Genomic DNA, 55,268 nt, shown 5'->3' with positions numbered 1-55,268 from the left:
ATTTTCTCCACTCTAAAAATAAGAAAAATGATTATAGACGACGAGCTTGATATCGGTATGTTGATAATGCCTATCGACGCTAACGGCCTAAAATGCGAGGTTATTAAGACGCAGGATATGTTTGTAGCGCTACCTGCGCTGCATCCTCTCTCACTCAAATATAAAAATCAGGATACTAAAATCTCGCTAAAAGAGCTAAAAGACGAAAAATTTATCTTGCCTAAAGAGAGTCAAAGAAGCCGCGCGGAGATCGATTTAGCGTTTAAAAAGGCGGGCTTTGCGCCTAAAATTTTCTGCGAAACGGAGACCTTTGACATCGCAAACTCCATCGTGGCGTCCGGATACGGCGCGTGCTTTACGATACCGCAGTTTATCAAAGAGGATAAGGCCGATAAGGTGCGGCTTTTTGACATCGGCGAGCCGACGCTAGCCAAGACGCTGATTTTGGCCTATAAAGAGGATAAAAAGCTGTCAAAACTAGCGCAGGAATTTATCAAAATCGCAAAGGAAAGCTAAGTAAGATTTGCGCGTTTTTGATTTTTAGCTTTCAATTTAATGCGTAAAGCAAGAAATTTGGAAACAACGTGAGAGAGGAAGATGTTGCGTTAAATTCGGTATTTACCAACAGGAGTCGCTGTGATCTATTTTGATAGACGGGTTAAATTCGAGCTAAAGCCGGCGTCAAATTTATTTAGGCGGCGGTAAAATGAATTTGATAAAATTTGATCGTAAAGAACCTGGTTTTTACGGCTAGCGCTAAAAATGGTAGGGTTTTGCAAAATAAACTTAGCGTTCTAAATTTGGCAATAAAAACAGGATAAAAGCGCAGTAGATCAAAATAAATTTAACGGTTCGGCAAATTTGCAAAAAAGGCGGCAAATTTTATCTTGGTTGCCGCCTGAAAGCTAAATTTAGCCTAGTCTTTTATGTAAAATTTGAGAAAATCCCCATAGGTGTCTAGCTTGCGCGAGTTCTGTTTTTTCGAGTTTTGCTACCATCATCTCTTCGTTTTTACCTAGGCGCGAAACCACCTCGCCAAATGGGCTAATCAGCATCGAATCGCCGTAAAAGCTCCACTGCTCGCCGCTAGCGGCCTTGTGATTGCCGACGCGGTTTACGCGCAGGACGTAGACGTTGTTCGTAAAGGCGCGGGTCTTTAGCAACTCCTCCCAGCGCGACTCGCTAAAAAACGTGCACGCAGTGGGAACTACGACTGCATCGACTTTCTTGCGCGCCATATACGCCCATGCCGCGTCAAAATGCGCCTCAAAGCCAAACATCACGCCGATTTTAAATTTTTCGTAGCTAAAGACGGGTAAATTTAGCTCGCCATCCTCTTTGTTGGCAAAAAATTTCGCCTCGTTCCAGTGCGGGTAAGGCATCAAGATCTGCTGCTCGTAAAAGCGCGACGACGCGGGACTAAATCTCGCCGCGACCTTGATGAAACCTTTGCCTTTGGGTAGTACGAGCGGAGCTAGGATTTCTAGATTGTATTTTTGCGCCATCGCGGCAAGCGCGTGTTTTTTACGCTCGCTTTGTTCCTTGATGAGGCTTTTTGGCATGAGCTCGAGCTCTTTAAAAAAGCTGTTTAGCACGTACTCTCCGAGCACCACGAGTCTAGCGCCTTCGCCCGCGCAAATCCTAAAATAATAATCCAGCCGCGACTCGCTCATGGGCTGGGTCGGCAGCTGCAGGGCGCAAACGGCCGCGGTAGCGTTATTCATCGTCTGCATCCTTTACCACTAGCTTTGCGTTTTGCAGGATCTTGTCTGCTTCCTCGAGTAGCTTTTTGCCCTCTTTGTGCAGCTTAACGCTTTGCTCTAGGCTTAAATTTTCATCGCCGAGCTGTTTTAAAATTTCATTTGCTTTGGCGAGTTTGCTCTCAAAATCCTCGCTTAAATTTTCACTCATCTAAAACCTTTTTTATGATTTTTTCAAATTTATCTACTTCGACCAAAAACGCGTCGTGACCGTAGTCGCTGTCTATCTCGTGATAATCGCACGCCTTGCCGATACCCTGCAGCGTCTCGTGCATCTCGCGCATACAGCTTGGCGGAAATAGCATATCGCCGTTAAATGCGACCAGCGTAACCTTGGCGCAAATAGGCAAAAGAGCGTGCGCCAGGTCGTCGTAGTGGCGCGTGCAGTCAAAGATATTCATCATCTTTACGATGTAAAGGTAGCTCAGCGGGTCAAAGCGCTTAGGAAAGCCGTGGCCGTTGTACTCCATATAGCGATCGACCTGAAACCGGCCCGTAAGCTCGTAAAGGCCGTCCGTTTCGACGTAGTTGCGGCCAAATTTTGAGTCCATGGAGCTAGGCGAGAGAAAGCTGATGTGCCCAGCCATGCGTCCTAGCGCCATGCCTGTTAGCCCCTGTGCGGCGATGTCGTTTTCGTCGTATTGGCCGTCTTTGAAGCCCGGATCGCGCAGGATGCCCTCGATCGCGATTTTGTTAAACGCGATCGCCCAAGCCTTGCTCTGATAAGTGCTGGCTAGGATGATGACGTTTTTGGCGAAATTTGGAAACTCGATCGCAAAGCAAAGTGCTTGCATACCGCCTAGGCTGCCGCCCACGACCGCATGCGCTCGCTCGATGCCCAGGTGCTCAAAAAGCCTCATCTGCGCCTTTACGACGTCGCTGATGGTTAGCACCGGAAAGCGCAAACGATACTGCTTGCCCGTGCTTTTTTCGATACTGAGCGGATTTGTCGAGCCGAAATTTGAGCCGAGGATATTTACGCAGATGACGAAAAATTTGCTCGTATCTATGCCCTTGCCATCGCCCACTAGTGCGTCCCACCAGCCGAATTTTTGCTCGTTTTCGTATCTGCCTGCGGCGTGGTGGCTACCGGTTAGCGCGTGGCAGACGACTATGACGTTGCTTTTATCTTTGTTTAGCTCGCCGTAAGTTTCGTAAGCGAGCTCAAATTCGGGTAAAATTCGGCCGCTCTCCAGATAGAGCGGCTCATTAAATTTTACTTTGCCGGTTTTTAAATTTAGCACTAATTGACTTTGTAGTTAGGGGCTTCTTGCGTTATGACGACGTCGTGGACGTGGCTCTCTTTTAGGCCTGCGCTCGTGATCTCGACGAACTGGGCTTTTTCCTGAAGCGTTTTGATATCTTTTGAACCCATGTAGCCCATCGCGCTTCGTAGGCCGCCAACTAGCTGATGCACGACCTCTTTTATGCTACCCGCAAACGGTACGCGGCCCTCGATACCCTCAGGCACGAGTTTATCTTGAGCGGTGCCTTCTTGGAAATATCTATCGCTGCTGCCTTTCGTCATCGCGCCGATACTTCCCATGCCGCGGTAGACTTTGTACTGGCGTCCCTGGAATGTTATCACCTCGCCCGGAGTCTCCTCGCAGCCTGCTAGCAAGCTACCAGCCATCACGCAGCTAGCGCCTGCGGCTAGGGCTTTGGCTACGTCGCCCGAGTACTTTAGTCCGCCGTCTGCGATGACGGGGATGCCGTATTTCGCAGCTTCGGCTGAGCAGCTATCGACGGCGAAAATTTGAGGTACGCCAATGCCCGCTACTACGCGAGTGGTGCAGATGGAGCCCGGTCCTATGCCTACTTTGATACCGTCGGCGCCTGCTTCCGCTAGGTCTTTGACGGCGGCCGGGTTTGCGATATTTCCAGCGACGACGTCTACTTTTAGCTCGGCTTTGACTTGTCTTAGCGTGTCTAGTACGCCTTTTGAGTGGCCGTGAGCGGAGTCGATGACGATGACGTCTACGCCGGCTTCCGCTAGGGCTTTTGCTCTATCCATTTGCCCGACGCCGATAGCTGCTGCCACGCGGAGCCTGCCGTATGCGTCTTTGTTTGCGTTTGGATACTCTTTGCGTTTTTTTAGATCTTTTATGGTTATGAGGCCTTCTAGGTGGCCGTCTTTATCGACGATAGGTAGTTTTTCTACGCGGTTTTGAGAGAAAATTTTCTCCGCATCGTCTAGCGTGCAGCCCTTTGGAGCGGTGATTAGCGGGGCTTTGGTCATCCTGTCTTTTACGAGGACGCTTCTATCGTTCTCAAATCTCAAATCGCGGTTGGTTAGGATTCCTATCAGTTTATTTTCCTCGTCTACGACGGGAACGCCCGAGATATGTAGATCCGCCATCATATCAAGCGCGGAGCCTACGCTGGCATTTGGCGAGATGGAGATAGGATCGATGATTACGCCGCTTTCGCTTTTTTTCACGCGGCGGACTTCTTTGACCTGGCTTTGTATGTCCATATTTTTATGTATGACGCCGATACCGCCCAGGCGCGCCATCATGATCGCCGCGCGGTGCTCGGTGACGGTGTCCATCGCAGCCGATACGATCGGGATGTTTAGCTCCACGTTTCTGCTAAAGCGCGTTTTTATGTCTACTTGTTTAGGCAAAATTTCGGAGTACTGCGGGACGAGCAAAACGTCGTCAAAGGTGAGAGCCTTCGTAACTATCTTCATGCGTTTATCCTTTTATAGAGTTTTCTAAACTAAGCGCGCCTTCTAGCAGCGTTTTTTCGTCCCACGCCTTTGCGATGAGCTGAGCCGAGACGTTTAGGCCGTCAGCGTCCTTGGCTACCGGAACCGAGATGGCGGGTAGGCCGGCTAAATTTACGCTGATCGTATAGATGTCTGATAGATAGGAGTCTAGCGGGTTTTTTAGTTCGCCGAATTTATACGCCGTGCTAGGGGCGACCGGCATCAAAATGAGGTCGCATTCGCTCAAAATTCGCTCGTACTTAGCCTTAGTGTGGGCGCGAGCTTTTTGCGCTTTGATGTAGTATGCGTCGTAGTATCCGCTACTAAGTACGAAAGTACCGAGCAAAATTCGCTTTTTTACCTCTTCGCCAAATCCCTCCGAGCGGGAGTTGATGTAGAGCTCTTTTAAGTTTTTAGCTTCGGCTCTGCGTCCGTATCTTATGCCGTCAAAGCGGCTAAGATTTGCGCTAGCTTCGGCTGTGGCGATGATGTAGTAGGTTGCGATGTCGCATTTTGAGTTTTCTAAATTTTTATAGATTATTTTGTGGCCTGCGGCTTTTAAAATTTCTACCGCTTTTAAAAGCGCCTTTTTGGTCTCTTCCGAGGCTTCGTTTATGTAGTTTTCGATGACGCAGATCGTGAGTTTTTTATCCGCGTTTAGCTTGTCCGCGACGCTCTCAAATTTGATATCCGCGCTCGTACTATCCTTGTCGTCGTGTCCCGCGATGATATCGTATAGGATCGCGGCGTCCTCGACGTTTTGCGTTATCGGGCCGATCTGATCTAGCGAGCTAGAGTATGAGCCCAGACCGTAGCGGCTCACGCGTCCGTAGGTCGGCTTTAGTCCCACGCAACCGCAAAATGCCGCAGGCTGGCGTATCGAGCCGCCTGTATCGCTTCCTAGAGCAGCCACCGCTAGCCCTGCGCCGACCGCGGCAGCCGAGCCGCCCGAGCTACCGCCCGCCACTCTTTCGCGGTTTAGCGGATTTAGTGTTTTACCGTAGTAGCTGTTTTCGGTCGTGTTTCCCATGGCGAATTCGTCCATATTCGTACGGCCAAAAGGCGCCAAGCCCGCTGCTAGCAGCTTTTCTATAACCGTCGCGTTATAAGGCGCGATGTAGCCTTGTAAAATTTTAGACGCGCTCGTTACGCTCCAGCCTTTTACCTGGATGTTGTCTTTTATGGCGATCGGCACGCCCGCGCCCAGTTTATCAAGTGGCAAATTTGCCAACTGCTCGACGTAAGCGCCAAGCTCTCTATCTGCGAAAATTTTCTTTTCCAGCTCATTTCTAAGCTCGGCTACTTCGCCGGCGCTTAGCTTTAGAGCCTCTTTTAAAGTTATCATTTTTTATCCTTAAATTTATTTACCGCTACGATACCTGCGGCTGTGACCGCGAGGATGGCCGCGATGGTTGCCGCGACGAACCAAGCGGAGATAGGCTCAGACATTTTTTAATACCTTTTCGCATCTCGGGCAGGTTTCTCCGTCGTGCTTAGCGGTAAATTTCCAACATCTCGGGCACTTGTGGCGCGTCGATAAAACGAGTTTAAATTTATCGTTTCCGACGTCAAATTCAGCTAGACTGTCGCTGCCGTCTAGGCTCTGGACGTCGCTAACCATATACCAGTCGCTGATCTCGTTTATATCCTCGCTCAGGATCAAATTTGAGCTGGTTTGCAGCACTAGCTCGAGGGTTGATTTTATCTTTTTGTCTTTTTTGAGTACGTCGATTAGCTCGAAAAACTTCTCGCGGCTAGCGACTAGCAGCTCGTCGTCTACGTTAAACTCAAAATCTAGCGGCGCGTACTCTAGATCAAATGCATCCGCCGCGCCGTTTTTTATGATCTTAGGCGCATAGTCCATCGCCTCATCCACGGTGTACGTTAGCGTCGGAGCGATGAGCGGTAGGAGCGCTCTTGTGATTAGCGCCATGGCGCTTTGAGCCGAGCGGCGCGTATCGCTGTCTTTGGCGTCGCAGTATAGGCGGTCTTTGCAGATATCAAGGTATATGCCGCTTAAATCAGCGCTTAAGAAATTCATCAGCAGGCTAAAGCCCTTTGAAAAATCGTAGTTTCTAAACGCAGCTTCGGTCTCGTCGAATGTTTTTTTCGCGCGGCTTAGTATCCAGCGGTCTAGGATGTTGAAATTTGAGGTTTCGATATCCTCTAGATCGTTTACGTTGGCTAGTAGAAATCTTATCGTATTGCGTATTTTTCGGTACTGCTCGCTTACTTGTTTTAGGATGTTTTCGCTGATTTTTAGGTCGCTGGAGTAGTCGCTAAGCGCAACCCAAAGGCGCAAAATTTCCACGCCGTAGGTTTTAGCGACGTCTGCGGGAGCTACGACGTTGCCCTTGCTTTTACTCATCTTTTGACCGTTTTCATCGACGGTAAAGCCGTGCGTGAGCACGCTTCTATACGGCGCTCGTCCTTGCGCAGCGCAGCTTAGTAGTAGCGAGCTTTGGAACCAGCCTCTGTGCTGATCGCTGCCCTCTAGATACATATCGGACGGATAGCTACCCGCATCGTAGTCGCCGCTTTTTAGCACAGCAGCCCACGTCGAGCCGCTGTCAAACCAGACGTCTAGGATGTCCATCACTTTTTCTAAATTTTGCGGCTCAAATTTGCAGTTTGCGGGCAAGAGATCTTTTATCTCGCTGTCCCACCACGCGTCAGCGCCTTTTTGCTCAAATATCGCCGCGACGTTATCTAAAATTTCATCGTCAAATATCGGCTCTTTGGTATCCTTATGCCTAAAAAACGCTATCGGCACGCCCCAGTCTCTTTGGCGTGAGATGCACCAGTCGGGACGATTTTCTATCATCGAGCCTATCCTTTTTACACCGCTTGCCGGATAAAATTTGACGTTTTCAAGCTCTTTTAGCGCGACTTCTCGTAGTGTTTTGCCCTCGATTTTCGGCTCGTCCATAGCGATAAACCACTGCTTTGTAGCGCGGTAGATAACGGGCTTATGCGTCCTCCAGCAAAACGGATACGAGTGGACGAATTTGCTAACTTTTAGCAAATTTGAGCCTAGAAGCTCTAAAATTTTCTCGTTTGCTTTAAAGATATGCATGCCGATTAGTTCGTCTGCTACGCCGTCTGGAAATAACTTTTTGGCCTTTAGCGTCTCGTCGTACAGACCGCCTTCATCGACGGGCATGATGACTTCGATGCCGTATTTTAGGCTCACGTGGTAGTCGTCCTCGCCGTGACCGGGAGCGGTGTGTACCAGACCCGTACCGCCGTCCATCGTGACGTGATCGCCTAGTATAAATAGCGATTTTCTGCCGTTTAGCGGATTTACCGCGTGCAGGTTTTCAAGCTCGGCGGCGGCGAATTCTTTTAAAATTTCGCCCTTAGTTAGCCCTTCTTTTTCTAGTTCGCCAAGCATCTCTTTGGCAAATATCAAATTTTCAGCCGTTAAAACGTAAATTTCGCTCGGGTTTAGCGAGATGGCTTGGTTTGCCGGCAGCGTCCAAGGCGTGGTCGTCCAAATGACTGCTCGAGCGTCTTTTGCGCCGATTTTTGCGGCGGCTTCCTCGCCTAGCTTAAAGGCTACGTAGATGCTGTAGTCTTCTTTGTCTTCGTACTCGACCTCGGCTTCGGCTAGAGCGCTTCTAGCCGCCCAGCTCCAGTACACCGGCTTGCTTCGTTCGATCAAAAGTCCGCGTTTGGCGACTTTGCAAAGCGTTTTGTAAATTTCGGCTTCAAATTTAAATTTCATCGTCAGATACGGGTCGTCCCAGTCGCTAGCGACACCTAGCTGTTTAAAGCTCTCCTTTTGCACCTCGATAAACTCTCTGGCGTGCTCGCGGCAAAGCTCGCGGATTTGCGTTTTGCTAAGGCTTTTTTTCTTATCGCCCAGTTTTACCTCGACTTGCTGCTCGATCGGTAGTCCGTGGCAGTCCCAGCCAGGCGTAAACCTCACGTTTTCGCCGAAGAAATAGTGCGTTTTTAAGATGATGTCTTTTAGGGTTTTGTTTAGCGCGTGTCCGATGTGGATGTTGCCGTTGGCGTAGGGAGGGCCGTCGTGCAGAGTGAAGCTTTTAGCGGCTTTTTGCCTTTTGGCTTTCATTTTTTCGTAGATTTTTCTATCGTCAAACCACGATTTTAAGCGTTTGGGTTCGTTTTCCGGCAGGTTGCCGCGCATGGGAAATTCGGTGTTTGGAAGCAATAATGTATCTTTGTAATCCATAGGTTCGCCTTGAAGTAAAAAATTGGTAGATTTTATCCAAACGGCGATTAAACGCTACTGAAAAAACGCTATTTTAAGCTAAATTTATGTAAGATGTTTTCGGCTTTTAAAGGAGAAAACAGTGAAAAACGCACTACTGATCATCGGCGAAGATATCGGCGTAAACGCGCCTTTTTTGGATTATATTTTTTGCGCTTACAAGCGGCATTTCGGCGAGCTGGGCGAGTTTAGGTTCGTTAGCAAAAGCGACAAGGAGTTGCCGTTTATCATCGAGCATCTTTGCGCGCGTTCGGACAGCCTTTGTATCTACGCGTCGAGTCAAAACTGCTCCGTCGCGGCTAAAATTTTAGCTACGTTAAGCGGCGATATTTTGGAGCTAAAATCCCCGCAAATGCTAGCTCCGAGTAGGGCTGAAAAATTTAGCGACGAGGGCTTTTTAATCAAACTAAATCAAACTTACGTAAATTTACTAAAGGCCGACGCGAACCAAAAACTGCCTGCCATAGATATCAAAACGCAGCGAGATTTCGGCTACTTTCATCTGGTCGATATCGACGAGGAGAGCGCGAAAATCCTGCTCGAACCGCTGGCAAAAACGTATGAAGTGCAGATTTATTCGTCTCAAATTTTATCAAATTTGGCTCTAATCAGAGTAGAGGCGAACAAATTTGGCCAAACCGGCGGCTTTATAAACGGTGCGAAAAATCTATTTTCGGGCAAATTTTTTGAAGGCGAGGATGTTTTCCGTCACGTTGCGAGCACGCTTATAGCAAGCGGGCTAAAGCTTACATTTGCCGAGTCTTGCACGGCCGGGCTTGCCGCGGCTAAATTTGGCGCTTTTGCGGGGGTTTCGGCGGCGTTTAACGGCTCGCTAGTGACCTACGCAAACGAGATGAAACGCGACTGGCTGGGCGTTAGCGATGAAATTTTACAAACCTACGGCGCAGTGAGCGAGCAGTGCGTGATGGCGATGCTAAAAGGCGCGCTAAAGGCGAGCGAATCGGACTTTTCGCTAGCTATCAGCGGGATCGCGGGACCTGACGGCGGTAGCGAGGCAAAGCCCGTGGGGACGGTATTTGTAGGAGCTTATGCAAAAGACGGCGAGTGCATCATCGAGAGGCTAAATTTAAACGGAGATCGCAACTACATAAGAGAGCAAAGCGCGCTGGCGGCGTATGTTTGCTTGCTAAAGCTAAAGCCGAGACTATTTTTGTCGTAAATTTTGGTCAAATTCGGTGAAATTTACGCTCGCTAAAATTTAAAGCGGTACGCTTTTGTTGTATTAAATTTTATAAGAAACGGTGACGATTTTTGCGTTAAGCATGGCGGCGAGTTTAAATTTACCGCCGTCTTACGCGCGAGTGGAGCACAGATCGGCTCCGCCAAACTTAAAATTTAGCGCAAATTTAAGCCTGACGGATGAAATTTGTAAAGTAAAACCGCGGATTATTTTTGATACGGTACGGTTTCGTAGCCTTGATTTATGAGGCTACCCATGCCGCCGTCAAGATTTATTATATTTAGCTCCGGCGAGTCTATCATCATCGCCGCCGCAGCGCTTCTGCGTCCGCTTCTGCATATGAGCGCGACCGGTTTTTTTAGATCGACATTGGCTTTAAGCTCGTTCAAAAATCCCTCTTTATCGGTTGCGTTAAAAGTGATAGTCTTTGCGCCCTTTATCACGCCCGTTTCCATCCATTCAGCAGGCGTCCTGATATCTACGATCTGCTCGTAGTTTTTGATCGCCTCGGGACTAACTTGAACCGTAGAAATTTCCGCAAAAGCCATCGCCGCAGCCGCTCCTAAAAGTAAAATTTTTCTCATTTTATCTCCTTAAATTTGACGGCGTGAATATTAGCACTCATTTTTAAATATTTTGTCATTCTAAAATCACTCCGGCATAAATTTTTCTTTTTTAATAATTAATATTACTTTCATCGGTCAGACGCTATAATCGCAAAATCACATCAATACAAAGGACAAAAATGAAAAAAAGTTTTTTCGCGCTTAGCTTGTTTTCAAGCTTTTTGTTTGCCGCGGAGGTAAATATCTACTCTGCGCGCCACTACGACGCCGACAGCGAGCTTTATAAGCTTTTTGAGCAAAAGACGGGCATTAAGGTAAACGCCACTCAGGCAAAAGCCGGCGAGCTAATCAAAAAGCTCGAAGTCGAAGGGGGTAGCTCTGCGGCGGATATTTTCATCACCGCAGACGCGGGAAATTTCTACACCGCAAAGACTAAAGGCGTGCTGCAACCGGTCAAATCTGAAACTCTGGAAAAAATAGTCCCGGAGCAGTATAGAGACAACGACGGCCAGTGGTTTGCTATCTCAAAACGCGCTAGAGTCATCGTTTATGATAAAAGGGACTTCGATCCTAAAGGCATCAAAGACTACGAGGATTTGACAAAACCGGAGCTAAAAGGCAAACTGCTAATCAGAAGCGCGACGGCTCCATATAGCAAATCTCTGCTGGCTGCTATCATCGAAGCCGACGGTAAAGACGCGGCTGCTAAATGGGCGGAAGGCGCACTAAAAAATCTAGCCCGCGATCCAAAAGGCGGCGATAGGGATCAGGCTAAGGCTATTTACGCAGGCGAGGGCGACGTAGCGGTGATGAATACCTACTACATAGGCCTCATGCTAACATCTCCGAAAGCCGAAGACGTGGAGGCTGCTAAGAATCTGGGCATAATTTTCCCAAATCAGGACAACCGCGGTACGCACGTAAATATCAGCGGCATCGCGCTAACCAAAGCTGCTAAAAATAAAGAAAATGCAGTTAAATTTATGGAGTTTATGGTGAGCCCTGAGGCGCAAAAGATACTCGCTGGTATAAATTTCGAGTATCCGATCAACGCAGAGGTCGAACCTAGCGACATTGTAAAGGGCTTTGGTAAATTTAAAGAAGACTCCACTCCACTTTATAAAAGCGTGCAAAACACGAACGAGGCTATTAAAATTTACGACGTAGCCGGCTGGAAATAATGAAAGTAAAATTCGGGGCGATCTTTATCGCCCTTATCGTTTTAATCCCTATTTTTAGCATATTTTTCGAGATCGCTTTGGGCGACTACTCCTTGCTCGAGCACTTTTTTAAGTATCTTTTTATGAGGTATATCCAAGGTACTTTTGCGGTTGCGGCAGGCGTTTTGGCGCTTAGTCTCGTTATCGCCGTGGTTTCTGCGTGGCTGGTGGCGAACTACCGCTTCGCACTCTCAAATTTTTTTGAATATGCCCTCATCCTTCCGTTTGCGATTCCTGCTTATATATTTAGCTTTTGCTACGTCGGGATTATGGATTACGGCGGATATTTTCATCAAATTTTCGGCTTTAGGCTAGAGTTTATGAATATCTACGGAGCGATTTTCGTGCTGTCGTTGTCGCTTTATCCATATATCTATATGTTTGCCAAAACCTCGTTTAAAACGCAGTCCGCAGCGATTTACGACGTTTGTAAAATTTACAAGCTCTCAGGCACGGCCGTGTTTTTTAGGGTTGCGATATTTTTGTCACGCCCGGCGATCGTGGGCGGAGCGATGCTCGTGCTCATGGAGACGCTTAGCGACTACGGCACGGCTGCGTATTACGGCGTAGAGACTTTTAGCGCGGGCATTTTTAAGCTATGGTTTGATATGGGCGACTCGTACTCCGCGTCCGTGCTAGCGGGACTTTTGATGATGTTTGTGTTTGTTTTGATGATATTTGAGCACGTTAATAAAAACTCTAAAAAATATAGCTTCTCCACGCACGACACCTCCAAATTTACGCAAAAGCGCGAGCTTGGTAAATTCGGCTCGGCGGCTGCGTTTTTATGGTGCGCGAGCGTGTTTTGCCTGGCGTTTGCGTTTCCTTTTACCTGGCTTTTGTATTGGAGTATTCACGAGCTAGATAGTTTTAAATTTGAGTTCGTGCAGATGGCGGCAAATTCGCTACTGATGGCTGCAGGCGCGGCGATACTCATCACGGCGGTGAGTTTTTTCCTCGTTTTTGCTACGAGACTCATAAAAAATAAAGCGCTAAACGCCTTTTTGCTAAAATCAGTCTCGCTAGGATACGCGCTACCGGGCGCTAGTATTGGGCTTTGCGTGATGATAGTTTTTGGTTACGTTGACCGAAATTTCGGCACGCATCTGCTCTCGTCCAGCTTTGTGGTGCTGATTTTTGGCTACGTCGTGCGGTTTTTGGCGACCTCGATATATGCTGTTGAGAGCGGATACGCCAAGATCCCGGCAAACATCGACGACGCCGCGCTTTTGCTAAACGGCTCGCGGTTAAATTTGTTTTTCAAAGTGCATTTTCCGCTACTTCGCCACTTTTTCTTTCTCTCGCTCATCGTCGTTTTTATCGACATCATCAAGGAGCTGCCGCTTAGCCTCATTTTGCGGCCTTTGGGCTTTGAGACGCTTAGTATTAGGGCGTTTTTCTATGCCGCCGACGAGAGGCTTTATGCTGCGGCTCTGCCGTCGTTTCTCATCGTTTCGATGTCGCTAGTAGCTGTTCTTTGGCTCGAGATAATCTCCAGAAAAAAACAAGAAAGATAAAAACATGGCTGAAATTTTAAAAATCGTAAATTTAAACAAGAAGTTCGGAAATTTAGAGGTCTTAAAAGACGTAAATTTAAGCCTTAACGAGGGCGAAATTTTAAGCATTTTAGGCGATAGCGGTTGCGGCAAAAGCACGCTTTTGCGTATAATCGCGGGGCTTGAGACGCCAAGCGGCGGGCAAATCACCGTCAAAGAGGGCTGCGGCACCGCGATGATGTTTCAGAGCTACGCGCTTTTTCCGCATTTAAGCGTTTGCAAAAACGTGGAATTTGCGCTGTGGCGGCTGCCTAGCACCGAGCGAACCGCAAGGAGCGCGCAACTGCTGGAGAAATTTAAAATCGCCGAACTAAAAGACAAAACCCCAGATCAAATTTCGGGCGGTCAGGCGCAGAGGACTGCATTTGCCAGAGCCGTAGCAAACCGCGAAAAGCTACTTTTGCTCGACGAGCCATTCGCAAACCTCGACCGCAGCCTAAAAAGCGCGCTAAGAGGCGAGCTAAAACAGATGATAAAGGCAAACGGCATCAGCGCGGTCATGGTAACGCACGACAAGGAGGACGCCTTTTTGCTAAGCGATAAAATCGCGCTGATAAAAGGCGGCAAGGTTTTGGCCTTCGGCGCGCCTAGGGAGCTGTATTTTAGCCCCGCATCTTACGAAATCGCCTGCTTTTTGGGCGATATGAATTTGATCGATGAGCGGGATGCGCAAAGCTTGCCGGCCGAATTTAGAACGTGGCTGGAGGAGAGAAAATTTATGTTTCGCCCGGAGCTAATAATAAGCGGCGAAACATACGAAGCAGACGTGGTAGAAGCAAAATTTTTAGGCGCATTTTACGAACTAAATTTGGAGTTTTGCGGGGTCAAATTTAAAGCCGTAGTTAGCTCAAATTTGCAGATTTGCGATAAATTTAAATTTGACCTAGCTTAAATTTGGACGGGCTTAGTATAGCCGCGCGATTTTTTATCGTCAAATTTGCCTAAAATGCAAATTTGACGAATTTGGCTTAGTCTTGATTGCGGTTTTCGACGTAATCCACTCTCGACCAGGCAAGCACGTAGATAAATCCTAGCGCCAGGTAGATGCCAAGCACCGCAAGCTCGATAGGATAGGGATCGCGCAGGGCTTTGGTGAGTAAAAGCTTTAGCGCCGCAGCGATTAGCGTGCCGACTACGCAAAGCACCGCGTAGCCTGAAAACAGGGCGTTTTGCGTGACGGCGCCGAGTTTTAAATTTATCTTTATCCAAAGCAAAAACGCAAGTACCGCCACGGCGCAAATGACGAAAAATAGGACCTTGTGCGTGCTAGCGGGAGCGTAGTTTGTGCTAAAACTTAGCAAAATCATCGCGCTGCTAATAGCGATAAAAATGCGGTAAAGCTTAAACACTCCTCCGCCTGCGAGTTTGTTTATCTTCGATATCGCGCCGTAAAGGCAGATAACGGAGACGAACAACATCGCTACGCGCGCGCTCGTTGCGATATCAAAGAGGCTTTTAGGTAAAACCATCTCTTGCGAGAGTAAATTTAAAATAACCAAAATTCCGGACGTCATACCTAGCGCTCTTGCCGTACTTATGCGCTTTATGAAGTTTTCTTGCACGTTTTGCCTTTTGTTAATTTAATAAAAATTTTACACAAACAAGCTTAAAATTTTTATTAAATTTGGCTCAAGCAAACTGGTAAAAATCGCGGCGTAAAAATATAAAAAAGCGAAGTCGCGAGCAGGAAAATGTATCGTTTGCGTAAAATTTGAGTGCATGAAACGAAAAATGATTTTGACATCGCGAGCGTAAAAATAGAATGTGTGCTAGGTAAATTTAGGCGGCTTATGCAGAGTTTATTAAGTATCGCAAACCTCGCAAACCGCGTAAACAGTGATATAAATTTAAAATCGGCAAATTTTACTCCATGTAAATTTCAAAAATACATAAAATTTTACACACAGTTCAAATTTTTGCCGATTAAAATAAAAGCTACCTCACTTGCGCGCTGAAAATTTGCGTGATGCTGGGGATTTGTTTGCCCGCAACGTCAAATTCCGCCGTTTTCATCCGCACGCGGTAGAGCGCATTTAAATTTTCCTCATTTAAAACCTCGGCGCTAAGCCCGTAAACGTAGCTAAGATCGTCTTTTAAAATGAGCGTGCGATCGGCGACCGCAAGGGCGTGGTTAGGCTGATGGGTGGTAAAAACTATGCTCGCATCGCTATTTGAGCGTAGATTTGCGATGAGGCTTAGCACGCGGTCTTGGTTTTTGATATCAAGCGCGCTGGCAGGCTCGTCCAAAAACAGAATTTCGCTTTTGCTCGCGATCGCCCTGGCAAAGAGCACGAGCTGCTTCTGACCGCCCGAGAGCGAGTTGAAGCGCTTGTTTTTCAGATGCGAAATTTCAAGGCTCTCAAGCGCGTCCAGGCAGATCTGCACGTCGCGTTTGCTCGGCTTTGAAAACAGCGAAATATCGCGCACGCGCCCCATCGCCACGATGTCTTGCACGCTGTAATCAAACGCCACGCTAAAGCTTTGCGGCAGAAAGCCAAATTTTGCCTGCGTGCTAAGCTGTCCCTCTTTGAGATCCAAAATGCCCATCATGCACGACATCAGCGTGCTTTTGCCTTGACCGTTTAGCCCCAAGATCGCTAAAATTTGACCGCGCTCAATCTCAAAGCTCAAATTTCTAAAAAGAAATTTGCCCTCTTCGTAGAAAAATCCCGCGTCTTTGATCGCGAGCAAACTACCTTCTGTTAGCATCGGCGCTCCTTTTTAAGAGGATGGCGAATATCGGGCTGCCGATGAGCGCGGAGATGATACTAAGCGGCACTTCGCTGGAGCTTATCGAGCGCGATACGTCGTCGATGGCGAGCATAAAAACGGCTCCTGCGACGAAGCAAGCGGGCATGGAGCGCAAGTGGTCGCTGCCAAATATCATCCTGGCTACGTGCGGCACCACGAGGCCGATCCAGCCGATGTTTCCGCTGACGCTGACCTGCGCGGCGACTAGCAGCGTGCAGACGATGAGGATGACCGAGCGCAGCCGTACGATGTTTACGCCGAGCACCTTTAGATCGCCGTCTTCGAGGCTGAGTAGATTAAATCTCCACCGCATCGCGATTAGCGCCGCGACGCAGGGCGCCGAAACGGCGGCGAGCATGACGAGCTTGTCGTAGTCTGCCCGCACGAAGCTACCCAGCAGCCAGTAGATGATGTTCGGTAGCACGTCTTCGTTGTTGGCTAGATACTGCACGAGGCTTGTTAGCGCAGCAAATACGCCGTTGATGACGATACCTGCTAAAATGAGCGAAAAGACGTCGCTGCGCGAGACGAATTTGGCGATAAAATAGAGCATAAAAAGCGCGGCGAGCCCGAAAAAGAAGGCAAAGCCCACGATAAAATAGGAGCCAAAGCCAAGCATGATGCAAAGCGCGCCGCCAAATGCCGCCGCGGTGCTAACGCCCACGATGTGCGGGCCTACGAGCGGGTTTTTAAACACCGCCTGAAGCGCGAGGCCGCTAAGCGCCAGTATCCCGCCGCAAAGGCTCGAAAGTAGAGCGCGCGGGATGCGGATATCAAGCACGACGCTCTTTGCCGTCTCGTCTGCGGAGGAGCCGAGTAAAATTTTACCCGTCTCCTCTAGGCTAACCGGATACTGCCCGATGCCAAGCGAAACCGCAAACAGCAGGATCCAGAGCAGCAGTAGGGCGGAAAATTTCATTTATAGCTCGTGCGGTAGAATTTTTGATAAAATTCCTCTACTTTTTTGTCAAATTCCGCCTCGTCAAAATACTTCGGATAGAGCTTCATCGCTAGCCACCACTCGCCAAGCGCCATGGCCTCGGCAGTCGGATAGCCCCACGCTTTGGCGTATTCGGGCATCATGTAAATTTTATCCTCTTTGACCGCGCTTAAATTTGCAAGCTGAGGGTTGGATTTAAGCTCGGCAGGCACCTGCGGGTAGCGATCCTGCACGAAGATCATCTGCGGCGCCCACGCTAGAACTTGCTCTGCAGATACCTGCTTGTAGCCTTTGATACTATCCGCCGCGACGTTTTGCGCGCCTGCACGCATAAACATTATGCCCGTGTATTTGCCGCTGCCGTAGGTCGTGAGATCGGGATTTGCCATGTAAATTTTAGGTCTTTTATCCACGATGAAGTCGCTAAATTTAGCCTTTAGCTGCTCTTGCGAGGTTTTGACGAAGTTTATTAGCTCGGCGGCCTCTTTCTCGCGGTTTGCGACCTTGCCAAGAAGCTCTATGCCGTCGTAAAAGCCCTCGGTGTAGGCCGCCTCGTCGTCTTTGAAGGTCGGATTTAACTTGCCCTTATCGGCGGCGTCGCTGCGCTGAAAGCTAACGGCGATGACGGGGATTTTGAGCTCCGTCATCTTGTCGATGTATTCTTGCGGGATGTAGTTCGTGACGATCACGACGTCGGGCTTTAGCTTAAGCACCGCTTCGTAGTTGATGACCTTTAGATCGCCAGGTGTGGGCATGTCTTTTAGGCTCGGCGCTAGGCGGATGTAGTTTTTGCCGAGCGACTTTTCCCACGACTCCTGCACGCCGACGACCTTGTCCAGCGCGTTTAGCTCATTCAGCGCGTTTAGGCTTTGGTGCTGAAGCACGACTATGCGCTTAACTTCGTCTGGTAGCGTGACGTCGCGACCTAGTTGATCGGTTACGACGCGGTCTGCAAAAAGCGAACTCGCGCACAGCGCAAGGGCTAGCGCGAAAGAGTGAAATTTACTCATATTTTTCCTTAAGTTTTTAAATTATATTTATTTATAGGCTTAAAATAAGCATTTTTGGCTCATAAATAAATATTAGTATATTACAAAAATAGCGATGAATTTATTATAAAATTTGAGAGGCGACACTAGTGCTGTTTTTGGCAAAATTTAGCAAAACGGCTAGTGTGGCGGCTGTGATAAAATTTGAAATTTTTAAATTTTAGGGCTGCGCTAGAGCGATATTTTTGATCCTAGCTCAAGCCGCTAGTTCGCAAGGCGGGATCAAGATCGCTATCGTAAGCAGCGCATACGGAGATACCAAACCGTTAAGGGACGAAATATCGATAAACTGAAGCGCTATGCCCATAAAAGCCAAGCCGGCGCAGAAGTAGAAAAATTTACTTTGCGTATCTTTGCCGAGCAGATAGTACGCAACGCCGAGCATAAACCAAAAGTAGATAGTTAGAATGGAGTCTATGGTAAGAAATATCGTAAGGGCCGAGCCTTGCGTATTTAAAAAATTATTTGCGACTGCTCCGATTATAGAATAAGCATTGTCGACAAAAGAGCCTCCGATCTGCGCCGCAGCATACTCTACCGCGCCAAATCCGACTTGACTGACCGAATACAATGCCATAGGTAGCCATAAAATCGCTAGTAGCGCCGCCGTGACTAGCGCGCGGAGAAGGTTTTGGTAAAGAGTTTGCTTGCGGAGAGTTTGGAGATTTATCTAGCGGCAAGAAGCCTAAAAATCATCGACGCAAGAAAGACAAGGCAAATAAAAAACACGGCGGCCAAAAAACCAGTCAGCGAGACGCGGCTGCAAAATTCGCACAAAATCCAAATAGACATACAGCCGCCGACTAGTAAAATATTAGAAGCTATGCCGCGGAATTTTATCTCAGCTAGGAGTTGCTGATCCATATTTGCACCTTTGGATTTTTCTTTAAATTTGATAGTTGGTTTTTGCGTTAATCTGTTAAAAAAAGGGAGGGCTAAATTTAGCCCTCGATGTAGTTTTTGAGTTTTCTACCGACTTTTGGGTGTTTTAGTTTTTTGATAGCAGAGCTTTCGATCTGGCGGACGCGCTCGCGGGTTACGTTTAGCTCCTTGCCGATCTCTTCTAGCGTGCGGTCGCTCTCGTCGTCGAGCAGGCCGAACCTCATCCTGATGACGGCTTTTTCGCGCTCGTTTAGCTGGTCTAGGACCTCGTCTATCTGCTCTTTTAGGTCATTTTTTAGGATGTGATCCATCGGGCTTAGCGAGCTTCTATCCTCGACGAAATCTCCAAATTTACCGTCCTCTTCGTTGCCGATAGGAGCTTCTAGGCTGATAGGCTCTTTTGTGATTTTTATGACTTGTTTTACTTTGTCTACGCTTAGTCCGACTTCTTGCGCTATGACGCTCACATCGGGCTCTTTGCCCTCTTCTTGGAGGTATTTGCGGTTGATTTTGTTGATACGGTTTATCGTTTCTATCATGTGGATAGGGATACGTATCGTACGGGCTTGATCGGCGATAGCGCGGCTGATAGCCTGGCGTATCCACCACGTCGCATAGGTCGAAAATTTATACCCTTTTTTATACTCAAATTTATCAACCGCTTTCATCAGTCCTATGTTGCCCTCTTGAATCAGGTCTAAAAACGGCAAACCGCGGTTCGTGTAGCGCTTGGCGATACTTACGACGAGACGCAAATTTGACTTTGCCATCCTAGCTTTTGCTTCGTCGGATATCTTTTTACCGCGTTTGATTTGCTCTAAGATTTCTTTTAAAAGTATCGGATCGAGATTAAATCCGCTCTTACTCGCTTCCTTGGTCGCAAACAGTTTTTTGATCTCTACGTAGGTTGAGACCATCGTGGCCTCTGGCACTCTAGCGATGATGTCGTCTTTGCTTAGTTTGATGATATCTTTTAAGATCGATTTGTGATTTTTCTTTAATTCGTCGCTAAACATCGGCAATTTGTATTCGAGTCTTTTTAATTCTCTATCAAATTCGTCGTCGCTCTTTAGCGCCGTTTCCATCGACTTTACGATCTCGGTTATGAGCTTACTTGTAGGTCCTAGATCCATCAGCTTGTCTTTTAGGATTTTCTTTTTAAATGCAAGCATTATTTTTGCTAAAAACTCATCTTCCGTCTCGACTTCGTTTTGTTTATTTGCCGTTTTTAGCCACTCTTTTTTAGCTTTTTCGAGCGCTCTAAAGCTCTCGATTACCTTTTCGGCTCGCTTATCGTCTTTTTTACTATTTTTTTTAGGCTTGGCTTCTTTTTCTTCGCTTTCCTCGCCCTCGTCTTCGATCTCTTCCTCTTCCTCCTCTTCGACCTCTTCGCTGCCTTCCTCGCCCTCGTCATCAAAGCTTCTAAAAAGCTCTTTTACGCGGCGTTCGCGGTTTATGAGCGGTTCTTTGTAATCAAGGATAAAGTCGATGAGGTAGGGCACCGAGCAAAACGCATCTATAATGATATCTTCACCAAGCTCGATTTTTTTGCTGATTTCTACTTCTTCTTCTTTGGTTAGTAGCGCGATTTGACCCATTTCGCGCAGATACATACGTACGGGACTATCTGAGCGCGACCACTCGAGCAGATCTGTTTCGCTGGCGAGGTCGAATTCTTCCTCTAAGCTATCGTCAGCTAGTTTTGCTAGCTCCTCGCGGCGTTTTTTGGCGTCTTCGATATTGCGCATTTTAGCGATTTCAGCTGAGGTGATGAGCTGGATTTTATTTGCTTTAGCTAGCGACTCTATCTTTTTTGCTATCGCTGCCGTCGGCGCTTTGTCTAGAAATTTAACAAGTTTTTCGTAAGTGATATAGCCTTTGGCATTTTCTTTGAAAAGCTCTTCTATGAGCGACAATGCCTCTTTTTTTGCGGTACTCATTCGGGATTCCTTCTTTTTGTAGAAAACGAGGATTATACCCAAAATTCTTTAAACATTAATAAAAATACGATTATTCGGGCATTTTTACGTAGGCTAAATTTACTGAAAATTTTATTAAATTTAATTTGGAACAGAAGTTGCTAAAGTTGTCAGAAAAATGCGATAAATCGAGTCAAATTTGTAAAAATAAAACAATGAGGCGAAGTATCGTAAGGTGGATTTGAATGTCGTGAAGCCAAAATTTTGCGTAGGCTAGGCGGAGTGGCCTGCCGAGCTAAATTTTAGCAAACCCATTCAAAGACGCTCACGAGACAAGCCACTCAAATAAGGAAAACTAAATGAACAACGGCTACTACCAAGCAACCGGTGCCATGGTGACGCAGTTTAACCGTCTGGACGTCATCGCAAACAATCTTGCCAATATAAACACTATCGGCTTTAAGCGCGACGACGTCGTGGTGGGGGATTTTGAGAGGATTTTTAAAGAGTACCGCGACGAGTTGCCGATAGAAAACCACACGAAAGACGCGGCGAAATTTCTAAACAGAACCATAGACAGAGTACCGCAAATTTCGGAGCAATACGTGGATTTTAGCCAAGGCGGGCTTAAATTTTCAAACAACGACCTTGACTTTGCGATGAAGCGCGAGGATCTATTTTTCCTAGTCGAAGTAAAGCCAGGTGACGTACGCCTAACCAAAAACGGCTCGTTTAATCTCGACGAGGACGGATTTTTGGTAACAAAAGAGGGCTATAAAGTACTGCCGAGCGATTATTTTACGAACAATTTTCAAGGTATCCAAATCCCGCAGAGCGAGCGCTTTTCCGCTGATAAAAACGGCAATCTCTACTCAAACGAGGAACCGCTAGCTAGACTTTATATAGCGCAGCCAAAAGAGATACGAAATCTAACCAAAGAGGGCGATAATCTCTATGTTTTGCCTAATTTAAAGGAGCTTGAAGACGTGGGCGGCGAGATAGACGCGGTCGCGTGGAAATACACTCAAATCTCCAACGTAAACGCCGTGACCGAGATGGTCGGACTCATCGAGACGCAGCGCTTTGTCGAGATGTATCAAAAGGTGATGACGAGCCATATGGATGATCTAAATCAGGAAGCTATAAGTAAGCTTGCTAATACGAAAGTCTAATAAGCTGCGTCTTTTTAGCGCTTTTTAATGAGTTTGGTTTTTGCTTCTTCGGCAACCTTCATGGTTAGCCTCAGTCGCAAAAACTGCAACAGCATTAAAAATCATCTAAAAATACTTTGCTTATTATGGCTGTTTTTAATTTGCTTTTGCTTACGATCGTAGGTGCTTCAACTCTAATCTTCTTTCAAAATTTTATTTTAAAACACTTCAGCCAAAATATTTTCAAATTTTCTAAAATTTGCAAATTTGGAATGCCTTTTGCTAGATACCCGAGAAATGCGAAAAATAGCGCCGAATTTGTAAATTTTAGACGGTTTTATGCAAAAGCGTAAAATTTAAGACTGCAAATTTGGAATATATTTTGCAACGATAAAAGGCGATGAGCTGCTTATTAGATACATAAAGATAAGCGGCAGTAGCTTGAGATGGAGACGAGGCGGTTTTTTGCGAGGCGAGGGCGCGTATACGCGATACGTAACCGAAGCCGAGGAAAAAACCAACGAAGTATAAGCTCAAGATACAACGCGCTAAGAAAGGAAAACACGAAAATGATGAGGTCTATTTATTCTGCCGCCACCGGTATGATCGCCCAACAAACCCAGATCGACGTTACGTCGCATAACATCGCAAACGTAAACACCATCGGCTACAAGAAAAACCGCGCCGAATTTGCCGATCTGATGTATCAGGTCATGGAGTATGCGGGTACGGCAACCAGCGCCACGACGAAAAGTCCAACGGGTATCGAGGTGGGTCTGGGCGCGCGTCCGACGGCGATAACGAAGATATTTTCGCAAGGGTATTTTAAAGAAACTAGCAACAACCTCGATATGGTTATAGCGGGTAACGGCTTTTTTCAGGTGCAGCTTCCGGACGGTACGACGGCGTATACTAGAAACGGCGCCTTTAAGCTAGATAGCGAAGGCACGATCGTAAACTCCGACGGATACGTACTTCAGCCGCAGATGACCATCCCGGCTGATGCCACCCAAGTTTCAGTCGGTACCGACGGCACAGTCTCCGTGCTGCAGCCGGGCAATACCGAGATGACGCAGGTGGGCCGCATCGAGCTAGCAAATTTTATCAACCCCGCAGGCCTGCACTCTATGGGCGACAACCTATATCTGCCGACGGGCTCTAGCGGCGAGGTCGTAGTCGGTACGGCGGGACAGGACGGTCTGGGTACGATCAGGCAGGGATTCGTCGAGATGAGTAACGTCCAACTGGTTGAGGAGATGACCGACCTCATCACTGGTCAGCGCGCGTACGAAGCAAACTCAAAGGCAATCACGACGAGCGACGATATGCTCTCGATCGTAAATAGCCTAAAGAGATAGCCTAAAATAGGCTAAATTTGACGCCGCCCGGTCTTTTAAATTTGCAAATTTGGGACTAGGCGGCTTTTAAATTTACGGCGAAAAACGGCTAAATTTATCTCAAATTTAGCCGTTTCGTAGCGGTTCTTGCTCGCTATTCTTATTTGCTTAGGATTTTGTGATTATCGCAACCTTGTTTCAGGCCCATATCGCAAGCCTTGCCGAAATACTTCTTAGCCGCTTGTTTATCTTTGATTACGCCTTGGCCTTCCGCGTATAAAACGCCGAGATTATAGCAGCCGTTTGCATAGCCCATATCGCAAGCTTTAGCGTATAGTTCGCTTGCTTTATTGCGGTCTTGCTTTACGCCTTGGCCGTTGTAGTACGAGCCCCCGAGATTGTAGCAGCCTTTTACGTAGTCCGCTTCGCAAGCTTTGGAAAACAACTCAACGGCCTTTTTATAGTCTTGTTTTACGCCTTGACCGTCATGATATGAAACGCCGAGATTGTAGCAGCTCTCCGCATCGTTCATATCGCAAGCCTTAGAAAACAGCTCGTTAGCCTTTTTGTAGTCTTTTTTTACGCCTTGACCTTCTATGTATAAAACCCCGAGATTATAGCAGCCTCCCGCATACCTCATCTCGCAAGCTTTAGAGTGTAACTCGCTAGCTTTTTTAAGGTCTTGTTTTACCCCTTGTCCTTTTTCGTATAAAAGCCCCAGATTGCCGCAGCCTAGTGCCTCTCCCATATCGCAAGCTTTAGAGTATAGCTCGCCGGCCTTTTTGTAGTCTTGTTTTACCCCTTGGCCTTTTTCGTACGAAAATCCAAGGTTATAGCAGCCTTTTGCGTCCCCCTTATCGCAAGCTTTTAAAAAGTTCTCGCTAGCCTTTTTGGAGTCCTGCGCTACGCCTTGACCGTTGCTATACAAAATTCCTAGATTATAGCAGCCTTTTGCGTCTCCCATCTCGCATGATTTCAAAAATAGCTCGCTAGCTTTTTTGTAGTCTTGCTCCAAGCCGCTTTCTCCGTTTGCGTACGAAACGCCCAGATTATAGCAGCCTCTTACGTCTCCCGCATCGCAAGCGCCTTGCAATATCTTTGCGTCGTTGCCCGCACCAAATAAAACCACCGCGCAGGCTACCGCTATGACTATTTTTTTCATGCTTTTGCTCCTATAAAAAATTTAACGCTATTTTATAAGATTTATTATTAAAATGCGGATAATTTTATACTAAACGCTAAATTTGGTTTGGTTAAATTTGCCCACCGCGTCATTAGCTCAAATTTACTCAAATCTCCAGTCTTTATCCTAAATTTTTAAATTTTTAGCTATCATCGCACTTTTATTAAGGAAAATTTTTGCATTTTAGTTACGTTTTTAAGCTTAGCGTTCCGATATTTATGGGCTATTTTCCCCTTGGCGTCGCCTTTGGGATACTGGCTAAAAGCATGGGCGTTAGCGCATTTATCGCCATCGCTCTTAGCACGTTAGCATACGGCGGCGCGGCGCAGTTTATGATGCTCTCGCTTTTTAGCGTTGGCACGGGGCTTTTTGAGGTTTTTATCGTCTCGTATCTGGTAAATTTACGCCATACTTTTTACGGGCTGGCGCTTTTAAAAGAGTACAAAGATCTCAAATTTCGCCTTTTTAATATCGCGACCCTCACGGACGAAACTTTTGCGATATTTAAGGCGCTTAAGATCTCGGACGCGGCGGAGCGCAGTTATGTTTTTACGCGTTTAAATTTGATCTCGTGGCTCTACTGGGCGGCGGGAACTGCGGTCGGATGCCTAGCCGGCGGACTGATAAAGGTCGATACGAGCGGGCTTGAGTTTAGCCTCACGGCGCTTTTTATCGTGATCGTGATGGAGATGTTTAAAAACGATAAAAACTATAAGGTGCTAGGCGCGGCGTGCTTGTTTGGAGTCGCCGGCGTAGCGCTCATGCCCGCTAAAGCGATGCTGGTAGGCTCGATGGCGCTTTGCTTTATTTTTATTTTAGTTTTTAAGGATAAGCTTTGATAAGCGTGAATTCTAACGAGTGGGCGATATTCGCCGCCGTTTTGCTAAGCGCGTTTGCGACCTTTTTGACGCGAGCCGCGCCGTTTTACGTCATCAAAAACTATAAGCCTAGCCCGTGGCTTAGCGCCGTGGAGCGACACATGGGGCTGATGATAATGGTTATCTTAGTGTGCTACGGACTAAGAGACGTCAAATTTGACGTTTATCCGTACGGACTAAACGAAGCGGCAGCCGTTTTTAGCGCGGTTTTGATTCATCTGAAATTTAAAAATACCTTGCTTAGTATCGCGGCTTCGACGGCGATATATATGACGCTTATTAGGATTATTTAACTGAAAATAAAAATTAAGAATTAATAATAAATTTAAGTAATAAACGCTAAAATCCTAGTGACATCTCAATACAAGGAGCAAACATGCGTTTTGCGGTAAAGGCGGTGATTTTCATGCTTTTAGGAGCGACTTTGGCTTTTGCTAAGCCTACTATTTACATTTTGGCAACTGGCGGCACGATAGCCGGCAGCGGCTCTGGTGCTCTTGATACGAGCTATACCTCCGGAACCGTTACGGTCGATAAACTGATCGCCGCGGTGCCTGAAATCAACAAGATAGCGACCATCAAAGGCGAGCAGATCTCAAACATCGGCTCTCAAGAGATGAACAACGAAGTTTGGTTTAAGCTAGCAAACAGAGTAAACGAGCTGCTAACTAGCGGCAAGGCTGACGGCGTCGTCATCACACACGGAACGGATACGATGGAGGAGACGGCGTATTTTCTAAATTTAGTCGTCAAAAGCGATAAACCTATCGTTATGGTGGGCGCTATGAGAAACAGCGGTTCGCTAAGCGCGGACGGCCCTCTAAATATCTTTAACGCCGTAAATGTCGCGATGAGCAAAGAAGCCGCAGGCAAGGGCGTAGTAGTCGTGATGAACGACGAGATCCACGCGGCTAGAGAGGTAACTAAAACCAACACTACCGCGGTCGATACATTTAAATCTCCAAACAGCGGCAAGATCGGCACCGTGTTTTACGGCAACGTCAAATTTTATATGAATCCTGTTCGCAAACACACCGTAAATTCAGCATTTGACATCACGAAGATCAAAGAGCTTCCAAGGGTCGATATCATCTACAGCCACTCAAACGACAACCCGGACTTTGTAAATTTGGCCGTCAAAAACGGAGCTAAAGGCATCGTAAATGCGGGCATGGGTAACGGAAATCCATTCCCAAGCGCGCTTGAGGCTCTAGGCGAAGTAGTCAAAGGCGGCGTGGTAGTCGTGCGCGACTCGCGCGTAGGTAGCGGCGAGACCACGTTAAACGGCGAGGTAGACGACGGTAAATACGGCTTTTTAGCTAGCGACAACCTAAACGCGCAAAAAGCTAGAGTACTCTTGATGCTTGCGCTTACGCAGACTACGGATAAAGCTAAGATCCAGGAGTTTTTCCTAACTCACTAAGCGCGCGGCGGTCTCGCATTGCTATGCATCGTTGAATTTTACTTCGCTTCACTAAGGCGAACGATAAGCCCGCCTCATTCGCGAAGCAAAATTCACCTCGCCTAGCTTTGCGATATTTGCGCTTTATTTTTGTGCGGTATCTCGCGAGCGCTTTTGAAAGAGCTAGTAAAATTTTGGCTCGATGAACCACGTGTTCTATCTGCGCCAAAATTTTACGTCGCAACTCTCTTTGCTTTGGCGTTACGAGCAGGGCGAAGTAAAAAATCATCTCGCGATATTTTCACTTATTTAATATTACGGCGGATTTGTTAAATTTACGGTCCGCCGTCTCTTTTATAAATTTCCTTTTTCGGTAGCTTTTACTGCGACGAATTTATCTTAAATTTGAGCTCAAATTTAAGATATTTTACGCACAACTTGGCTAAAATTTGCACTGTTTGTACCGCAAAAACTAGTGGCGCCGCAATGGCGAGGTTTTTAAGCGAAGCTAGTAAAAGTAGCAAAAGGAGCACAAAATGAAAAAATTTCTACTCATCCTAACAAATCAGCCGTATAACGGCACGGACAACGCGTATAACGCATTGCGGCTAGCGGGAGCGCTCAAAAACAGGGGCGAATACGTTAGGATATTTCTGATGAACGACGCTGTAGATCTCGCGCGCAATAGCACGCAAAAGCCCGAAAACTACGACTTTGATCTCGTGGCGAAACTAAAAGAACTGCACGCAAACGGCGTAGCGCTAAAAGTCTGCGGCAGCTGCGAGGCTAGATGTGGTCTGCGCGCGGGAGAGCCGTATTTTGATAGCGAGATAAAAGGCAGCATGGATATCCTTGCTAGCTGGGTCGCGGAGTGCGATCAGGTGATGACTTTTTAGTCCGTCGCTAGCGGCAAGTTTACGTTAAATTTGAGACTCTATTTGATTTTAACTAAGGAGCTAAAATGGGAATGAGCGCGCACTACTACGCCTATGCGCAAGACGTTATCGAGGCGATCAAAAACGGCAGCGACGGCGAGGCGCTGGACGAATACGACCTAGATAAAATGTGGGACGCGATGCACAAAACTCTAACTGGCAAAAATATGTTTGAGGCGATGAGCGCAGGCGAGATTTTCGCGACGCCAAACCCGCTTAGTTGGGCGATATTTGGACGCGGCATGGCGGGCGAGGAGGGGAGTGAGGCTGTATCGTACGTGGACGCAGATGACGTAAAAGCCGTAGCCAAAGCGATGCAGAGTACCGACATTGGCGCGCTTTTGGCAAACGTAAATTTTGCAGACTTCGGTAAAGCGGGCACGTACCCCGAGATATGGGAGCACGAGAGCGAATTTGAGGATATAAAAGCCGAGCTAAAAGAGCATTTTAACGGGCTTTTGAGCTTTTATCAAAATGCCGCCGAAAAGGGTCTTGGCGTACTGATCGTGATAGCTTAGATTTCTAAATTTTGCCGCAAAACCCGCTAAACGGTCGGCTAGCTTTGGAGCCGTTTTTCGGGGTAAATTTAAACCCGCATGGATAAAGTTAAATTTGCGGGTTTAAATTTGTGCGCTTAGAGATTTGATTGCTAAATTTACTCTCTGCGCCTCAAAAAACGCAAGCAAAAGCCGCCGCAAAGCCAGGTAAATTTCCCTGCCTGCACATAAAAAGCAAATTTCGCGCCGCGACCCAAAAACGCAAACGACGCCTTAAGCAAATTTTGCTAAATTTCCGCCGTTTGGCCGCCGTTTTTTATCTTAAATTTATTAAATTTGATTTACTATTTCTTCAAAATTTAAGGCGCTTTATGAACTACCTACTTTTTGCCGTTACGTTTTTCCCTATCAGCCTGATGCCGGGCATCAACATGACCTACGCTATGAGTATCGGCATGAGCCTAGGCTACGTGCGCGCGCTGCCGATGATGTCGGGGCAGCTCGCCTCTCTGGCCTTAGTAGGTATTTGCTGTATGCTAGGAGTGGGCGCCGTTTTGGCGCATTATAGCTTCGCGTTTAAGGTTTTAAACGTCATAGCGGGGCTTTATCTGCTGTATCTGGGCGCTATGCTGTTTTTTAGCAAGGGGCAGCTTAGTATCACGAAGGTCTCTCAGCTGCCGAGTAAAAAGCAGATGTTTTTAAACGGCGCCGTGGTCTGTATCTCAAATCCTAAGGCGTGGATTTTTCTATCGGCTTTGTTGCCGACTTTTTTGGACGCGAACGATCCTTTTAGCCTGCCTCGCATACTCTCTATCACGGTTACGCTCGTTTTTATCGAGTTTTGCTCGCTTAGCATCTATGCTCTTGGCGGCGCGATACTCAAGAAATTTTTGCAAACCCATCTGCGACTCTTGGAGATTTTTACAGCCGTTATCATCTGCGCTATCGGCGTTTTGATGATGCTTCGCTAAATTTGCCCGCTGAATTCTCGTTAAATTTGATAAAATAGGACAAAAATTATCGCCTTGCCCGTTAAATTCGGGGCAAATTTAAGGAAAATAAATGTTTAAAATTTTAGTCGCCGAGGATGACGAAAATTTAAATAAAATAATCTGCCTAAAGCTCGCGCAGGAGGGTTTTTCTCCGCTTGCGGCATTTGACGGGCGGCAGGCTTTGCAGCTGCTAGAGAGCGAGCGCGCCGACCTTGTCATCACCGATATCATGATGCCCGGGCTTAGCGGATATGAGTTAACCAAGCAAATCAAGCTGCTAGACGAGTCGCTGCCGGTGCTCATGATAACGGCAAAAAGCGGCATGGAGGGCATGGAGAAAGGCTTTGTCACGGGGGCGGACGACTACATGAGCAAGCCCGTAAATTTAAAAGAAATGACGCTACGCATAAACGCGCTTTTGCGCCGAGCCAAGATCGCTAGCGGCAAGCGGCTGAAGTTTAAAAACTCCGAGCTAGACTATGCGGCTCTTAGCCTAAAAATCGGCGGTGAGGCCGTAGAGCTCGCGCCAAAGGAGTTTTATCTGCTCTTTTTACTGCTCTCAAACCCGGGCAAAATTTTCACTCGCCTAGAAATCATGCAAGAAATCTGGGGCTACGACACGGACAGCGACGAGCGCGCGGTCGATACGCACGTAAAAAAACTACGCCGCAAGCTAGAAAACTGCACGGACTTTGAGATAGCTACGGTGCGCGGCATCGGCTATAAGGGCGAAATTTACGAGTGAGGGGCGGGGAGATAAAGTGAAAATTTTAAAAGCTATTTTTGCGGCGGCATCGGCGGTTTGCTATCTAAACTCTGCCGTTTTACCGCAAAGCGACTGGAGCAAAAAGGATCTAAAAGGCGAGGTCAAAAGCATGACGACTACGGAGTACGAATACTCTATAGACGGCTCGGGCATGCTAGAAAATACGCGCGTAAAGCGGACGGAGTTTAACGAAAACGGCTATATACTGCAAGAAACCGAGCATATAAACGGCGTGCCAAACAGCTCGGTTTTGTTTGAGTACGGCAAAGACGGGCTAATCCGCAAAAAATATCAAGACAGCGCCGTTTATCTCTACGAATACAAATTTGACGGCGAAAATTTAGTCGCGACGGCCAAAGAACAGCATGTGGAGGATAAATTTTACCCGCGCACGGAGAAAACCACCTATGGCAAGGACGGCAAAATGATCGCTCGGGCGGCGTATTCGGGCGGGATGCTAGTGACGGACGATAGCTACGTCTACGACGAAAAGGGCGTTTTAACGCGGATAGAAAATAATATGGAGCCGCGGCACGGTATAGAGATAAGCTTTGAGCGCAAGCCAAACGGCGAATACGAAAAAATCACGCAAGCCCCGGGCTCAAAATGGGTTTATTACTACGCTGCAAACGGCGACGAGATGGAGTATACGTCGGTAAATTACTTCGGCTCCGAGGCAAAAATCTGGCAAATTTTGCAGTTTAAAGACATAACGAGGGACGAGCGGGGAAATTTGACGCGTAAAACCTCGGTCAAATTTAAGCCCGCGGACAAATACTACGAAAACGGCGACATAAAAGAGATCGGCCTATACAAAAAAATGGAAATAAAATATGAATACTACGCAAAATAAGAAAAAATACCTAATCAGCCTAAAAACCTACACCGCGGCGATGTTTATCTTCGTCTTTTGCGTGCTTTGCATCGCGGCATCGGCGGCGATACTGGCTTACGAGCGGATATTTGAGGTGAAGCTTGGGATGTTTTGGGGCATTATCAGCTTTTGCGCGATCGTGATGGGCGCGGGCGGAGCGATATTTTACGCGGTATCGGCCTATTTTTTGAGATACGTCGAGAGCTTTAGGCTAGCAGCTGGCAAGATCGCTAGAGGCGACTTCGCCGTTAGAGTCGCGCGTAAAAACTACAAGCGCGGCGCGGATAGCGAGTACCTGCATGAGCTGGACGAACTAGCGGCAAATATAAATTTGACCGCGGCGGCGCTAGAAAAGATGGACTACATGCAAAAGGACTTCATTTCAAACGTCTCGCACGAGCTAAAAACGCCTCTAAGCGTCATCAGCGGCTACTGCGAGATCGCGCAGGACGAGACGAACAAAGCGCGCAGAAACGAGTATCTAGACCTCATAAAAGAGCAGGCGGGTGCACTAAGCAGGCTGTGCGAGGATATGCTGCTACTCTCGCGCCTAGATAGCCAAGCGGGCGTAAATTTGGACGAAAACGTGCGCGTAGACGAGCAGCTGCGAAAGGCCGCGGCGATGCTAATGCAAAAGTACGACGGGCAGGAGTTTGATCTAGATCTAGTCGCCGTAAGCGTACGCAGCAACGCCTCGATGCTGGCGCAAATTTGGGTAAATTTGATGGATAACGCGCTGAAATACTCAGCCGCCGATATCGGCGTGAGCTGCCGCGAGGAGGGCGGGCGGCTTATCGTTTGCATTAGCGACGAGGGGGCGGGCATCGAGGCTAAAAAGCTTGAAAAAATCTACGATAAATTTTATCAATGCGAGGAGTCTCACAAGGGCAAGGGTAGCGGTCTGGGGTTATCTATCGTGCGGCGTATAGTTTATCTTTTGGGCGGTGAGATAAGCCTTGAAAGCGAGCCGGGGCGCGGCACGACTGCTAGCGTGAAAATCCCAAACGCGCGTAAAATTTGAGGAAATCGCGGCTAAAATAGTTCAAATTTGCGCTCCTGCGGCGGGCAAATTTGACTCTCAGACTCGGCTGCTTGCGCGGCAAATTTAACTTGCCGATCGCTAAAAATTAGGCGCTTTGCTTTTTGAGTAAAATCGGCTTTTGGGTTTGCGAGTATCGCGTGTTATGGCTGCGGGCGAGCCGGTTTGACGACATTAAATGCTCCGACGCGACCTTTAAAGCTTGCTTGTTTAAATTTAAAAATCTAGCGTCAAATTTCATTTGCAGCTCGCGCGAGAGCGAATTTTAGCCCATGCTTGCGGATAAATTCGGCGCTCGGACATAAATTTGCCGAAATTTTAATCACGGCTCAGTTGGCGGCAAATTCTTTCAAAATTTGGCGAAATAACCCCAATTTCCGCTCTAAATTAAAATCCCTACGCGAATTTTTAAAATGTTGCCAAAAGGACACATTGAGGACACAAAAGGTCATTATAATTCTCCAAAAATAAAGGAGAAAAAGATGAAAGATTCTGCAGTAACTCACGCAACTATGGCTATCGGAGCCGTGCTTTGGGGCTGTCTAACGGCAGCGGTTTTGTTTTAGTTTTCGCCGTTTGGCGATCCAGATATAGCAGGCGCGTTTACATACGGGCAAAGGTACCCTATTTATTTTAATCAATTTAAAGGAGAAAAAATGCAAATCTACGACATTAACGTAACTACAGGCAGAGGCGAGCAAAAATCTATGGGCGAGTACCGCGGCAAGGTGTTGCTCATCGCAAATACGGCCAGTAAATGCGGCTTTACGAACCAATACGAGGAGCTTGAGGCACTAAATCAGGAGTTTAAAGACAAGGGGCTTTGCGTGTTGGGCTTTCCTAGCGATAATTTCGCTCATCAAGAACCCGATGACGACGAGACGATAGAGCAAAATTGCAAGCTAAATTTTGGCGTAACGTTTGAGCTATTTAAAAAAGGCGACGTGCGCGGCGAGAGTGCGATAGAGCTGTTTAAATTTCTAACTTCAAAACAGGGATTTAAAGGCTTTGATGCCGCCCATCCGTTAAGCGCAAAACTTGAAGAATCGCTAAAAAGCAACTTTCCCGAAATTTTAGAAGGCGACGGCGTGAAATGGAATTTTACGAAATTCGTAGTGGATAGAAACGGCGAAGTCGTAGCGAGATTTGAGCCGACGGCTAGCTTTGAACAGATAAAAGCGTGCGTGAAAAAGCTACTAGGTTAAACGGCTGCTCGCGGGCGCTTGAGTAAAGCACGGCGAGCCTGAAATTAAAATCAAATTTAAGGAGAGAAAATGCAACTACTCGAAGCTATGAAAAAGCGTCGAAGCGTGCGCGAATTTAATGCCGAAGTCCCGTCAAAAGAGGAGATCCAGGCGATTTTGGAGGCAGCGTATCTGGCGCCCGCTCTTTTTACCACGAAGGACGCTCACATAAGCGTTATCACGGACAAAGATCTTTTGCGCGAGCTTGATGCGGCGGCCGTTAAGAAATTCGGCAAAATGCTTGAAAACATGGGGATGAAAACCAAAACTACGCTTTACGGCGCGCCCGTTCTTGTCTTGGTTTCGGGTAAACTCGCGACGGAACTGCCGAAGGAATGCGAAGGCGCCAAGCTTGAAAACCTACACCGCGGGATTTACTGGGCGATGGGTTCTGTGATGCAAAATATGCAGCTTCGCGCAACCTCGCTTGAGCTTGCCTCGTGCCCGATAAATACAGTCGTTGTTACACTTTTTGACGAGCCTGTTCTCGCAGCTCGTGCTGGCATCCCCGAGGGATACTCGCCGCTTTGCTCGCTTGCGATCGGTAAAAGCGACGCTAAATGCGAGGAGCGTAAGCCTAGCTGTGATCATTACGGGGTTAGCTACATAGCTTAAATTTATCTTGCACAAAAACGCTAAAGCGCCGACGCGCCGCCCATTTGGCTTTGGCGCGCTCGGTTTTTATTAGACTTTTACAAACGGCGCTTTTGCAAATTTGGAGTAAATTTGCCTCTTTGTGCGTCAAATTTACTTATCCGCGTGCGGTAAAATTTGAACGAAAAACCAACTTAAATTTTAAATCCGGCAAATTTACGCTCCGTCCGCGCCGCCGCGAAATCAGCCTCATATCGCTCAAATTTACGCCTGCTAAACTAGAAATAGTCTTTCGCGCCATACCGCTTTTGGGCTCAAATTTAGCCGAGCTTCAAATTTGATCGGCAAGCTAAACCACCTTCAAATTTGAGCTCAATTTTACCCGCACCGACCGCTACCTATCGCGCTTTGATTGTTTATTTAGCTTCTTTTGGATAAAATCGCCCAAATTTAATCTTAAGGCGAATCATGAAACAAGCAAAAGTCTGGAAATTCGGCGACAATATCGACACCGACATCATCATAGCCGCGCGCTATCTCAACACCTCGGACGAAAAAATCTTAGCCACTCACATCATGGAGGATGCCGATCCTGAATTTAGCAAAAAAATCTCCGTCGGCGACGTCATCGTAGCTGGCGAAAATTTCGGCTGCGGCAGCTCGCGCGAGCACGCTCCTTTGGCGCTTAAAGCCGCGGGTATCGGCGCGGTGATAGCTAAGAGCTTTGCTAGGATTTTTTATAGAAACAGCTTTAACACGGGACTTTTGATACTGGAAATCAAAGAAACCGACGAGATAAACGCGGGCGACGAGCTAAAAATCGACGTGGATAACGGCGCGGTCGTAAATTTAACGAGCGGCAAAGAGTATAAATTTAGCCCGATACCGCCGTTTATGCAAGAGCTTTTAAAAAGCGGCGGCCTCATAGAATACGCAAAAACAAGGATATAAAATGGCTAAAATTTATAACATAGCGGTGATAAAGGGCGACGGCATCGGCCCTGAGATAGTGGACGAGGCGATAAAGGCGCTGGATGCGGCTAGCGCGGAGTTTGGTTTTGAGCTTAGCTATAACTTTTATCTAATGGGCGGTGCGGCGATCGACGTGTTTGGCGAGCCTTTGCCTAGCGAGACGCTAAACGGCGCGCTAAACTCTGACGCTGTGCTTTTTGGCGCCATAGGCGGGCCTAAATGGGACGGCTTGCCGCGTCATCTGCGCCCTGAAAGCGGGCTTTTGAAGCTACGAAAGGAGCTTGGCGCGTATGCAAATTTGCGCCCCGCGATGATATTTGACGAGCTGGTGGACGCTAGCACGCTAAAGCCGTCAGTCCTTCAGGGCGTCGATTTTATCGTGGTTCGCGAGCTAACGGGCGGGATATACTTCGGTCAGCCGCGCGAGAAAAAAGAAAACAGTGCCTACAACACGATGACCTACACGAGCGAGGAGATCGAGCGCATCGCGAAGGTCGGATTTGAAACCGCGATGAAGCGCAAAAAACGCGTCTGCATGGTCGATAAGGCAAACGTGCTAGAGACTAGCCAGCTCTGGCGCGAGGTTACGAGCGAGGTCGCAAAGAGCTATCCGGAGGTAAATTTGGAGTTTATGTACGTCGATAACGCGGCGATGCAGCTCGTGCGTGCGCCTAGTAAATTCGACGTGATTTTGACGGAAAACCTCTTCGGCGATATCCTAAGCGACGAGGCTAGCATGGTGTGCGGCTCGATAGGGCTCCTGCCAAGTGCCAGCATCGGGGGCAAGGTAGGCATCTACGAGCCTATCCACGGCAGCGCGCCCGATATCGCTGGGCAGAGCATCGCAAACCCGGTCGCTACTATACTAAGCGCTGCAATGATGCTTAGGTATTCATTTGGCGAAAACGAGGCTGCAAAAGCGATCGAAAACGCCGTAAAAGCCGCACTCGCACAAGGATACAGGACGAAGGATATAGCGGAGTTCGGCGCTAAAGAAATTTGCTCTACGAGCGAGATGGGCGGCATCATCGCCTCGCTGATAAAAAAATGAAAAATACAATAACGGAAGCCCTAATCTACGAGGCTCAAGGGCTAAGAGACGATGCGCTGATAGTTTATAAAAACATCCTAAAGCGCGAGCCGACAAATGCCGCTGCGATCGCCGCGATAAGGCGTCTAAGCGGCCTTAGCAGGAAAAAAACTGGCGTAAACGAGCAGATGCGAGACTTTTTTATCAAGATGAAAACAGACGAAGAAATAACCGAATTTAAAAGGTGGCTGATAAAACTATGAAACTGGAAGAAATAGCAAAAATGGCGATAGACGAGGTGGCGATGGAGCTAAAGCAAATGAACGCCGCACAGGAAAACTTGGACGCTCGCGAGGCTGAAAACGAGTCAAATTTTGGGGGCGTTCCCGCGTCAAGCGGCGACGTAAATTTGACCAATGCCGCCGGGCTTGCAAATTTAGTCGGTGAGATAAGCGTAGCGGACGAGACTAGCGAGTTTGAGGCGACTTTGGATAGCGCGGTAAGCTCGCAAAAAACGGCGACGGAATTTGACGCCGTAGAGGAGTCCGCCCTGAGCGCCGCGCCGCAAAAAGCCTTTGAAGTCGAGGTTGCGAATTTTACGGGCGAGGAGATATTTCTAAAAAACCTAAAAGAGCGCATTTTGGTGCTTTTTGAAGGGCTAAACGCGACCGGCGAGGAAAATCTAAAAGACAGGCTCTCGCTCACGCTTAAATTTTTAGAATTCGTGCTGGCAAATGTCGAAAATCGGCTCGAAAATCTGCAAAAATAAAAACCTAAAATGGCTGCGAGATTTTCTAGCACCCCACACTAAGCGCGCGTATATCGTCGGCGGCTGCGTTCGCGATGCGATGCTGGGTAAAAAAATCTCCGACTTTGACGTTGAAATTTACGGTATCGACCCGGATAAATTTGACGCACTGATGGCGCAAATCGGCGCTTGCGGTGTGGGCAAAAATTACTTCGTTTATAAATTTAAAAATTTCGACCTTTCCTTACCGCGAACCGAAAACAAAACGGGTGAAGGACACAAAGCGTTTGAAGTCGCCTATACTGACGACGAGCGCGCGGCGTCTTTGCGCCGAGACTTTACCGTAAACTCGATGATGATAAATATCTTTGACGGCTCGTTTTTGGACTTTTACGGCGGAGAGCGCGACCTAAAACGCGGTATCTTGCGCCATATCGACGATGAAAAATTCGCCGAAGATAGCCTGCGCGTACTACGGGCGGTGCAGTTTAGCGCGCGGCTAAATTTCCGTATCGCGCGAGGTAGTTTGCGGTTGATGAAGAGTCTAAGTATCAGCGACCTTAGCCGAGAGCGCATAAACGGCGAGCTGATGAAGTTTTTCGGCGCTAAATTTCAAGAAATCGGCTTTTTATATCTTTATAAACTAGGTCTTCTTGGTAAAATTTTCGGGCTAAATTTGAGCCGCGCCGAGGCTGAAAAATTTGCCGCAAAGCTAAAAAGCGCGGTCAAATTTCTACCCAAACAAAACGGCAAAAAAGACGAGCGCGAGTTTTTATATCTTTTAAACGGCTACTTCGGCGTTAGAAATTTTTACGCTTTAGGACTGCCGAAAAGCTTTGAAGCCTGCGTCAAAGAGCCGTTTTTTTCGCGTCGTCCGAGTGAGCGCGAACTACTTAAAATCGCGCTAGATAAACCGCTAAAAAGCTGGCTCGGACTAAATTCGCCCAGCCTCGTAAAAAGAGCTAAAAATTTAGGCGTTTATGAAGCTAAATTTGAACCCGCTATCGACACTGCGGGGATTTTAAAACAAGGCTTTAAAGGCGCTGAAATCGGCGCCGAGATAAGGCGCAGGCAGGACTTGGCGATAGAAAAATTTTTAAACGAAAAGTCAAGCCGCGCTTAAAAATTAACCTAGTTAAAAGCGCAAATCGGCTAAAATCGAAGCTTATTTTAAAGAGGCGAAAGTGGAAAAAATCTCAAATATAAATTTTCAAAATAAAAAAGAGCCGTCGCGATACGTTTGCGGCGATATTTTTAAATACTACTTAAAAAATAATTTTTTAAAATTTACAAGCCTTGCAAAAAGCTCAAATTTACGCGGCCAGACAAGCGCTTTTGCGTCTTTTAAAGTGCGTGCTAAGGCGGCTTTTTAAATGTTTAATATAGTCCTCGTTCATCCTCAAATCCCCCAAAATACAGGCTCGATCGGCCGCATGTGCGTAAATGCAAACCTTAAGCTTCATATAATCAAACCGACTGTTTTTGACATCAGCGAAAAGGCTGTTAGGCGCGCAGGGCTTGATTACTGGGCGCTGCTAAATCCGGTAATTTGGGAAAGTTTGGACGAGTTTTTGCACGCAAACGCCCAGTTCGAGGATAGATTTTTTTATGCAACGACGAAGGCTCATAAATTTTATTTTGAAGCGGAGTTTAAAAAGGGCGACTTTCTGTTTTTCGGCGGCGAAAGTACGGGCCTGCCTATGGAGCTGATGGAGCGAAATTTCGCAAATGCGATCAAAATCCCGATGGGCGAGCATGGCAGGAGCTTAAATTTAGCCACGAGCGCGGGCATCATCGCGTATGAGGCTATCAGGCAAAATTTCGCCCAGTCAGGACTTGGAAGCGCGCTATGAAATTTACGGTAAATAGGCTCTTTGCGCTCTTTTTTGCGGCTCTATTTTTCGCCGTTTTTGTGGTGGGCGCCGAGTTAAAGATCGCTACGTTTAACGCGCAAAATTTATTTGACGCTAAAAACGACGGCAGCGAGTACAAGGATTTCGTCGTCGGCAAATCGGAGTGGAACGAGAAAAAAGCAAGCGCCAAATTTAAAGCCGTAAGCGCAAAGATAAAAGAGCTAAACGCCGATATCATCGCGCTTCAAGAGATAGAAAACGAAATGGTTTTAAAAGAGTTGATGAAGGAAGCGGGCTATAAATATTTTGCCTTTTCAAAGGGTAAAAACGGCCCCGTAGGACTAGCCGTTATCTCTCGCGTAAAGCCTGAAAAAACGCAAATCTTTAGCGTGCCAAACGTAAAAACAAGGGACATTTTAAGGCTTGATTTTGAGGTTAACGGGCAAAAATTTAGCCTTTTAAATTTACATTTTCCCGCTAGGAAAAATCCGTTAAAGCAGAGAAAAACGGCTTTTGTCACTCTAAAATCGGCCTTAGCAGATACCGAAAAGGTCGCGGTTTTGGGTGATTTTAATACGCCTTACGGAGATAAGGAGCTGCTGGGCGATCTTGCGGCTAGTAAAAATTTAACCAATCTTTGGGCGTTTTTACCAAAGCATGAGCGCTATTCGCACACGAGCCTAAACGCGCTCGATCACGTCCTGATCTCCAAAGACGCGCTTAGCCAAAATTTCATTTTAAACAGCTTTAAGGCTGAGCGAGAGGGAGAGCAAATTTCGGATCATTTCGCGTTGGTTTTTAGGCTAAATTTTGATAAAAACGCTAAAAATACGCTGCAAAATATCGCCGAAGCGCGGGTCGGCGAGCTGTCAAAAAAGTCAAATTTGCCCGTTTTGCTAAAACGCGCTACGGTCGTTCAAAAAGATAAAAAAGGCTTCACGCTAGCGCAGGATAAGCGCGGTATCTACGTTTATGAGCCAAAAAACGATGCAAAGCTCGGCCAGATCATGGACGTAGCGGTAAACCGCCTAGACGAATTTAAGGGTAATCTTGAGATCAGCTCGCATTATGCGGTGAAAATTTACGAGGAAACGCAAGATCCACGTGAGCAGATGCTGGATGCTAAAAACCTAAAACAAGCGCGCGCGGGCGACGTATTTGGTCGTATCGGCGGCGAAGTGCGAAACGGCAGGCTTTACACGCCGTACGGAGACATTAAAATTTACGGCGCTAAGGGCAAACTGCGCAACGAAAAAGAGGCGATTTTTACGTCCGCTCGCGTAGTGAGCTATAAAAATGAACCTCAAATTTGGATAGAAAATGAAGATAATTGACGCATTGGTGCTGGGCGCATTCGTGCTTTTCGTGATATTTTTGATGCGCGGATTCGTCACGCAGACGCTTGAGAGAAGCAAAAGAAGACAAAATTTAAAAAAGGATAAAAAATGAGCGAAACAAAAGAACTGATCGTGGAGATCGGCGTCGAGGAGTTGCCGGCGATCCCGTTTTTAAAAGAGTGCGGCAACGTAGCGTCAAAATGGCGCGAGACGCTAGCGCAAAACGGCCTGGACAGCGAGTGCGAGTTTTACTACACGCCGCGCAGGATCGCGTTTTACCACCCGAAATTTGCGGTGCGCCAGGAGGATGGATTTAGCGAGTTTATCGGTGCGCCGAGGCAAGTCGCGCAAAAAGACGGCGCATGGACGCCGGCTGCGCTAAGCTTTGCTAAAAAATGCGGTATCGCAGAGTCTGAGCTAAAATTTGAAACCGTCGGCGGCAAAGAGGTGCTCTACTACAAAAAGCCGGTCGCGGGCAAGCCTAGCTCTGAGCTTCTGGGCGATATGATCGAGAAGTTTTTGCTTGGCTTAAATTTTGGCAAATCAATGCGCTGGGGCGAGGGTAAATTTGAGTTTATCCGCCCGGTACGCTCGTTTTTGTGTTTGCTTGGAGACGAGGTCGTTAAATTTAACAAATTTGACGTGGAAAGCGGCGACAGTATTTTTATGCACAGAAGCGTAAGCTACGATAAATTTACCGTAAAAAACGCGAAAGACTATTTCGCCGCGATGCCTAAAATCGGCGTAATCCTCGATCAAAACGCGCGCCGAGAGAAAATTTTGAGCGAATTTAAACAAATCGAAGCTAAAAACGGCGTAACGGTCGAGGTGGACGAGGCGCTGCTAGACGAAGTCGTAGCGATCACCGAGCATCCGACCGCGCTGCTTGGCGGCTTTGAGCGAGAGTTTTTGGAGGTGCCTAGCGAGGTCATCATCACTTCGATGAAGGAAAACCAGAGATATTTTCCTGTTTTTGAGGGCGGCAAGTTAGCTAATCGCTTCGTGGTCGTCAGCAACGCTATCTCGCCAGAGCCAGCGCTCATCGTGAAAGGCAACGAAAAGGTTTTGCGCGCTAGACTTAGCGACGCGATGTTTTTCTGGCGCAGCGACCTAGCGCATGAGTTCGGCCCAGAAAAGCTAAAAAACATCACCTATCTAAAAGAGCTTGGTAGCACATTTGACAAAAGCGTGCGCGAGCTAGGCGTCGCAAAACGACTAGCCAAAATCTGCACCGATAGGCTAAAAGCGTGCGCGGGAGAGGGCTACGAGGCGCTACTAGAGCGCGCCGTGATGCTGAGTAAGGCCGATCTAACCACGCAGATGGTGTATGAGTTTACCGAGCTTCAGGGCGTTATGGGCGGCTACTACGCGGCGGCTAAGGGCGAAAACGAAAACGTCGTAACCGCCATCAAGGAGCAATATCTGCCAAGCGGCGAGGCTAGCGCGCTACCTAGCACTATCTTTAGCTCCGTCGTCGCGCTCGCGATCAAGCTCGAGACGCTAATCGGGCTCTTTAGCGCGGGCAAGATCCCAAGCGGCAACAAAGACCCGTATGCGCTCCGCCGCGCGGCTAACGGCGTCATCAAGATCATCCAAAACGAAAATCTAAACTTTGATATCGCGGCATTTTTACGCGAGACGGCGGAGGGATATGCTAAATTTGACGTCGAGGCGCTCATAAATTTCATTTTCGATAGACTTTATACATTCTTTGACGTAAATCCGTCCGTCGTAAAGGCCTGCCTAGCTAGCAAAAAGGGCGATGTGCTCGCGCAGTGCGAGGCGATCGAAGCTCTAGGCGCGATCTGCGCGGCGGATGACTTTAGGCAAAATTTTAGCACGTTTAAGCGTCTGGCAAACATCATCAAAGATGAAAATTTCGGCGCGGTAGACGAGGCGAAATTTGAAAACCAGAGCGAGAAAAAGCTAAATGACGCCTTTAAGGCTGCGGTAAAAGCCGGCGGCTCATACAGCGAACGCCTAAAAAATCTTTTCGGTCTAAAAGCTGCGATAGACGAGTTTTTCGACAACGTAATGATAAACGCCGAGGACGAGCTCGTGCGTAAAAACCGCCTTGCGCTCGTAGGGCAAATTTACGCGGAATTCCTCAAAATCGCCGATATAAAAGAGATAAGCCTATAAACGCTAGAAGCGGTAAAGCCGCTTCTAAACTCGGCATATGCTCCGGCTTGGCATCGGAGCTAGCGGTCTTGGATACTTTTTATGGAACAAAGGCGCATGCGAGGTAGATAGCGGCACCCTAGCTATCATGAACAACGCTCTCATACCTGCGGCCATCATCGTAAATTTAGTATTTTGGCATAAGGATGCGGATATACTAAGACTCTGCCTAGGCGGTGCTGTGATTTATATCTCGCTACTGATTCATAATAAAATCATCGCACACTACGAGCGAGCAAGCGTAGCGGCAAAATAACCTAAATTTGAAGCCAAATTTAGCTAAAATTTAAAACTAGCGGCGAGACCAAACATCGCCGCTTTACTTGACGGCAGTAGGTATTTTAAATTTTGGCTTTTAAAAAGGATCAGATATGCACGACGCCGCAGTACTTCTAATCGCACTCATTTTTCTAATCGTAAGCTTTTTTGTTGCTTTAATCGCCCCCAAAGGCAAACGCAAACTTCTTTGGCTTTTTGTTTGGTTTATGGTGTTTTTCGGGGATATTGTCGTACTTAAAGCAATTATGGCTTATTATGATTTTAAATATGCCAAGATAAGCGTCCACGAAAAGCCCGCCATACACGCTTACTATGCCGGAGAAAGAGAAATAGTCGAATGGAATAGAAGCGGTTTTCTTTTGATAGATCCAACCAATTGGCTAAATTTCCCTGCAAATACGACCGATGCAAATTTCATATCTTTGATAAACGGCTACGTAAATTTTATAGACTAAAAAAAAAAAAGCGAAAATCCCGCCACAAACGGTAAATATTTTAGAATTTATCTGGATGATTATACCGCACAAGAGTGCTTTTTATCAGCCAAGTTAAGCACAAGAGGCTTTTTAAAGAGTATCCCGATAACATATGAAGAATTAAATATATTTTTTAATCAACTGCAATCAAATCATGAAAACGAGGATAAAATAATCAGAGAGATAAAATCGTTACTTGACGATAAAAATGCCTCGACGATAGATATAAAACCGTCTAAAATATTAAGCTACATAAAATACAATATAAAAGATCTCAAACAAATCTACAAAGACAAATGCGTAGCTCGCAAAGAAATCAATGAAGATGAGATAGCGTCTGTCGAGCTCGTAGTGGAAGATTCGTATCATCTCTTAGAGCAAAAGCCGAATATAAAAACCGTGTTTGATAAGATAATAGACATGGGATTTAACTACGGCGGACTAATCAAAGATAGAAGTACCGGTAAGATACTAGCCGACAATACATACATCTACGAGTCTTATCACTCTTGGCTAATCCAAGCCTTAACTAATGCTTTGGGTCCAGAGTCGGGCGGTCCGTTTTGGATGTGTAATAAAAACGAGACCACTTGGATACAGGACTGTAATCAAAAAATGATAAATGAGAAAGTTTGAGATAGCTATACGTTAAACTCAAGCGCAAATTTGACGCGCCGAAGAGTCCGTCAAATTTGCAAATTATACTATCTCTAAAACCGCCGTGATATCTGCCATACCTTGCGTATACATAGCTGATGTCACGAGCGCGTCTGCGCCTGTGATAGCGAATTCTCGGACGTTTTTTAGATTTATCCCGCCGCTTGCGACTAGGGCCGCGTTTGGGGCGATTTTGTCTCGTAGGTCCACTGCTTGCTTTACGGCTTCCGGCGTAAATTTATCGCACTGCACGACGTCGGCGCCCGCCCTTAAAAGCGCTTCGCAATCATCTAAATTTTCGCACTCGACGGCGATTTTGCGCTCGGGGGCTTTTGCTTTAAAGGTTGGAATTTGAGCCAAAAACTCCTCATACGAGTCGTAAGCCTTGATATGATTTTTAAAAAACAGCACGCTATCGCTCAAATTTAGCCTGTGTATACCGCAGTCGCCCTCAAGCACGGCCTTTAGGCAAAATTTCTTGGCAAACGGGAAGCTCTTGCGCGTGGCTAGGATTTCGCATTTTGGATTTACGCTTTTGGCGGCCTCGTTCATCGCTCTTGCGCAGGTGGCGATCCGGCAGGCGTATTCTAGGCAAATTTGCGCTAGTTTCCAGGCTTTGTGCACATTATCGTAGCTGCCGCTGATTTTTACGATCGGCTCTTTTGCGGCTGCGACGGCTGAGTTTGGGACGCAAATTTGAGCCTCGCAGTCTAGCAAGCGCGCGATACCGGCCGCTACGTCTACGCAGCTAACCGTTACGTCCTCGCGCGGCAGTATGGTTAAGACGGCGTTTTTACGGATGCCTTGAAGCGAGGTCGTAAGATCAAAGTAGGGCAGGTCTTCGCCGATATAGGCTAAAATTTCCGCGTCATTTATCTTTATCATCGCTTGCTAGCCTCTTTGCTTCGGCGTTTTTCTTGTTTGCGTTTACGATCATATTTCTAAAAATGCCGTTTTCGTAGAGTCCCGCGTGATATAGCGAAAAGCCGACGAATGCGATGCCTGCGATCGTATGCAGTTTCTCGCAGCGGCTTTTGTTTCTACCTTTAAGCCCGAGCGCCGTTAGGCAAACGGTGGCTAGAGTGACGCTCATTCCGATTTTTGCGACTTTTCTATGGGTTTGTAAATTTAAAAGTTGTCCGCTTATGTTCATTTTTTTCTCCAGCAAGTTGTGTTTGCGATGCCTATGCTCTCAGGGTCAAATTCCGGATTTAGCCCCGCTTTTCTTTGCGATTCGTAGTCTTTTAGGGCTTTTATCATGACTTTTGATAGCATAAAGATCGCCGCGATATTTATCGTAGCCATCGCCGCCATCGTGATATCGGCGATATTCCAGGCGATAGTTAGGTTCATCTGCGCTCCGACGAATATCATCGCGACCGCCGTTAGCTTAAAGGCTAGGGCGATTTTGTGGTTTTTGGTAAGGTATTTTATATTTGCCTGCGCGTAGTAGTAGTTGCCGATCAGCGACGTGATGGCAAAAAGCACCACCGCAAGCGTCGTAAAGTGAAGGCCGATCTCGCCGTAGTACTCGCGCATCGCAGCCTGCACCAAAGGAAGCGCGCTTAAAACTTCGCCGCTAGCACCGGTTTGCTTTGTGATATAGGCCTGCGAGAAAAGCACTATCATGCCGGAAGCCACGCAGATCGTCATATCTATAAAAACCGCCATCGCCTGCACGAGTCCTTGCTTTACGGGGTGGCTAGTGTGAGCCGCGGCGGCCGCGTTTGGCGCAGAACCCATGCCGGCTTCGTTTGAAAACAGTCCGCGCTTGATACCGTAGACGATCACGCTGCCCGCAAATCCACCGAATATCGCCTTAAAATCAAAGGCGCTTTTCATGATCATATCAAAGACGGCCGGAAGCTTGTCTAAATTTAAGCAGATCGCGATAAAGGCTAGCAGGATATAAGCAAGCGCCATAAAAGGCACGATGTAGGAGCTAACCTTGCCGATGACGTGGCTCTTGCTAAAAAACATCACCGCCGCAAATGCCGTTAGGATGATACCGATACCCACGGGCAAGCCGCTATCGCTAAAGCTCGTAGCACCAGCGCTTTGGTCGTAGTAAATTTGAAAAGCGGAGGTCATGGTGTAGCTTTGTAGGCCGTTAAATCCGTACGCGTACGTGATGATGAGGATAACGGCAAAAAGCGTAGCTAGCCATTTAATGCCTAGGCCGTTTTTTATGTAGTATGCCGGTCCGCCCTTAAAGCCCAATACGTCTTTGGTCTTGTAAATTTGAGCTAGCGTACTCTCGGCAAATGCCGAAGCCGCGCCCAAAAAAGCCATCAAACACATCCAAAATAGCGCGCCCGGTCCGCCTGCTACGATAGCGGCGGAGATGCCGGCGATATTTCCGATACCCACGCGCGAGGCGGTGGAAATCATAAGCGCTTGAAAAGGCGTGAGGTGGTGCTTGTTGTATTTATCCTTTTTCTCGACTAAAACCTTGCAAGCCTCGAAAAACATCCTAAACTGCACGAATCTCGTGATATAGCTAAAATAAATACCGGTAAGAACGAGCACGATAACCAAAAAATAGCCGTATAAAAAGTCGTTGGCTAGCGACATCTCGTCGTTCATAAATTTTAAAATTTTATCTATCAACCGTCATTCCTTCAAATTTACTTCGCGCCTATCTTGACGCCTTTCATCGAATTTGCCAGCAGTCCGATCGTCGTGCCGTTGTGTAAAACGGCCGTGGCGATAGGGTTAAAAAGGCCAAACGTCGCGCCCGCCAGGATGAGGGAGTTTATGCCAACGGTAGCGTTAAAATTCGTATTTATCAGCCTCATAGTTTTATTTGCGACGTCTTTTGCGACGGCGACCGAGCCGATGTCGTCTTTTAGTAGGCTTATGTCGGCGGTGGCTTTTGCTATGTCGGCGCCCTTTTGCATACTGATGCCTACGTGCGCCTTGGTAAGGCTTGGCGCGTCGTTGATACCGTCTCCGACGAAGGCTACTTTTTTGCCCTCGGCTTTTAGCTGCTCGATGATGCCTGCTTTATCGGTAGGTAGGCAGTTTGCGTAGACTCTGTCGATGCCTAGCTCGCTTGCTACCTGATCGGCTTTAGACTGCACGTCTCCCGTTAGCATAATGAGCTCTTTTACGCCTAGTTTTCGTAGTTTTGCTAGCGTCTGCGCGGCGTTTTCTCGCATGGTGTCGCGCATGGCGATGACGCCTAAGAGCTCTTTGTCGTAGCCTACGTAAAGTAGCGTGAGTCCGCTATCTACTTCGCTTTTTATGATTTCTTCGTGCTTGCTAAATGAAATTTGCTCGTCGTCCTCTAAAAAATGCCGCGATCCGATTACGACCTCTTTGCCGCCTACGTATGTTTTCACGCCGTGAGCGACGATAAACTCGACCTCGTCGTGGTGAATGTGGTGAAAGCCTATCTCGCGCGCGGCCTTTACGATGGCCTCGGCTACGGGGTGGAAGTAGTGCTCCTCTGCGCTTGCGGTCAAATTTAACAGCTGCGCTTCGGTAAATTCTTTTTTAAACGAGTGAACTTTCACGACGCTTAGGCTGCCGTGCGTTAGCGTGCCTGTTTTATCAAAGACGAAAGTATCGGCGCTCGCTAGGGCTTCGATAGCTTTGGCGCCTTTTATCAGTACGCCGTTGCGGCCGGCTTTTGAGATGCTTGATTTAAAGGCGACTGGAGTGGCTAGCTTTAGCGCGCAGGAGTAGTCCGCCTGCAAGACGCTAGCTACGCGAGTCATATCTCGGCTAAGCAGATACGAAACGCCGGCTAGGCTTAGCGTCACGGGCACTAGCTTGTCGGCTAGCTTCGTGGCCTTTAGTCCGACGGCCGATTTTTCGTTTAGTGAGCTTTGGATGTAGGATTTTATCCTAGCAGTCGCGCTCTCTGCCGCTATGCTCTCGGCCCAGATTTTTATGCGTCCGTCCTCGACGACGGTTCCGCTCATCACGCGGTCGCCGCGCTCTTTTTTGACGGGTTCTGCTTCGCCCGTCATCGAGACTTGATTTACGCTTGCGGTGCCTTCCACGATATAGCCGTCGATGCCGATGCTCTCGCCTGTACCAACGACTACGATGTCGCCTATTTTAACGTCTACGGTCGGGATTTTTTTGAGAGATTTTTTACTGTGATCATTTATCTCGATCCAGACCTCTTCGATATTCGGGCGGGCTAGCTCTTTGATGAGGTCGTCGCTGCGGTGTACGGCGCTTTCTTCCATGTATTCGCCGATAGTTAGCATGAGATTTGTGCTATTTGCCGCTAAAAAGTCGCGCCTAGCCAGGCTCACGCCTACTGCGGTGGCTTCGAGTACTTTTGAGGTTATGCCCTCGTTTACGGCTTCGCTTGCGCCTTCTTTTAATAGGGGAGCGGCGGCTATCAGGCTAGCCATAGCCTTTACGCCGTTGCTACTTATAAGAGGCGTGATGGCTAGAGCCGTTGCCGCCTTGTAAATTTCAGCCTTGCTCGGGCTATTTTTGCGCTTGTTAAAATTTGCGATCGGCAAATTTTCGATGAACTCTTTGATTTCGTTTAAATTTGACTCAAAGCCGACGATGATACTTTTTGCTTTTTTGTTTACCCTGACGCTTTTTGCGTACCTAAACTCCGAAATTTGAGCCTCCAAGCGGCTCTCGTCGCAGTCCTCGCCGATGCGTTCGCAGACGAAGCGCACGCGGTTTTTAGTCAGGTGCGCGATGTGAACGTTATTTTTGGGAGTCAATTTCGGCCTTTACATCTTCAAATCGCTCTTTTAGTTCTTCAAATCCTGCTTGAAGCAAATTTGATCCCTTCGCGATAGCTGAAAATAGCGCTTTTTGCGCGTTTTCGTTTGTTAGTACGTATGCAACGACGCCGCCTATGAGCGCACCTTTTATAAAGCCTGCCGCGTTAAAATTTGCCGGGACAAAGTCTTTTAGCGCGTCGTTTATGCCGCGGTCAAACGCGCTTGGAGCGCCGGTAGTCTTTACCGTTGTAGTCGTAGTCGTCGTGCTGCCGTCGTCGTTTAGCTGATTTACTGTTTGAGTTTGATTGATGTATGGGTTTTTCATTTGCTTTCCTCTAATTTTTTGATTAAATTCTCCGTCGCGATCACGCCTGCGATACCTACGGCTACGGTGACAGCTGCGGCAAAATAGCGTGCAGAGACTAGTTTGTTTGACGCGCTAATGGCGCATGCCGTGACGATACCGCCTTGGATCGCGGTTTTGGTCGTTTTTGCGACTACTTCGGCCTTGCTTGCGCTACCTTTTTTGTAGTTTAGTATGCCTACGCCGCCGGCTGCTATCGCGCCGATTAGTGCGCCGCTTATCATATGATCGACGGGGAGTCTGGTTGTTGATGTTAAATTCATTCTATACCTTTATTATTTTTCTAAATTCGGCTCAAGCGCGTTTGCGATGTCGTCGGCTAAAATTTTAGTCTCTGGAGCCGCTTTTGCCGGAACTTTTTTAGCTCTCGGAGCTCTTTTTTTCTTGGCTTTTGTTTTTTCGGCTTCTTTGGCTGCCTCTTTTTGCGCTTTTTCTGCGGCTACTTCGGCGCTAGTACGTCTTTTGCGTTTTTTAGTTTCGGTTTTTTCTTCGCTTTTTTTAGCAAATTTTTTCTCCGCATACTCTTTTGCTTCGCTTACTTTTTTCTCAGCAAATTCCTTTGCGTTTTCGGCAAACTCTTTGCCTTTATCAAGCCCGGTTTCAAGGGCTGATTTGATTTTGTCTTTGTTGTTAAAAGCCGCGACGGCTAAACCTCCTAAGATTGCTCCTGCAATAAACGGTAGTGCCATTTTTTATCCTTTGTGTTGAATTTTATTCTCTATCTTTATTTTTATCTAAATTTTTACTGAGCATAATGCTAGCTAGTCCGCCAAGCGCCAAACCGCCGAAAAACGAAAAATTCGGATTATTTAAAAGCGCGATAGCGTCCTCTTTGCTGCCTTGCCCCGAGCTTATACGCTCTAGCGTTTGGCTGATTTGCTTAAAGCTATCCGAATCAAAAGCGTTTAAGATATTTTCGCTCGGATTTTGAGACGTTTGCGCCTGCTCCTCTTGGCTTGCGTTACCCGCACCTTGAAACTGCGCGGCTAAAATTTGAGCCAGTTTTGCTTTGAGAGCCGGGATGTATTCGTTATTTGACGTAGCCCAGAGCCTAAAGCAGACGTCTTTAAAGTTTTCATCGCTCAGGCTGTCGGTCAAATTTTCATAAAACGCGTTTAGCTCAAGCTCGTAGTTTAGGGCTTTTATAAAGCAAGCGTCAAGATCCTCGCACGCTAAAGCGCAAAAAACTTGCGGGTCGGCGGGGTCTGCGTAGGACTTTAAAAGCTCCAGTCCGCTTCGTCTAACCGCTAAAATTTGATCAAAAATTTCATCTTTTTTGCAGACGTTTTCGTAAAATTTTACTCCCTGCGACTCCAGTAAAAACACCGCATTTGCGGCTTGCTTTAGCTCTTCGTTCATCTTGCGCCGCCGGTAGCTTTTTGAGCTAGGTTATTGATGAGAGCTGAAATTTCGTGCAAATTTTGGCCTTTTAGCAGATCGTCCCACATCTTTTTCGGAAAAATTTCGTGGTCGTATTCGATCGTCGCCGAGCCGATTAGCTTATTAAATTTGACGTTTTTTATGCCGTCTATTTGCTTGATCGTTTGGTCTATTTTTTCTAACGGCAAGCTGTCCGCTTCTTTTTTGATATCGCTGCTGACGCGGACTCTTAAACGGCCTGCGACGTGGTGGATCGGCGTAAAATACGAAGCTATGCGTAAGACTAGCTCCGATGGTATATGTGGCGCTGCGCTCATGTTTCTCCTTTGTTTTTTTTGGCGTATTATCTATTTGTCACGCTTAAATTTAACTGAAACTTTTTTGCATATCGTTATCAAATCATTTTTGATAAAGAGCGCAAAATAGGCTATATGTTTTGGCACTTTGGACAAATTCCGTATAAAATCATCGCATGACCTTCGAGTTTAAAGCCTGAATTTTTACAAATTTGTTCTTGTTTTTCTTCTATATATTTATCAAAAAAACTCTCTGCCGCACCGCATTTTATGCAGATTAGATGGTCGTGATGCGACTTTAAATTTAGCTCGAATTTATTTATCCCGCTCTCTTCAAAGCTCAAAACGAGACCAAAGTCCTGCAAAAAATTTAAAAACTGATAGATCGCCGTGAGACTCACGTTTCGTCTAAATTCTCTTTTGATCTTGGTTTGTATCTCGCTTGCGCTAAGATGCTCGTCGCTGGAAAATAAAATTTTTAAAATTTGCTCTTTTGCGGCGGAATTTTTATATCCGTAATCCCGTAAAAGCTCTAAAAATTTCATATAAAATTTATCAAAAGTGTGCATTTTGCCGCCGTTTCAGCCGATTAAAATTACTTTTTATTATAGTAAAAAAAGCTGATAATGCGATAAATTTAAGACCAATTCTCAAAAAATGGAGATTTTGGCTAAGCGGTTATAAAGGTTATTTTGGCATAATTCCGCAAAAATTTTAAAAGGGAAGCCATGACGTACGACGAACTAGAGCTTGAGGCGGTTTTGCTAGAGGTTTTAGAAAACCGAGGCAATTTTGAATCGCTTGACGATGAAGAGCTTTTCGAACTTATCGAAGAGGTCGCAAAATATACCGACGGAGATTATGAAGAGGCGTTTGAGTATATGACTCAGTTTTCGCCGATTAATAAAAAAAGATTCGTCTCTCTTTATACGGTTTAGCCGCTAGGCCAAACCGTTTTTAAAACTTATTTTTCGCTTTCAAAATATTTATTTATTATTTCTTTTAGCTTTTTAGTGTATCTTGAGTCTTTCGGAGAGTTGTTGTAGATATCTTCGATCGCGTACATTCTTTCGTAGTAGTCGTTGGTGTCTTGCATATTTATAACTAAATTTGACGCGTTTAGACTAACGCCGAAAAATATTCCTCTCTCTTTCGATTTTGATACGCCAAATGCCGAAATCTCAGGTAAATCCGTCATCGCGGCAGCTTTTTCACCAACTCCCATTATGGCGGCATCAACGCTGATATCTAGGGTGCCTTTGCCGTTTACTAAACCGTCGTAAGATCTGCTTGATTTAAAAAGTATTATCAAATCGCTTGATTGGTAGCCTGCTTGCGCGCCTATGCCGCCGCCTCTAAAATCCACGAATATCGGGCTGCTCCACTCGTTGTCATCGTTTTTAGCTACGAAAATACCGCTTCCGTTGTGTCCGCTGATTATAAACCCGCTCTTAACGAGATCCGGGATGATTACTATGCCCTTGACGTCTTTTAGGTTGATTTTTCTATTTTTTTCGGCAAGTTTTTCGTTATCTTGTCCAAACGTATCTAGGATATTGAGTGCCGTTTTTACCCTTTGATTTTGCGTGAGCTCGGCAAAGGCAGCACTGGATAGCAACATGAGGCAAAGCGCCAGTTTGAAAAAATTTCGCATTTTGTTTCCTTTTTCGTAAAATTTACCCGCTATTATAGTATTTTTTTATTAAATTTAAAAATTATTCGTTAAATTTACGTAAAGGATGTAAATGAAAAAAATTATTTTAGCCGTTTTGATTTGTTTAAATTTGGGCGCAAAAGGGCAGGTTGGCGCGCCGAGCCAAACTCAGATGATCGTAAACGGCGACATCGAGATAGTACAGGTGGAGGCTAAATTTGCCGGAAATTTAAGCATTGACGGCAAGAAAAAGCGCTGGCTTAGCGTGCCCGGGGATGAAAATTTAAAATTTGCCATCGTCGCCGCTAGCTACCGTCAAAAGGGCGAAATAAAGCTAATAAACGGGCTTAAAGGCGGCGATGAAACGATAATTTTTAAGATCGTAGAGGGTCAATATAAAAAAGAAAAAATAACCGTCGAAGGCAGCAAAGTAACGCCGCCAAAAGATGTGCTAAAGCGTATCGAGGAGGAGCGCGAGGAGGCGAATAAAATCTACGCGACGGCTAATGCCGGGCTAAAATTTGACTCCAAATTTATCCTGCCGATGAGTTCTGCGATCACGAGCCCGTTCGGTACCGCGCGCGTATTTAACGGTACCTTAAAGAGCTATCACGGCGGCACGGACTTTAGAGCGGCGGTCGGCACGTCCGTAGTCACGGCAAACGACGGCGTAGTCGTCATAGCAAAAGATCGCTACTATGCGGGCGGATCCGTGGTGATAGATCACGGCGAGGGCATCTACACGCAGTACTATCATCTAAGCGTACTAAACGTCAAAGTCGGACAAAGCGTCAAAAAAGGCGACGTCATCGCGCTTAGCGGCGCTAGCGGACGAGTGAGCGGACCGCACCTGCACTTTGGCGTGATCGCGGGCGGCGTGCAGGTAAATCCGATAAATTTCGTCAAAAAAATCAACGAAATTTTAAATTAACATTTTTTTCACGACTTTTCTTTAAACTTCGCTCATCTTTTTGAAGGAGAGAAAATGAAAAAAGTAGTTTTGATTAGTATGTTAGTTGCGGGCGGGCTTTTTGCCGCTTCGCTTGAAAATAACACGAACGACGAGCTTTATAAAATGGTCGCAAACGCCGACGCTAAGACGCTTAGCGAGGTAGCGTTTGAGATAGATAAGCGCGCGGGTAAGCTAAAATTTGAAGCCAAAGAGGCCAAACGCGGGCTAAAAACCGAAATCAGAAAGAAGTTTGAGGGTATGAGTATCGCCGATAGAGAGCGGTTTATGCGCGAGTTTAGAAGCGGCTATAACGCCCAAGTGGGTGCGCTAAGCGTGGCGGAGGCAAAAAAGCTTGATATCGAGCTAAAAGACGGCGATGACGACGATGATTTTCACAAGAAATTTAAGCACGATTTTAAGGGCGGATTTATAAAAGATAAAGACGGCAAAGGCTCTCATACGCCGCGCAATAAAGAGTAAATTCGGCCTTTTTTAGGCTTTGCGGGGCGGATTTTCGTTTAATTTTGCGCGAAAATTTGCTCCGCTTTTTGCAAATTTAAGCATTTTAGCGACGACGTAAATTTATGAAATTTTACCCTGGAATTTAGATGAAATTTGATAAATTTACGCAGGATCTATTTGTAGCGAAATTTGAGCGCTCTTTGAAAATCTCGGATGCAAACGAGCCTTGCAAACAGGATAAATAAAACCCGAAAATCAAGCGGATAAAACGCCGTAAAACGACAAAAACAAACGAAAACGGAGCGAAAATGAGTAAAATTTTGATCGTCGAGGACGAAAATATGCTGCTTGAGATGATGTGTGCGTATTTGCAGGCTCAGAGCTACGATACTGCGGGCGCGAAAAGCTACGACGATGCGTTAAATATAGCCTACGAGAGCAACTTTGATCTTTGGATATTTGACGTCAAGATCATCGGCGGCAGCGGCTTTGCGCTACTTGAGGAGCTGCGAAACGCGGGCAAAAACACGCCTTGTATATTTACGACCTCGCTAAATACGCTTGATGACGTGCAAACCGGCTTTACTAGCGGCTGCGACGACTATATCAAAAAGCCGTTTGAGCTAAAAGAACTGCATCTGCGCGTACAAAATTTGCTAAAACGCACCTTCGTGCACAACAAAAACGAGTTGGTAAATCTGGGCGAAAATTTGGGCTTTGATATGAATCAGGGCTTGCTTTTTCGTGACGGCAAGGTTGTCTCGATGCCTAAAAAGCAGTCTAGGTTGCTGGCGCTTTTACTTAAAAATCAGGATAAATTTTTAAGTAGAGAGGAGATTTATTCTCAAATTTGGGACTACGACGAGAGTCCTAGCGAGCTTAGCCTGCGCGTTTATATCGCGGAGCTGCGTAAAATTTTAGGCAAAGAGCGAATCGTTAGCGCATCAAAGCTAGGCTATAAATATGTTTAAGCTTTTTAGTGCGGCCAAGATACAAAGAGTAGAGTACTGGCCTAAAATTTCATCCAAATTTACGCAAGATTTTTGCCGTTTTAGGCTTCAAATTTTACGTCCGCAAGATAGCCGCAAATTTAATCCAAAAGGCGGCAAATGTCCTTTCTAAAATTAGTTAAAAAAGCCTTCGCCCCGCTCTGGGACCGTCAAATTTTACCTATTTTTTTGCTTTATTTTATCACGAGCGCCGCATTTTTGGTTTTTTTTGCGCAGATGTTTTATGAGCGCGAGAAGCATTTTATCCTAGACCGCGACGTATTTATCGTGCGAGATTTGCAGCACCACCTGCAAAATAAACTGCAAAAAAACGGCGAGATAGACGACGATGATTTCGACGACGTCGAGGCTTTTGCCGTAAATTTAAAAACGGGCGAGGAGATCGAGGACGACTTTGAGCCGCGCGAAGGCATGCCGCAAAGGTACAAGGACGGAACGAGCTCGGTAGTGCAGTTTTATCTCAAAAATCGTCTCGGCGAGGAGGAGTACTACGTCGCGGTCAAGGTCGCGGATCCTGAGTTTGCGATCTTTACGCTAAAACTCAAGATAATATTTTTCTCGTTTATGATACTGCTTGCTATTTTAGTCATAGCTTATTTTATCATCCGGCTTTCGTTGCGTCCGCTTTACCGTCGTATCGACTTTTTAAACGGCTTTATCAGGGATACGACGCATGAGATAAACACGCCCCTTAGCGTCATTTTGATGAGTATAGAGATGTTTGAAACCGATCCCAAAAAATACCTAAATAACATAAAAACCGCTTCTAAAACGATCTCGACGCTTTATGAGGATCTCACGCTGGTAAAACTTAGCGGCAAAGAGGACGTAGCGGCGACGAGCTTTAGCCTTAGCGAGCTGGTGCGCGAGCGGATCGGGTACTTTGGGCTAAATTTAGAGCAAAAAAATATAAACCTAAGCACGCAAATCGCCGAAGTGCAGCTACGCTCGTCCTATAAAAAAACGCGAAAAATCATCGATAATCTGCTCAGCAACGCCATAAAATACTGCGACGAAAACGGCTCGGTAAGCGTAAATTTAACTCCCGCAGCGCTTGCGATATCAAACAGCGGCGCGGGCATCGCGAAGGAAAATTTGCCGCGGATTTTTGATCTTTATACGCGGTTTGACGAGCGAAACGGCGGCTTTGGTATCGGGCTTCATATCGTTAAAACTTTTTGCAAGGAGCTCGGGTTTAAAATTTCGTGCAAAAGCGGCGGGGGGCTAA

The 55,268-nt window shown here is 46.8% G+C and carries 62 protein-coding genes and 1 pseudogene (2 of these 63 cut by a window edge); 37 read left to right on the top strand and 26 right to left on the bottom strand.

Annotation, left to right across the window (positions count from 1 at the left end; all coding sequences use genetic code 11):
• Positions 1-516: the 3' portion of a LysR family transcriptional regulator gene (locus H7R39_RS09960; RefSeq protein ID WP_185899075.1), read on the top strand. The gene continues 375 nt to the left of window position 1, outside the view; the window shows 516 of its 891 coding nt (coding positions 376-891); its start codon lies beyond the left edge, outside the window; it ends in the stop codon at positions 514-516.
• A 395-nt stretch (positions 517-911) separates the two neighbouring features.
• Here H7R39_RS09960 and H7R39_RS09955 read toward each other — a convergent pair whose 3' ends face one another.
• From H7R39_RS09955 to ileS, 6 genes are all read right to left on the bottom strand, one after another.
• Positions 912-1,724, bottom strand: coding sequence for a carbon-nitrogen hydrolase family protein (locus tag H7R39_RS09955; RefSeq protein ID WP_185899074.1), 813 nt, complete (start codon positions 1,722-1,724; stop codon positions 912-914).
• Entirely contained in the window at positions 1,717-1,911 is a 195-nt protein-coding gene (gene xseB / locus H7R39_RS09950; RefSeq protein WP_002948190.1) for an exodeoxyribonuclease VII small subunit, read from the bottom strand. Before xseB ends, H7R39_RS09955 begins: the two co-directional genes overlap by 8 nt.
• A complete protein-coding gene (metX, locus tag H7R39_RS09945; RefSeq protein ID WP_185899073.1) occupies positions 1,904-3,004 on the bottom strand; it encodes a homoserine O-acetyltransferase MetX in 1,101 nt (366 codons plus the stop codon). Before metX ends, xseB begins: the two co-directional genes overlap by 8 nt.
• Positions 3,004-4,452 (bottom strand): IMP dehydrogenase, encoded by a 1,449-nt coding sequence (gene guaB / locus H7R39_RS09940; protein ID WP_185899072.1) that lies wholly within the window; start codon positions 4,450-4,452, stop codon positions 3,004-3,006. The genes metX and guaB overlap by 1 nt, the downstream gene beginning before the upstream one ends.
• 4 nt (positions 4,453-4,456) lie before the next feature.
• On the bottom strand, positions 4,457-5,815 hold the full coding sequence (gene gatA / locus H7R39_RS09935; RefSeq protein ID WP_185899071.1) for an Asp-tRNA(Asn)/Glu-tRNA(Gln) amidotransferase subunit GatA: 1,359 nt from the start codon (positions 5,813-5,815) through the stop codon (positions 4,457-4,459).
• 96 nt (positions 5,816-5,911) lie between these two features.
• Positions 5,912-8,668, bottom strand: a complete 2,757-nt coding sequence (gene ileS, locus H7R39_RS09930; protein WP_185899070.1) for an isoleucine--tRNA ligase — start codon at positions 8,666-8,668, stop codon at positions 5,912-5,914.
• Between the two features lie 121 nt (positions 8,669-8,789).
• On the opposite strand from ileS, the gene H7R39_RS09925 reads away from it, so the two are divergent.
• Complete coding sequence (locus H7R39_RS09925) at positions 8,790-9,887, top strand: CinA family protein (protein WP_185899069.1); 1,098 nt, start codon at positions 8,790-8,792, stop codon at positions 9,885-9,887.
• Between the two features lie 227 nt (positions 9,888-10,114).
• Here H7R39_RS09925 and H7R39_RS09920 read toward each other — a convergent pair whose 3' ends face one another.
• Positions 10,115-10,492 carry a rhodanese-like domain-containing protein gene (locus tag H7R39_RS09920; RefSeq protein WP_185899068.1) on the bottom strand — a complete coding sequence of 126 codons (378 nt, stop codon included), beginning with the start codon at positions 10,490-10,492 and terminating at the stop codon, positions 10,115-10,117.
• Between the two features lie 161 nt (positions 10,493-10,653).
• On the opposite strand from H7R39_RS09920, the gene H7R39_RS09915 reads away from it, so the two are divergent.
• From H7R39_RS09915 to H7R39_RS09905, 3 genes are read left to right on the top strand one after another with little or no spacing between them, the layout of a single operon-like run.
• A complete protein-coding gene (locus H7R39_RS09915; RefSeq protein ID WP_185899067.1) occupies positions 10,654-11,655 on the top strand; it encodes a Fe(3+) ABC transporter substrate-binding protein in 1,002 nt (333 codons plus the stop codon).
• Entirely contained in the window at positions 11,655-13,211 is a 1,557-nt protein-coding gene (locus H7R39_RS09910) for an ABC transporter permease (protein WP_185899066.1), read from the top strand. Before H7R39_RS09915 ends, H7R39_RS09910 begins: the two co-directional genes overlap by 1 nt.
• Before the next feature lie 4 nt (positions 13,212-13,215).
• Complete coding sequence (locus H7R39_RS09905; protein WP_221892115.1) at positions 13,216-14,142, top strand: ABC transporter ATP-binding protein; 927 nt, start codon at positions 13,216-13,218, stop codon at positions 14,140-14,142.
• A 76-nt stretch (positions 14,143-14,218) separates the two neighbouring features.
• Here H7R39_RS09905 and H7R39_RS09900 read toward each other — a convergent pair whose 3' ends face one another.
• From H7R39_RS09900 to rpoD, 7 genes are all read right to left on the bottom strand, one after another.
• Positions 14,219-14,812 (bottom strand): hypothetical protein, encoded by a 594-nt coding sequence (locus H7R39_RS09900; RefSeq protein WP_185899065.1) that lies wholly within the window; start codon positions 14,810-14,812, stop codon positions 14,219-14,221.
• A gap of 373 nt (positions 14,813-15,185) precedes the next feature.
• Complete coding sequence (locus tag H7R39_RS09895; protein WP_185899064.1) at positions 15,186-15,959, bottom strand: ABC transporter ATP-binding protein; 774 nt, start codon at positions 15,957-15,959, stop codon at positions 15,186-15,188.
• On the bottom strand, positions 15,943-16,920 hold the full coding sequence (locus tag H7R39_RS09890) for a FecCD family ABC transporter permease (RefSeq protein ID WP_185899063.1): 978 nt from the start codon (positions 16,918-16,920) through the stop codon (positions 15,943-15,945). The genes H7R39_RS09895 and H7R39_RS09890 overlap by 17 nt, the downstream gene beginning before the upstream one ends.
• Positions 16,917-17,951, bottom strand: coding sequence for an ABC transporter substrate-binding protein (locus H7R39_RS09885; protein ID WP_185899062.1), 1,035 nt, complete (start codon positions 17,949-17,951; stop codon positions 16,917-16,919). The genes H7R39_RS09890 and H7R39_RS09885 overlap by 4 nt, the downstream gene beginning before the upstream one ends.
• A gap of 235 nt (positions 17,952-18,186) precedes the next feature.
• Positions 18,187-18,567, bottom strand: a complete 381-nt coding sequence (locus H7R39_RS11365; RefSeq protein WP_228724776.1) for a hypothetical protein — start codon at positions 18,565-18,567, stop codon at positions 18,187-18,189.
• Positions 18,568-18,656: 89 nt separating this feature from the next.
• Positions 18,657-18,854 (bottom strand): hypothetical protein, encoded by a 198-nt coding sequence (locus tag H7R39_RS11360; protein WP_228724775.1) that lies wholly within the window; start codon positions 18,852-18,854, stop codon positions 18,657-18,659.
• A 77-nt stretch (positions 18,855-18,931) separates the two neighbouring features.
• Positions 18,932-20,812: an RNA polymerase sigma factor RpoD gene (gene rpoD / locus H7R39_RS09875; protein WP_185899061.1), complete on the bottom strand. Its 1,881-nt coding sequence runs from the start codon at positions 20,810-20,812 to the stop codon at positions 18,932-18,934.
• Between the two features lie 338 nt (positions 20,813-21,150).
• Between rpoD and H7R39_RS09870 the strand changes: the two genes are divergently transcribed.
• Positions 21,151-21,963, top strand: a complete 813-nt coding sequence (locus tag H7R39_RS09870) for a flagellar hook-basal body protein (RefSeq protein WP_185899060.1) — start codon at positions 21,151-21,153, stop codon at positions 21,961-21,963.
• Between the two features lie 548 nt (positions 21,964-22,511).
• On the top strand, positions 22,512-23,300 hold the full coding sequence (flgG, locus tag H7R39_RS09865) for a flagellar basal-body rod protein FlgG (protein WP_185899059.1): 789 nt from the start codon (positions 22,512-22,514) through the stop codon (positions 23,298-23,300).
• Positions 23,301-23,439: 139 nt separating this feature from the next.
• On the opposite strand, the gene H7R39_RS09860 is transcribed toward flgG, so the two are convergent.
• Positions 23,440-24,441 carry an SEL1-like repeat protein gene (locus tag H7R39_RS09860; RefSeq protein WP_185899058.1) on the bottom strand — a complete coding sequence of 334 codons (1,002 nt, stop codon included), beginning with the start codon at positions 24,439-24,441 and terminating at the stop codon, positions 23,440-23,442.
• 197 nt (positions 24,442-24,638) lie between these two features.
• Between H7R39_RS09860 and H7R39_RS09855 the strand changes: the two genes are divergently transcribed.
• From H7R39_RS09855 to H7R39_RS11350, 24 genes and pseudogenes are all read left to right on the top strand, one after another.
• On the top strand, positions 24,639-25,301 hold the full coding sequence (locus H7R39_RS09855; protein ID WP_185899057.1) for an AzlC family ABC transporter permease: 663 nt from the start codon (positions 24,639-24,641) through the stop codon (positions 25,299-25,301).
• Entirely contained in the window at positions 25,298-25,633 is a 336-nt protein-coding gene (locus H7R39_RS09850; RefSeq protein ID WP_185899056.1) for a branched-chain amino acid transporter permease, read from the top strand. Before H7R39_RS09855 ends, H7R39_RS09850 begins: the two co-directional genes overlap by 4 nt.
• An 83-nt stretch (positions 25,634-25,716) precedes the next feature.
• Entirely contained in the window at positions 25,717-26,763 is a 1,047-nt protein-coding gene (locus H7R39_RS09845; protein ID WP_185899055.1) for a type II asparaginase, read from the top strand.
• A gap of 515 nt (positions 26,764-27,278) precedes the next feature.
• On the top strand, positions 27,279-27,638 hold the full coding sequence (locus tag H7R39_RS09840) for a DsrE/DsrF/TusD sulfur relay family protein (RefSeq protein WP_185899054.1): 360 nt from the start codon (positions 27,279-27,281) through the stop codon (positions 27,636-27,638).
• 65 nt (positions 27,639-27,703) lie between these two features.
• Positions 27,704-28,195, top strand: a complete 492-nt coding sequence (locus H7R39_RS09835; protein WP_185899053.1) for a YfbM family protein — start codon at positions 27,704-27,706, stop codon at positions 28,193-28,195.
• A 350-nt stretch (positions 28,196-28,545) separates the two neighbouring features.
• Complete coding sequence (locus H7R39_RS09830) at positions 28,546-29,145, top strand: LysE family translocator (protein ID WP_185899052.1); 600 nt, start codon at positions 28,546-28,548, stop codon at positions 29,143-29,145.
• A 91-nt stretch (positions 29,146-29,236) separates the two neighbouring features.
• Entirely contained in the window at positions 29,237-29,911 is a 675-nt protein-coding gene (locus H7R39_RS09825) for a response regulator transcription factor (protein ID WP_185899051.1), read from the top strand.
• A 16-nt stretch (positions 29,912-29,927) separates the two neighbouring features.
• On the top strand, positions 29,928-30,785 hold the full coding sequence (locus H7R39_RS09820) for a hypothetical protein (protein ID WP_185899050.1): 858 nt from the start codon (positions 29,928-29,930) through the stop codon (positions 30,783-30,785).
• Complete coding sequence (locus tag H7R39_RS09815; RefSeq protein ID WP_185899049.1) at positions 30,766-31,827, top strand: sensor histidine kinase; 1,062 nt, start codon at positions 30,766-30,768, stop codon at positions 31,825-31,827. The genes H7R39_RS09820 and H7R39_RS09815 overlap by 20 nt, the downstream gene beginning before the upstream one ends.
• 674 nt (positions 31,828-32,501) lie before the next feature.
• Positions 32,502-33,050 carry a glutathione peroxidase gene (locus H7R39_RS09810; RefSeq protein ID WP_185899048.1) on the top strand — a complete coding sequence of 183 codons (549 nt, stop codon included), beginning with the start codon at positions 32,502-32,504 and terminating at the stop codon, positions 33,048-33,050.
• Between the two features lie 69 nt (positions 33,051-33,119).
• The gene (locus H7R39_RS09805) at positions 33,120-33,704 is read left to right on the top strand and encodes a nitroreductase family protein (protein WP_185899047.1); all 585 of its coding nucleotides are present in this window, start codon (positions 33,120-33,122) and stop codon (positions 33,702-33,704) included.
• A gap of 92 nt (positions 33,705-33,796) precedes the next feature.
• Entirely contained in the window at positions 33,797-34,024 is a 228-nt protein-coding gene (locus tag H7R39_RS09800) for a hypothetical protein (protein ID WP_185899046.1), read from the top strand.
• 127 nt (positions 34,025-34,151) lie between these two features.
• Positions 34,152-34,634: a 3-isopropylmalate dehydratase small subunit gene (locus H7R39_RS09795; RefSeq protein WP_122863074.1), complete on the top strand. Its 483-nt coding sequence runs from the start codon at positions 34,152-34,154 to the stop codon at positions 34,632-34,634.
• Position 34,635: 1 nt separating this feature from the next.
• Complete coding sequence (leuB, locus tag H7R39_RS09790) at positions 34,636-35,706, top strand: 3-isopropylmalate dehydrogenase (protein ID WP_185899045.1); 1,071 nt, start codon at positions 34,636-34,638, stop codon at positions 35,704-35,706.
• Positions 35,703-35,948 (top strand): hypothetical protein, encoded by a 246-nt coding sequence (locus tag H7R39_RS09785; RefSeq protein ID WP_185899044.1) that lies wholly within the window; start codon positions 35,703-35,705, stop codon positions 35,946-35,948. The genes leuB and H7R39_RS09785 overlap by 4 nt, the downstream gene beginning before the upstream one ends.
• Positions 35,945-36,454: a CiaD-like domain-containing protein gene (locus H7R39_RS09780; protein WP_185899043.1), complete on the top strand. Its 510-nt coding sequence runs from the start codon at positions 35,945-35,947 to the stop codon at positions 36,452-36,454. Before H7R39_RS09785 ends, H7R39_RS09780 begins: the two co-directional genes overlap by 4 nt.
• Positions 36,420-37,556, top strand: a complete 1,137-nt coding sequence (locus tag H7R39_RS09775) for a CCA tRNA nucleotidyltransferase (RefSeq protein ID WP_185899042.1) — start codon at positions 36,420-36,422, stop codon at positions 37,554-37,556. Before H7R39_RS09780 ends, H7R39_RS09775 begins: the two co-directional genes overlap by 35 nt.
• 250 nt (positions 37,557-37,806) lie before the next feature.
• Complete coding sequence (locus tag H7R39_RS09770; protein WP_185899041.1) at positions 37,807-38,286, top strand: tRNA (cytidine(34)-2'-O)-methyltransferase; 480 nt, start codon at positions 37,807-37,809, stop codon at positions 38,284-38,286.
• Positions 38,283-39,620, top strand: coding sequence for an endonuclease/exonuclease/phosphatase family protein (locus H7R39_RS09765; RefSeq protein WP_185899040.1), 1,338 nt, complete (start codon positions 38,283-38,285; stop codon positions 39,618-39,620). The genes H7R39_RS09770 and H7R39_RS09765 overlap by 4 nt, the downstream gene beginning before the upstream one ends.
• Positions 39,607-39,735 carry a hypothetical protein gene (locus tag H7R39_RS11495; RefSeq protein ID WP_267455030.1) on the top strand — a complete coding sequence of 43 codons (129 nt, stop codon included), beginning with the start codon at positions 39,607-39,609 and terminating at the stop codon, positions 39,733-39,735. The genes H7R39_RS09765 and H7R39_RS11495 overlap by 14 nt, the downstream gene beginning before the upstream one ends.
• Complete coding sequence (gene glyS / locus H7R39_RS09760) at positions 39,732-41,765, top strand: glycine--tRNA ligase subunit beta (RefSeq protein ID WP_185899039.1); 2,034 nt, start codon at positions 39,732-39,734, stop codon at positions 41,763-41,765. Before H7R39_RS11495 ends, glyS begins: the two co-directional genes overlap by 4 nt.
• Positions 41,766-41,802: 37 nt before the next feature.
• Positions 41,803-42,060 (top strand): annotated as a pseudogene (locus tag H7R39_RS09755) (hypothetical protein); the annotation flags it as partial.
• Positions 42,061-42,175: 115 nt separating this feature from the next.
• Positions 42,176-42,538: a hypothetical protein gene (locus H7R39_RS11355; RefSeq protein ID WP_228724774.1), complete on the top strand. Its 363-nt coding sequence runs from the start codon at positions 42,176-42,178 to the stop codon at positions 42,536-42,538.
• Positions 42,539-42,910: 372 nt separating this feature from the next.
• Positions 42,911-43,195: a hypothetical protein gene (locus tag H7R39_RS11350; RefSeq protein WP_228724773.1), complete on the top strand. Its 285-nt coding sequence runs from the start codon at positions 42,911-42,913 to the stop codon at positions 43,193-43,195.
• Positions 43,196-43,258: 63 nt separating this feature from the next.
• Here the strand turns inward: H7R39_RS11350 and modD are convergent, their stop codons facing one another.
• From modD to H7R39_RS09700, 10 genes are all read right to left on the bottom strand, one after another.
• The gene (modD, locus tag H7R39_RS09745) at positions 43,259-44,101 is read right to left on the bottom strand and encodes a ModD protein (RefSeq protein WP_185899038.1); all 843 of its coding nucleotides are present in this window, start codon (positions 44,099-44,101) and stop codon (positions 43,259-43,261) included.
• Positions 44,085-44,369, bottom strand: a complete 285-nt coding sequence (locus H7R39_RS09740) for a helicase (RefSeq protein WP_185899037.1) — start codon at positions 44,367-44,369, stop codon at positions 44,085-44,087. The genes modD and H7R39_RS09740 overlap by 17 nt, the downstream gene beginning before the upstream one ends.
• Positions 44,366-45,802, bottom strand: coding sequence for an alanine/glycine:cation symporter family protein (locus H7R39_RS09735; RefSeq protein WP_228724794.1), 1,437 nt, complete (start codon positions 45,800-45,802; stop codon positions 44,366-44,368). Before H7R39_RS09735 ends, H7R39_RS09740 begins: the two co-directional genes overlap by 4 nt.
• Positions 45,803-45,843: 41 nt before the next feature.
• Positions 45,844-47,919, bottom strand: coding sequence for a heavy metal translocating P-type ATPase (locus tag H7R39_RS09730; RefSeq protein ID WP_185899035.1), 2,076 nt, complete (start codon positions 47,917-47,919; stop codon positions 45,844-45,846).
• Complete coding sequence (locus H7R39_RS09725; protein ID WP_002946910.1) at positions 47,903-48,247, bottom strand: hypothetical protein; 345 nt, start codon at positions 48,245-48,247, stop codon at positions 47,903-47,905. The genes H7R39_RS09730 and H7R39_RS09725 overlap by 17 nt, the downstream gene beginning before the upstream one ends.
• Positions 48,244-48,549 (bottom strand): Cys/Met metabolism pyridoxal-phosphate-dependent enzyme, encoded by a 306-nt coding sequence (locus H7R39_RS09720; protein ID WP_228724772.1) that lies wholly within the window; start codon positions 48,547-48,549, stop codon positions 48,244-48,246. Before H7R39_RS09720 ends, H7R39_RS09725 begins: the two co-directional genes overlap by 4 nt.
• Positions 48,550-48,561: 12 nt before the next feature.
• Entirely contained in the window at positions 48,562-48,975 is a 414-nt protein-coding gene (locus H7R39_RS09715) for a hypothetical protein (protein ID WP_185899034.1), read from the bottom strand.
• Between the two features lie 22 nt (positions 48,976-48,997).
• Positions 48,998-49,645 (bottom strand): aminotransferase, encoded by a 648-nt coding sequence (locus H7R39_RS09710; RefSeq protein WP_185899033.1) that lies wholly within the window; start codon positions 49,643-49,645, stop codon positions 48,998-49,000.
• A complete protein-coding gene (locus H7R39_RS09705) occupies positions 49,642-49,983 on the bottom strand; it encodes an HMA2 domain-containing protein (RefSeq protein ID WP_002946902.1) in 342 nt (113 codons plus the stop codon). The genes H7R39_RS09710 and H7R39_RS09705 overlap by 4 nt, the downstream gene beginning before the upstream one ends.
• A gap of 110 nt (positions 49,984-50,093) precedes the next feature.
• On the bottom strand, positions 50,094-50,531 hold the full coding sequence (locus H7R39_RS09700; protein ID WP_185899032.1) for a Fur family transcriptional regulator: 438 nt from the start codon (positions 50,529-50,531) through the stop codon (positions 50,094-50,096).
• Positions 50,532-50,690: 159 nt separating this feature from the next.
• On the opposite strand from H7R39_RS09700, the gene H7R39_RS09695 reads away from it, so the two are divergent.
• Positions 50,691-50,900: a hypothetical protein gene (locus H7R39_RS09695; RefSeq protein ID WP_002945385.1), complete on the top strand. Its 210-nt coding sequence runs from the start codon at positions 50,691-50,693 to the stop codon at positions 50,898-50,900.
• Positions 50,901-50,926: 26 nt separating this feature from the next.
• Here H7R39_RS09695 and H7R39_RS09690 read toward each other — a convergent pair whose 3' ends face one another.
• Complete coding sequence (locus tag H7R39_RS09690) at positions 50,927-51,616, bottom strand: lipid-binding SYLF domain-containing protein (RefSeq protein WP_185899031.1); 690 nt, start codon at positions 51,614-51,616, stop codon at positions 50,927-50,929.
• Positions 51,617-51,707: 91 nt separating this feature from the next.
• Between H7R39_RS09690 and pgp3 the strand changes: the two genes are divergently transcribed.
• The 5 genes from pgp3 to H7R39_RS09665 form a co-directional block, all read left to right on the top strand.
• Positions 51,708-52,547 (top strand): peptidoglycan metallopeptidase Pgp3, encoded by an 840-nt coding sequence (gene pgp3 / locus H7R39_RS09685; protein WP_185899030.1) that lies wholly within the window; start codon positions 51,708-51,710, stop codon positions 52,545-52,547.
• Positions 52,548-52,601: 54 nt separating this feature from the next.
• Positions 52,602-53,048 carry a DUF1104 domain-containing protein gene (locus tag H7R39_RS09680; protein ID WP_185899029.1) on the top strand — a complete coding sequence of 149 codons (447 nt, stop codon included), beginning with the start codon at positions 52,602-52,604 and terminating at the stop codon, positions 53,046-53,048.
• A gap of 290 nt (positions 53,049-53,338) precedes the next feature.
• Positions 53,339-54,001: a response regulator transcription factor gene (locus H7R39_RS09675; protein ID WP_185899028.1), complete on the top strand. Its 663-nt coding sequence runs from the start codon at positions 53,339-53,341 to the stop codon at positions 53,999-54,001.
• On the top strand, positions 53,994-54,152 hold the full coding sequence (locus tag H7R39_RS09670) for a hypothetical protein (RefSeq protein WP_185899027.1): 159 nt from the start codon (positions 53,994-53,996) through the stop codon (positions 54,150-54,152). The genes H7R39_RS09675 and H7R39_RS09670 overlap by 8 nt, the downstream gene beginning before the upstream one ends.
• Positions 54,140-55,268, top strand: the 5' portion of a protein-coding gene (locus tag H7R39_RS09665) for a sensor histidine kinase (protein ID WP_185899026.1). The gene runs 44 nt beyond the window's last position; only the first 1,129 of its 1,173 coding nucleotides appear in the window; the start codon lies at positions 54,140-54,142; its stop codon lies off the right edge, out of view. The genes H7R39_RS09670 and H7R39_RS09665 overlap by 13 nt, the downstream gene beginning before the upstream one ends.

Origin of the sequence: Campylobacter massiliensis (assembly GCF_014253065.1) — a bacterium.
Taxonomy (GTDB): Bacteria; Campylobacterota; Campylobacteria; order Campylobacterales; family Campylobacteraceae; genus Campylobacter_A; species Campylobacter_A massiliensis.
Note: the sequence above shows the minus strand (reverse complement) of the source record. Positions and strands in the feature narration are given on the sequence as shown.

Excerpts from the sequence above, each read along its gene's own strand:
- H7R39_RS09955 (WP_185899074.1), bottom strand. The coding sequence starts at position 1,724 with ATGAATAACGCTACCGCGGCCGTTTGCGCCCTGCAGCTGCCGACCCAG.
- xseB (WP_002948190.1), bottom strand. The coding sequence starts at position 1,911 with ATGAGTGAAAATTTAAGCGAGGATTTTGAGAGCAAACTCGCCAAAGCA.
- guaB (WP_185899072.1), bottom strand. The coding sequence starts at position 4,452 with ATGAAGATAGTTACGAAGGCTCTCACCTTTGACGACGTTTTGCTCGTC.
- gatA (WP_185899071.1), bottom strand. The coding sequence starts at position 5,815 with ATGATAACTTTAAAAGAGGCTCTAAAGCTAAGCGCCGGCGAAGTAGCC.
- ileS (WP_185899070.1), bottom strand. The coding sequence starts at position 8,668 with ATGGATTACAAAGATACATTATTGCTTCCAAACACCGAATTTCCCATG.
- H7R39_RS09920 (WP_185899068.1), bottom strand. The coding sequence starts at position 10,492 with ATGAGAAAAATTTTACTTTTAGGAGCGGCTGCGGCGATGGCTTTTGCG.
- H7R39_RS09915 (WP_185899067.1), top strand. The coding sequence starts at position 10,654 with ATGAAAAAAAGTTTTTTCGCGCTTAGCTTGTTTTCAAGCTTTTTGTTT.
- H7R39_RS09910 (WP_185899066.1), top strand. The coding sequence starts at position 11,655 with ATGAAAGTAAAATTCGGGGCGATCTTTATCGCCCTTATCGTTTTAATC.
- H7R39_RS09905 (WP_221892115.1), top strand. The coding sequence starts at position 13,216 with ATGGCTGAAATTTTAAAAATCGTAAATTTAAACAAGAAGTTCGGAAAT.
- H7R39_RS09895 (WP_185899064.1), bottom strand. The coding sequence starts at position 15,959 with ATGCTAACAGAAGGTAGTTTGCTCGCGATCAAAGACGCGGGATTTTTC.
- H7R39_RS09890 (WP_185899063.1), bottom strand. The coding sequence starts at position 16,920 with ATGAAATTTTCCGCCCTACTGCTGCTCTGGATCCTGCTGTTTGCGGTT.
- H7R39_RS09885 (WP_185899062.1), bottom strand. The coding sequence starts at position 17,951 with ATGAGTAAATTTCACTCTTTCGCGCTAGCCCTTGCGCTGTGCGCGAGT.
- H7R39_RS11365 (WP_228724776.1), bottom strand. The coding sequence starts at position 18,567 with ATGGCATTGTATTCGGTCAGTCAAGTCGGATTTGGCGCGGTAGAGTAT.
- H7R39_RS11360 (WP_228724775.1), bottom strand. The coding sequence starts at position 18,854 with ATGGATCAGCAACTCCTAGCTGAGATAAAATTCCGCGGCATAGCTTCT.
- rpoD (WP_185899061.1), bottom strand. The coding sequence starts at position 20,812 with ATGAGTACCGCAAAAAAAGAGGCATTGTCGCTCATAGAAGAGCTTTTC.
- H7R39_RS09870 (WP_185899060.1), top strand. The coding sequence starts at position 21,151 with ATGAACAACGGCTACTACCAAGCAACCGGTGCCATGGTGACGCAGTTT.
- flgG (WP_185899059.1), top strand. The coding sequence starts at position 22,512 with ATGATGAGGTCTATTTATTCTGCCGCCACCGGTATGATCGCCCAACAA.
- H7R39_RS09860 (WP_185899058.1), bottom strand. The coding sequence starts at position 24,441 with ATGAAAAAAATAGTCATAGCGGTAGCCTGCGCGGTGGTTTTATTTGGT.
- H7R39_RS09845 (WP_185899055.1), top strand. The coding sequence starts at position 25,717 with ATGCGTTTTGCGGTAAAGGCGGTGATTTTCATGCTTTTAGGAGCGACT.
- H7R39_RS09840 (WP_185899054.1), top strand. The coding sequence starts at position 27,279 with ATGAAAAAATTTCTACTCATCCTAACAAATCAGCCGTATAACGGCACG.
- H7R39_RS09835 (WP_185899053.1), top strand. The coding sequence starts at position 27,704 with ATGGGAATGAGCGCGCACTACTACGCCTATGCGCAAGACGTTATCGAG.
- H7R39_RS09830 (WP_185899052.1), top strand. The coding sequence starts at position 28,546 with ATGAACTACCTACTTTTTGCCGTTACGTTTTTCCCTATCAGCCTGATG.
- H7R39_RS09825 (WP_185899051.1), top strand. The coding sequence starts at position 29,237 with ATGTTTAAAATTTTAGTCGCCGAGGATGACGAAAATTTAAATAAAATA.
- H7R39_RS09815 (WP_185899049.1), top strand. The coding sequence starts at position 30,766 with ATGAATACTACGCAAAATAAGAAAAAATACCTAATCAGCCTAAAAACC.
- H7R39_RS09810 (WP_185899048.1), top strand. The coding sequence starts at position 32,502 with ATGCAAATCTACGACATTAACGTAACTACAGGCAGAGGCGAGCAAAAA.
- H7R39_RS09805 (WP_185899047.1), top strand. The coding sequence starts at position 33,120 with ATGCAACTACTCGAAGCTATGAAAAAGCGTCGAAGCGTGCGCGAATTT.
- H7R39_RS09795 (WP_122863074.1), top strand. The coding sequence starts at position 34,152 with ATGAAACAAGCAAAAGTCTGGAAATTCGGCGACAATATCGACACCGAC.
- leuB (WP_185899045.1), top strand. The coding sequence starts at position 34,636 with ATGGCTAAAATTTATAACATAGCGGTGATAAAGGGCGACGGCATCGGC.
- H7R39_RS09785 (WP_185899044.1), top strand. The coding sequence starts at position 35,703 with ATGAAAAATACAATAACGGAAGCCCTAATCTACGAGGCTCAAGGGCTA.
- H7R39_RS09780 (WP_185899043.1), top strand. The coding sequence starts at position 35,945 with ATGAAACTGGAAGAAATAGCAAAAATGGCGATAGACGAGGTGGCGATG.
- H7R39_RS09775 (WP_185899042.1), top strand. The coding sequence starts at position 36,420 with ATGTCGAAAATCGGCTCGAAAATCTGCAAAAATAAAAACCTAAAATGG.
- H7R39_RS09770 (WP_185899041.1), top strand. The coding sequence starts at position 37,807 with ATGTTTAATATAGTCCTCGTTCATCCTCAAATCCCCCAAAATACAGGC.
- H7R39_RS09765 (WP_185899040.1), top strand. The coding sequence starts at position 38,283 with ATGAAATTTACGGTAAATAGGCTCTTTGCGCTCTTTTTTGCGGCTCTA.
- H7R39_RS11495 (WP_267455030.1), top strand. The coding sequence starts at position 39,607 with ATGAAGATAATTGACGCATTGGTGCTGGGCGCATTCGTGCTTTTCGTG.
- glyS (WP_185899039.1), top strand. The coding sequence starts at position 39,732 with ATGAGCGAAACAAAAGAACTGATCGTGGAGATCGGCGTCGAGGAGTTG.
- H7R39_RS11355 (WP_228724774.1), top strand. The coding sequence starts at position 42,176 with ATGCACGACGCCGCAGTACTTCTAATCGCACTCATTTTTCTAATCGTA.
- modD (WP_185899038.1), bottom strand. The coding sequence starts at position 44,101 with ATGATAAAGATAAATGACGCGGAAATTTTAGCCTATATCGGCGAAGAC.
- H7R39_RS09740 (WP_185899037.1), bottom strand. The coding sequence starts at position 44,369 with ATGAACATAAGCGGACAACTTTTAAATTTACAAACCCATAGAAAAGTC.
- H7R39_RS09735 (WP_228724794.1), bottom strand. The coding sequence starts at position 45,802 with ATGAACGACGAGATGTCGCTAGCCAACGACTTTTTATACGGCTATTTT.
- H7R39_RS09725 (WP_002946910.1), bottom strand. The coding sequence starts at position 48,247 with ATGAAAAACCCATACATCAATCAAACTCAAACAGTAAATCAGCTAAAC.
- H7R39_RS09720 (WP_228724772.1), bottom strand. The coding sequence starts at position 48,549 with ATGAATTTAACATCAACAACCAGACTCCCCGTCGATCATATGATAAGC.
- H7R39_RS09715 (WP_185899034.1), bottom strand. The coding sequence starts at position 48,975 with ATGGCACTACCGTTTATTGCAGGAGCAATCTTAGGAGGTTTAGCCGTC.
- H7R39_RS09710 (WP_185899033.1), bottom strand. The coding sequence starts at position 49,645 with ATGAACGAAGAGCTAAAGCAAGCCGCAAATGCGGTGTTTTTACTGGAG.
- H7R39_RS09705 (WP_002946902.1), bottom strand. The coding sequence starts at position 49,983 with ATGAGCGCAGCGCCACATATACCATCGGAGCTAGTCTTACGCATAGCT.
- H7R39_RS09700 (WP_185899032.1), bottom strand. The coding sequence starts at position 50,531 with ATGCACACTTTTGATAAATTTTATATGAAATTTTTAGAGCTTTTACGG.
- H7R39_RS09695 (WP_002945385.1), top strand. The coding sequence starts at position 50,691 with ATGACGTACGACGAACTAGAGCTTGAGGCGGTTTTGCTAGAGGTTTTA.
- H7R39_RS09690 (WP_185899031.1), bottom strand. The coding sequence starts at position 51,616 with ATGCGAAATTTTTTCAAACTGGCGCTTTGCCTCATGTTGCTATCCAGT.
- pgp3 (WP_185899030.1), top strand. The coding sequence starts at position 51,708 with ATGAAAAAAATTATTTTAGCCGTTTTGATTTGTTTAAATTTGGGCGCA.
- H7R39_RS09680 (WP_185899029.1), top strand. The coding sequence starts at position 52,602 with ATGAAAAAAGTAGTTTTGATTAGTATGTTAGTTGCGGGCGGGCTTTTT.
- H7R39_RS09675 (WP_185899028.1), top strand. The coding sequence starts at position 53,339 with ATGAGTAAAATTTTGATCGTCGAGGACGAAAATATGCTGCTTGAGATG.
- H7R39_RS09670 (WP_185899027.1), top strand. The coding sequence starts at position 53,994 with ATGTTTAAGCTTTTTAGTGCGGCCAAGATACAAAGAGTAGAGTACTGG.